At 71.4% G+C, this 42,622-nt stretch carries 37 protein-coding genes and 2 tRNA genes; 23 read left to right on the plus strand and 16 right to left on the minus strand.

Going from position 1 to position 42,622, the window contains the following annotated elements:
* Nucleotides 1–73: 73 nt before the first annotated feature.
* Nucleotides 74–2,650 carry an aminopeptidase N gene (gene pepN / locus CCN29_RS06235; RefSeq protein WP_086680458.1) on the minus strand — a complete coding sequence of 859 codons (2,577 nt, stop codon included), beginning with the start codon at nucleotides 2,648–2,650 and terminating at the stop codon, nucleotides 74–76.
* Between the two features lie 136 nt (nucleotides 2,651–2,786).
* Here pepN and CCN29_RS06240 point away from each other — a divergent pair, with 136 nt between their 5' ends.
* Nucleotides 2,787–3,434 carry a mycothiol-dependent nitroreductase Rv2466c family protein gene (locus CCN29_RS06240; RefSeq protein ID WP_031017605.1) on the plus strand — a complete coding sequence of 216 codons (648 nt, stop codon included), beginning with the start codon at nucleotides 2,787–2,789 and terminating at the stop codon, nucleotides 3,432–3,434.
* 6 nt (nucleotides 3,435–3,440) lie between these two features.
* Here CCN29_RS06240 and CCN29_RS06245 read toward each other — a convergent pair whose 3' ends face one another.
* The 9 genes from CCN29_RS06245 to CCN29_RS35615 form a co-directional block, all read right to left on the minus strand.
* Nucleotides 3,441–3,683, minus strand: a complete 243-nt coding sequence (locus CCN29_RS06245; RefSeq protein ID WP_006133626.1) for a hypothetical protein — start codon at nucleotides 3,681–3,683, stop codon at nucleotides 3,441–3,443.
* A 163-nt stretch (nucleotides 3,684–3,846) separates the two neighbouring features.
* The gene (locus tag CCN29_RS06250; RefSeq protein WP_086680460.1) at nucleotides 3,847–5,235 is read right to left on the minus strand and encodes an amino acid permease; all 1,389 of its coding nucleotides are present in this window, start codon (nucleotides 5,233–5,235) and stop codon (nucleotides 3,847–3,849) included.
* Between the two features lie 123 nt (nucleotides 5,236–5,358).
* Complete coding sequence (locus CCN29_RS06255) at nucleotides 5,359–6,255, minus strand: TauD/TfdA dioxygenase family protein (RefSeq protein WP_086680462.1); 897 nt, start codon at nucleotides 6,253–6,255, stop codon at nucleotides 5,359–5,361.
* A 44-nt stretch (nucleotides 6,256–6,299) separates the two neighbouring features.
* Complete coding sequence (locus CCN29_RS06260) at nucleotides 6,300–7,640, minus strand: LLM class flavin-dependent oxidoreductase (RefSeq protein ID WP_031017610.1); 1,341 nt, start codon at nucleotides 7,638–7,640, stop codon at nucleotides 6,300–6,302.
* Between the two features lie 72 nt (nucleotides 7,641–7,712).
* On the minus strand, nucleotides 7,713–8,456 hold the full coding sequence (locus CCN29_RS06265; RefSeq protein ID WP_006133622.1) for an ABC transporter ATP-binding protein: 744 nt from the start codon (nucleotides 8,454–8,456) through the stop codon (nucleotides 7,713–7,715).
* Nucleotides 8,432–9,310, minus strand: coding sequence for an ABC transporter permease (locus CCN29_RS06270; RefSeq protein WP_086680464.1), 879 nt, complete (start codon nucleotides 9,308–9,310; stop codon nucleotides 8,432–8,434). Before CCN29_RS06270 ends, CCN29_RS06265 begins: the two co-directional genes overlap by 25 nt.
* On the minus strand, nucleotides 9,307–10,371 hold the full coding sequence (locus CCN29_RS06275; RefSeq protein WP_086680466.1) for an ABC transporter substrate-binding protein: 1,065 nt from the start codon (nucleotides 10,369–10,371) through the stop codon (nucleotides 9,307–9,309). The genes CCN29_RS06270 and CCN29_RS06275 overlap by 4 nt, the downstream gene beginning before the upstream one ends.
* Before the next feature lie 223 nt (nucleotides 10,372–10,594).
* Nucleotides 10,595–11,803, minus strand: coding sequence for an ROK family protein (locus CCN29_RS06280; RefSeq protein WP_086680467.1), 1,209 nt, complete (start codon nucleotides 11,801–11,803; stop codon nucleotides 10,595–10,597).
* Between the two features lie 81 nt (nucleotides 11,804–11,884).
* Nucleotides 11,885–11,968 (minus strand): putative leader peptide, encoded by an 84-nt coding sequence (locus CCN29_RS35615; RefSeq protein ID WP_350328531.1) that lies wholly within the window; start codon nucleotides 11,966–11,968, stop codon nucleotides 11,885–11,887.
* Nucleotides 11,969–12,269: 301 nt separating this feature from the next.
* On the opposite strand from CCN29_RS35615, the gene CCN29_RS06285 reads away from it, so the two are divergent.
* Complete coding sequence (locus CCN29_RS06285; protein ID WP_006133616.1) at nucleotides 12,270–12,854, plus strand: biotin transporter BioY; 585 nt, start codon at nucleotides 12,270–12,272, stop codon at nucleotides 12,852–12,854.
* A gap of 91 nt (nucleotides 12,855–12,945) precedes the next feature.
* Here CCN29_RS06285 and CCN29_RS06290 read toward each other — a convergent pair whose 3' ends face one another.
* Nucleotides 12,946–14,412 (minus strand): amino acid permease, encoded by a 1,467-nt coding sequence (locus CCN29_RS06290; RefSeq protein WP_006133614.1) that lies wholly within the window; start codon nucleotides 14,410–14,412, stop codon nucleotides 12,946–12,948.
* A 204-nt stretch (nucleotides 14,413–14,616) separates the two neighbouring features.
* On the opposite strand from CCN29_RS06290, the gene CCN29_RS06295 reads away from it, so the two are divergent.
* Nucleotides 14,617–15,102, plus strand: coding sequence for a ribose-5-phosphate isomerase (locus tag CCN29_RS06295; protein ID WP_006133608.1), 486 nt, complete (start codon nucleotides 14,617–14,619; stop codon nucleotides 15,100–15,102).
* Between the two features lie 37 nt (nucleotides 15,103–15,139).
* The gene (locus tag CCN29_RS06300) at nucleotides 15,140–15,961 is read left to right on the plus strand and encodes an Fpg/Nei family DNA glycosylase (protein WP_086680470.1); all 822 of its coding nucleotides are present in this window, start codon (nucleotides 15,140–15,142) and stop codon (nucleotides 15,959–15,961) included.
* Between the two features lie 342 nt (nucleotides 15,962–16,303).
* Here the strand turns inward: CCN29_RS06300 and CCN29_RS06305 are convergent, their stop codons facing one another.
* Nucleotides 16,304–17,554, minus strand: coding sequence for a GNAT family N-acetyltransferase (locus CCN29_RS06305; RefSeq protein ID WP_086680472.1), 1,251 nt, complete (start codon nucleotides 17,552–17,554; stop codon nucleotides 16,304–16,306).
* Nucleotides 17,555–17,718: 164 nt separating this feature from the next.
* Here CCN29_RS06305 and CCN29_RS06310 point away from each other — a divergent pair, with 164 nt between their 5' ends.
* Both CCN29_RS06310 and CCN29_RS06315 read left to right on the plus strand, forming a co-directional pair.
* The gene (locus CCN29_RS06310) at nucleotides 17,719–18,897 is read left to right on the plus strand and encodes a PP2C family protein-serine/threonine phosphatase (RefSeq protein ID WP_031064574.1); all 1,179 of its coding nucleotides are present in this window, start codon (nucleotides 17,719–17,721) and stop codon (nucleotides 18,895–18,897) included.
* Between the two features lie 41 nt (nucleotides 18,898–18,938).
* The gene (locus CCN29_RS06315; RefSeq protein ID WP_006133601.1) at nucleotides 18,939–19,382 is read left to right on the plus strand and encodes an HD domain-containing protein; all 444 of its coding nucleotides are present in this window, start codon (nucleotides 18,939–18,941) and stop codon (nucleotides 19,380–19,382) included.
* On the opposite strand, the gene CCN29_RS06320 is transcribed toward CCN29_RS06315, so the two are convergent.
* A complete protein-coding gene (locus CCN29_RS06320) occupies nucleotides 19,379–20,566 on the minus strand; it encodes an acyltransferase family protein (RefSeq protein WP_442538248.1) in 1,188 nt (395 codons plus the stop codon). The two genes, CCN29_RS06315 and CCN29_RS06320, sit on opposite strands and share 4 nt — an antisense overlap.
* Nucleotides 20,567–21,212: 646 nt before the next feature.
* Here CCN29_RS06320 and CCN29_RS06325 point away from each other — a divergent pair.
* The gene (locus CCN29_RS06325; protein WP_006133597.1) at nucleotides 21,213–21,407 is read left to right on the plus strand and encodes a hypothetical protein; all 195 of its coding nucleotides are present in this window, start codon (nucleotides 21,213–21,215) and stop codon (nucleotides 21,405–21,407) included.
* A gap of 78 nt (nucleotides 21,408–21,485) precedes the next feature.
* Here CCN29_RS06325 and CCN29_RS06330 read toward each other — a convergent pair.
* Nucleotides 21,486–21,556, minus strand: a tRNA-Gly gene (locus tag CCN29_RS06330).
* Nucleotides 21,557–21,721: 165 nt separating this feature from the next.
* Here CCN29_RS06330 and CCN29_RS06335 point away from each other — a divergent pair.
* The 5 genes from CCN29_RS06335 to clpX all read left to right on the plus strand — a co-directional run bounded on the left by CCN29_RS06335 (nucleotide 21,722) and on the right by clpX (nucleotide 26,547).
* A tRNA-Pro gene (locus CCN29_RS06335) sits at nucleotides 21,722–21,798 on the plus strand.
* Nucleotides 21,799–21,961: 163 nt separating this feature from the next.
* Nucleotides 21,962–23,353, plus strand: coding sequence for a trigger factor (gene tig / locus CCN29_RS06340; protein ID WP_086680477.1), 1,392 nt, complete (start codon nucleotides 21,962–21,964; stop codon nucleotides 23,351–23,353).
* 301 nt (nucleotides 23,354–23,654) lie between these two features.
* On the plus strand, nucleotides 23,655–24,260 hold the full coding sequence (locus CCN29_RS06345; protein ID WP_006133589.1) for an ATP-dependent Clp protease proteolytic subunit: 606 nt from the start codon (nucleotides 23,655–23,657) through the stop codon (nucleotides 24,258–24,260).
* Between the two features lie 110 nt (nucleotides 24,261–24,370).
* Complete coding sequence (locus tag CCN29_RS06350) at nucleotides 24,371–25,078, plus strand: ATP-dependent Clp protease proteolytic subunit (RefSeq protein ID WP_006133588.1); 708 nt, start codon at nucleotides 24,371–24,373, stop codon at nucleotides 25,076–25,078.
* Nucleotides 25,079–25,260: 182 nt separating this feature from the next.
* A complete protein-coding gene (clpX, locus tag CCN29_RS06355) occupies nucleotides 25,261–26,547 on the plus strand; it encodes an ATP-dependent Clp protease ATP-binding subunit ClpX (RefSeq protein ID WP_006133586.1) in 1,287 nt (428 codons plus the stop codon).
* Between the two features lie 66 nt (nucleotides 26,548–26,613).
* Here clpX and CCN29_RS06360 read toward each other — a convergent pair whose 3' ends face one another.
* A complete protein-coding gene (locus tag CCN29_RS06360) occupies nucleotides 26,614–27,555 on the minus strand; it encodes a hypothetical protein (RefSeq protein WP_006133584.1) in 942 nt (313 codons plus the stop codon).
* A 37-nt stretch (nucleotides 27,556–27,592) separates the two neighbouring features.
* Nucleotides 27,593–28,609, minus strand: a complete 1,017-nt coding sequence (locus CCN29_RS06365; RefSeq protein WP_086680479.1) for a hypothetical protein — start codon at nucleotides 28,607–28,609, stop codon at nucleotides 27,593–27,595.
* A 136-nt stretch (nucleotides 28,610–28,745) separates the two neighbouring features.
* On the opposite strand from CCN29_RS06365, the gene CCN29_RS06370 reads away from it, so the two are divergent.
* The 11 genes from CCN29_RS06370 to CCN29_RS06420 all read left to right on the plus strand — a co-directional run.
* Nucleotides 28,746–31,370 (plus strand): valine--tRNA ligase, encoded by a 2,625-nt coding sequence (locus CCN29_RS06370; RefSeq protein ID WP_006133581.1) that lies wholly within the window; start codon nucleotides 28,746–28,748, stop codon nucleotides 31,368–31,370.
* 151 nt (nucleotides 31,371–31,521) lie between these two features.
* On the plus strand, nucleotides 31,522–32,574 hold the full coding sequence (locus tag CCN29_RS06375) for an acyltransferase (protein WP_086680481.1): 1,053 nt from the start codon (nucleotides 31,522–31,524) through the stop codon (nucleotides 32,572–32,574).
* Between the two features lie 54 nt (nucleotides 32,575–32,628).
* Nucleotides 32,629–34,149, plus strand: a complete 1,521-nt coding sequence (gene folC / locus CCN29_RS06380; RefSeq protein WP_039987702.1) for a bifunctional tetrahydrofolate synthase/dihydrofolate synthase — start codon at nucleotides 32,629–32,631, stop codon at nucleotides 34,147–34,149.
* Between the two features lie 6 nt (nucleotides 34,150–34,155).
* Nucleotides 34,156–34,506 (plus strand): DUF4233 domain-containing protein, encoded by a 351-nt coding sequence (locus tag CCN29_RS06385; protein ID WP_006133577.1) that lies wholly within the window; start codon nucleotides 34,156–34,158, stop codon nucleotides 34,504–34,506.
* Nucleotides 34,507–34,570: 64 nt separating this feature from the next.
* Complete coding sequence (gene ndk, locus CCN29_RS06390) at nucleotides 34,571–34,984, plus strand: nucleoside-diphosphate kinase (protein WP_006133576.1); 414 nt, start codon at nucleotides 34,571–34,573, stop codon at nucleotides 34,982–34,984.
* Between the two features lie 448 nt (nucleotides 34,985–35,432).
* Nucleotides 35,433–36,452, plus strand: coding sequence for a rod shape-determining protein (locus CCN29_RS06395; RefSeq protein ID WP_006133575.1), 1,020 nt, complete (start codon nucleotides 35,433–35,435; stop codon nucleotides 36,450–36,452).
* Between the two features lie 167 nt (nucleotides 36,453–36,619).
* Nucleotides 36,620–37,561, plus strand: coding sequence for a rod shape-determining protein MreC (gene mreC, locus CCN29_RS06400; RefSeq protein ID WP_006133574.1), 942 nt, complete (start codon nucleotides 36,620–36,622; stop codon nucleotides 37,559–37,561).
* 13 nt (nucleotides 37,562–37,574) lie between these two features.
* The gene (gene mreD / locus CCN29_RS06405; RefSeq protein WP_006133573.1) at nucleotides 37,575–38,243 is read left to right on the plus strand and encodes a rod shape-determining protein MreD; all 669 of its coding nucleotides are present in this window, start codon (nucleotides 37,575–37,577) and stop codon (nucleotides 38,241–38,243) included.
* Nucleotides 38,244–38,357: 114 nt separating this feature from the next.
* Complete coding sequence (gene mrdA, locus CCN29_RS06410; protein ID WP_086680484.1) at nucleotides 38,358–40,688, plus strand: penicillin-binding protein 2; 2,331 nt, start codon at nucleotides 38,358–38,360, stop codon at nucleotides 40,686–40,688.
* A complete protein-coding gene (gene rodA / locus CCN29_RS06415; RefSeq protein WP_006135402.1) occupies nucleotides 40,685–41,887 on the plus strand; it encodes a rod shape-determining protein RodA in 1,203 nt (400 codons plus the stop codon). Before mrdA ends, rodA begins: the two co-directional genes overlap by 4 nt.
* A 71-nt stretch (nucleotides 41,888–41,958) precedes the next feature.
* On the plus strand, nucleotides 41,959–42,622 hold a 664-nt coding region (locus CCN29_RS06420; RefSeq protein WP_442538249.1), incomplete at its 3' end, for a CYTH domain-containing protein.

A 42,622-nucleotide genomic window follows, 5' to 3' on the forward strand; every position in this document is an offset into this window, starting at 1 on the left:
CAGCCCCTCCGGCGTTCGAGGAGCGGGGTCCGGGGCAGAGCCCCGGCCGGGTCAGGACAGCCACGCTCCCGATTCAGTCCGCCGCGGCGTCACACGCCTGCCCCCGCAACGCGCGAGCGAGATCATCGCGCGCCTCGAGCACCAGCCGCCGCAACGCAGGCGCCGCCCCCTCATGCGAGGCAAGCCACGCGTCGGTCGCGTCCAGGGTCCCCTGGGAGTCCTCGTACGACGGGAACAGCCCGCGCACCACGTCCATCCCGATCTGGATCGACCGCTCCGTCCACACCCGCTCGATCGCCGCGAAGTACTTCTCCGCGTACGGCGCGAGCAACTCCCGCTGGGACGCCTGGGCGAAGCCCGCGATCGTCGCCTCCACCAGCGCGTTGGACAGCGCGTCCGACTCCACGACCTGCGCCCAGCACTGCGCCTTGACCGCCGCCGAGGGGCGGGCCGCCAGACAGCGGACGTGGTGACGCCGGCCGGACGCGGTGTCGTCCCGCGCCAGCTCCTCGTCCAGCCGCTTCTCGTCCGCCGCACCGTGCGCGGCCAGCGGCTCCAGGAACGCCCAGCGCAGCTCCTGGTCCACCTCCAGACCGGGCAGCGTCTCCGTGCCGTCCAGCAGCGAGCCCAGCAGCGCGAAGTCGCCCGGGGCGCACGCGACCCGGGCGAAGAAGCGCGCCCATGCCAGCTGCTGCTCGCTGCCCTCGCCGGCCGCCCGCAGCTGCTCCGCCGCGCCCTCGGCGAGCCGCACCCCGGCCTCCTTGCGCCGCTCGGGGGCGGTGTAGTGCACGGCCGCCGACTCCGCCCACGCGTGCAGCATCTGGAGCACTCCGATGTCGGTCTCCCGGCCCGCGAACCGCAGCACCAGGTCGATGAAGTCCCGGGCGGGCAGCAGCGCGTCGCGCGTCATGTTCCACAGCGCGGACCAGCACAGCGCGCGGGCCAGCGGGTCGGTGAGGTCGCCCAGGGCCGCCCGGAGCGTGGCCAGCGAGGTGTCGTCGAAGCGCGTCTTGCAGTACGTCAGGTCCTCGTCGTTGACCAGCACCAGCTCCGGCGCGTCCGCGCCCGCCAGCTCCGCCACGACCGTACGCGGCCCCTCGACGTCCGTCTCGGCCTGCGCGTACCGCTTCAGGGCGCCGGACGCGTCACGCCGGTACAGGCCCACCGCGACCCGGTGCGGGCGCAGTTCGGGGTGCGACTCGGCGGCCTCCTGCACCACGGCCAGCTCGTCCACCGTGCCGTCCTCGCGCAGCAGCACCTGCGGGGTGAGGGAGTTGACCCCGGCCGTCTCCAGCCACGCCCGGGACCACGCGGCCATGTCCCGCCCGCTGGTCTCCTCCAGGACCGACAGCAGGTCGCCGAGGCGCGTGTTGCCGTACGCGTGCCGCTTGAAGTAGCGCCGGGCGCCCTCCAGGAACGCGTCCTGGCCGACGTACGCCACCAGCTGCTTGAGCACCGAGGCGCCCTTGGCGTAGGTGATGCCGTCGAAGTTGAGCTTGGCGTCCTGGAGGTCGCGGATGTCCGCGGTGATCGGGTGCGTGGAGGGCAGCTGGTCCGCGCGGTACGCCCACGCCTTGCGGCGGTTGGCGAAGGTGATCCAGCCGTCGGTGAAGCGGGTCGCGCCGACCAGCGCGAACGCGCCCATGAAGTCCGCGAAGGACTCCTTCAGCCACAGGTCGTCCCACCACTCCATGGTGACCAGGTCGCCGAACCACATGTGCGCCATCTCGTGCAGGACGACGTTGGCGCGGCCCTCGTACGACGCCCGCGTGACCTTGCCCCGGAAGATGAACTCCTCGCGGAAGGTCACCATCCCCGGGTTCTCCATCGCGCCCAGGTTGTACTCGGGCACGAACGCCTGGTCGTACTTCCCGAACGGGTACGGGTGGTCGAAGTGGTCGTGGAAGAAGTCCAGGCCCTGCTTGGTGACCAGGAAGACGTCGTCGGCGTCGAAGTGCGGGGCGAGGCCCTTGCGGCACATCGCGCCGAGCGGGATCTCCAGCCGGGTGCCGTCCTCGAACGTCCGCTCGTAGGAGTCGGTCACGTAGTGGTAGGGACCCGCGACGACACACGTGATGTAGGTCGAGATCGGCTTGGTCTCCGCGAACCGCCAGACGCCGTCGGCCAGTTCGCCCACGCCGTTGCTCCACACCGTCCACCCCTCGGGCGCCCGCACCTCGAAGCGGTAAGGCGCCTTGAGGTCGGGCTGCTCGAAGTTGGCGAAGACACGGCGCGAGTCGGCCGGCTCGTACTGGGTGTAGAGGTACACCTCGCCGTCCTCGGGGTCGACGAAGCGGTGCATGCCCTCGCCGGTGCGGGAGTACGCGCACTGTGCGTCCACCACGAGCTCGTTCTCGGCGGCCAGGTCCTCCAGGAGGATGCGGCTGCCGTCGAAGACCTGGCCCGGGTCGAGGTCCCGGCCGTTCAGGGACACCGCCGTCACGCTCGGCGCGATCAGGTCCGCGAAGCTGCTCGCCCCGGGCTCGGCGCAGCGGAACCGCACGGTGGTGACCGACCGGAAGGTGCGCGGGCCGTCGCCGTCGTGCTCACCGGTCGCGGACCGCAGGTCCAGGGACACCTCGTACCCGTCGACGGACAGCAGCGCTGCCCGCTCCCGGGCCTCGTCACGGGTCAGGTTCTCACCGGGCACGGGCGGACTCCTCAGCGTCGTCGACAGGGATGGACAGCACCGATCCTGCCATGCGCCCCTGACGCGGGTCAGCCGGGAATGGCCGGGACCGCTTCCGGCGTTGCCCCGGTGGAACACTGCCTTCACGAGGAGCGACATGTCGGACAAGTCTCCCGCCACGCCCGTCGACTTCTGGTTCGACCCGCTGTGCCCCTGGGCCTGGATGACCTCCCGGTGGGTGCTGGAGGTGCAGAAGCAGCGGGATCTGGACGTGCGCTGGCACCTGATGAGCCTCGCCGTCCTCAACGAGGACAAGCTGGACGAGCTGCCCGCGGAGTACCGCGAGATGCTCGAGGTGAAGGCCTGGGGCCCGGTCCGCGTGGTCATCGCGGCGCGGGAGGAGCACGGGCCCGAGGTGCTCGGCGACCTCTACACCGCGCTCGGCACCCGCATCCACAACAAGGGCGAGGGCCCGGGCAAGGAGACGGTCGCGGCGGCGCTGAAGGACGTCGGGCTGCCCGACTCCCTCATGGAGCACTGGGACGCCACCCCGTACGAGCCGCAGCTGCGCGCCTCCCACAAGGAGGGCATCGACAAGGTGGGCCAGGAGGTCGGCACCCCGGTGATCGCGGTCCCCGGCCCCGACGGCGAGGAGATCGCCTTCTTCGGCCCGGTCGTCACCCCCGCCCCGCAGGGCGAGGAGGCCGTCCGCCTCTGGGACGGCACCCTCGCGGTGGCCTCCGTCCCGGGCTTCTACGAGATCAAGCGCACCCGCACGAAGGGCCCGGACTTCAGCAACCTGTGACGGACGTCAGTCCAGCACCGGCGCCTTGATCGGCTCGGCGAACGGCTTCTTGTTGAAGCCCGTGCGCAGGTTGCGGCACTGCTTGCCGGTGTCGGGGTCCAGGACGTTCACGCAGAGCCAGAACTCCCCGACCCCGCTGCGACCGAGCCGTTCCTTGAGCCAGTCCTCCTCCTTCCTGGTCAGCTGTCGGTGCTGCTGGTCGCTGCCACAGGTCCAGCAGTAGTCCTTCTTCGTCCGCTGTGTCGCCATTGCGCAACGATGACCCGGAATGACGCACACCGGAAGCCCCCGCGAGTCCTGACCCCGCGGGGCTTCCCTCTTTTCCGCCTGCCGGGTGAACGGTGCGCCCCGCACACGCGCGACGGCCCCCCGCGTGCTGACGCGGGGGGCCGTCGGTGCAGGTGCGGCCGGCTCAGCGGCCGGCGCGGGCGCGGGTGCGCTGCCAGGCGTAGCCGACCGCCGCCAGCGCCAGCGTCATCGCGCCCGTGGAGTACAGCTGCACCCGCGTGTCCGGTTCCCTCGCCATGAGGACGAAGACCGTGACCATGCCGGCCAGGGCCACCCAGGTCAGCCAGGGGAACGCCCACATCCGGACGGCCAGCCGCTCCGGCGTCTCGCGCTCCAGGCGGCGGCGCAGCCGCAGCTGGGAGACGGCGATGAAGATCCAGACGACCAGGATCACCGCGCCGATCATGTTCAGCAGCCAGGCGAAGACGTCGTCCGGCCGCCAGTAGCTGAGCAGCACGCACAGGAAGCCGAACACGGACGACACCAGCACGGCGACGCGCGGCACCCCGCCCGACACCCGGCCCAGCCACGCCGGGCCCTGGCCGCGCTCCACCAGCGAGTAGCCGATGCGGGAGGCGCCGTAGATGTTGGCGTTCATCGCCGACAGCAGCGCCACCAGCACGACGACGTTCATCAGCTGGCCGGCGCCCGGGATGCCCAGCCGGTCCAGGGCGGCGACGTAGGGGCCGTCCTCCACCACCTGCGGGGAGTCCCACGGGACGAGCGCGACGACGACCGCCATCGAGCCGACGTAGAAGAGGGCGATCCGCCACATCGCGGTGCGCACCGCGCGGGCCACGCCGCGGACCGGGTCCCGCGACTCCGCCGCCGCGATGGTCACCGTCTCCAGGCCGCCGTACGCGAACACCGAGGCGAGCAGGCCGATGACCAGCCCCTCGCCGCCGTTGGGCAGCAGCTCGGTGAGGTTCGAGCCGCCCGGCGAGTCGGTGCCGGGCAGCACACCGGCCAGCGCCAGCACGCCGAGCACCAGGAACAGGGAGATCGCGCCGACCTTCAGCGCGGCGAACCAGAACTCGAACTCGCCGAAGTTCTTCACCGCGGCGAGGTTGGTCCCGCAGAACACCACCATGAACAGCGCCACCCACGCCCACTCGGGCGTGCCCGGCAGCCACCCGTGGACGATCTGCGCGGCGCCGATGCCCTCCAGGCCGACCGCGGTGCACAGCAGCACCCAGAACGCCCAGCCCGCGGTGAACCCGGCCCACGGGCCGATGGCCCGCTCGGCGTGCGAGGAGAAGGACCCGGAGGAGGGATACGCGGCCGACATCTCGCCCAGCATCCGCATCACCAGCATGACCAGCAGGCCGGAGAGGGCGTAGGCGATCACGATGGAGGGGCCCGCGGCGGCGATGCCCGCGCCGGAGCCGACGAACAGACCGGCGCCGATCACCCCGCCCAGGGCGATCATCGACAGGTGGCGCTGCTTGAGACCGTGCGAGAGGGAGACGCCGTCGGTGTCCGTGGGCGTCTCGACCGGAGTGGTGGAGGGCATGGGCGCGGCTCGTCCAATGTGGGGGGAGAAGACAAAACGCCGCCCAGTCTGGGCGTCCTCCCCGGACGGGCGAGGAGGGCGCCCAGCATGTGGACACACCCCATACGGAGTGTGGTAGTCCGTTTACGCGGCGACCGTCGTGTAGTGCGAGGCGTCCCCCTCGATCGCGTAGGACTCCTTGCCGTCGACGCCGACCGGGATGTCACCGGCGACCGTGACCCGGTGCAGCCGGCGCGGCAGGCCGTCGTAGTTGTCGACGGCGTAGTGCTGGGTGATGCGGTTGTCGAACAGCACCAGCTGGTTGGGCGACCAGCGCCAGCGCACCAGGTTCTCCGGCCGGGTCACGTACGCCTGGAGCAGATCGAGGACCTTGCGGGACTCGCCCTTCGACAGTCCCACGATCCGCTGCGCGAACCCGCCGATGAACAGCCCGCGCTCGCCGGTCAGCGGGTGGACGCGCACCACGGGGTGGACGGTGCGGTACTTGATGGAGGTGAACCGGGCGCGCCGGGCCGCCTCCGTCTCGTCGATCGCCTCCTCCGGGACGGCGTAGTCGTAGTCGTTGGTGTGCTCGGCCCACAGGGTGTCGGTGAGCCTCCGCAGCGGCTCGGGCAGGTCCCGGTAGGCGGCGGCCGCGTTCGCGATCAGGGTCTCGCCGCCGTAGGGCGGGATCGTGATGCTGCGCAGCGTGCTGGCCTGCGGCGGGTTGAGGACGAAGGTGACGTCCGTGTGCCAGTTGTTGGCGGCGCGGCCGCCCTCGCTGTCGACCGGCAGCACGTTGGGGGCGCCGTCCACGGCGGGCACCGTCGGATGGGCGCCGGTGATGTCGCCGAAGTGCCGGGCGAACGCCTGCTGACCCGCGTCGTCGAGGTTCACGTCGTCGAAGAGAAGGGTCTTGTGGGTGTTCAGCGCCTCCCGCAGCGCGGCGACGGTCGCGTCGTCCAGCGGCTGTGAGATGTCGACGCCGGAGACGCGGGCGCCGATGTTCGCGGTGACCTTGGTGATCTCGAGGTCGGCCATGAGGGGTGTCCTTTCGGGGTCGTGCCGGGTCGGGTCGGGAAGGGTCAGACGAGGGCGGGTACGCCGGTGACGTGCTGGTTGGCGGGGCGGGGCAGGCCGTAGCGCTCGCGCAGGGTCTGCCGGGGGCCGTACTCGGCGCGGAACAGGCCGCGGGCGCGCAGCAGGGGCACGACCTGGTCGACGAAGGTCTCCAGGCCGGACGGCAGCACGGCGGGCATGATGTTGAAGCCGTCGGCGGCGCCCTCGGCGAACCACCGGCCGATGGTGTCGGCGACCTGCTCGGGCGTGCCGGCGAAGGTCAGGTGCCCGCGCCCGCCGCCCAGCCGCGCGATGAGCCGCCGCACGGTGAGCCGCTCGCGCCGGGCCAGCTCCACGATCAGCGTGTAGCGGCTCTTGGCGCCCTCGATCTCGTCCTCCGACGGCAGTTCGCCGGGCAGCTCGGCGTCCAGGGCGAGCGTGCCCGGGTCGAGGCGCAGCAGCTCCTCCAGCCGGCGCAGCCCGTGCTCGGGCACGATGTGCTCGTCCAGCACCTGCTCCAGCCGCCGCGCCTCGGCCTCGGTGGAGCCGACCACGGGCACGATGCCCGGCAGCACCTTCACATGGTCCGGGTCGCGCCCGGCCGCGGCCGTACGGGCCTTGAGGTCGGCGTAGAAGGACCGCGCGTCGGCCAGGGTCTGCTGGGCGGTGAACACGGCCTCCGCGTACCGCGCCGCGAACCGCTTGCCGTCCTCCGACGACCCGGCCTGCACCAGCAGCGGATACCCCTGCGGTGTGCGCGGTACGTTGAGCGCGCCCTCCACCCGGAAGTACGTGCCCCGGTGGCGCGGCGGATGGATCTTGCCGTCGTCGCCCCACACCCCGGCCGCCTTGTCGGCGACGACGGTGTCGTCCTCCCAGCTGTCCCACAGCAGCCGCGCGACGTCCAGGAACTCGGCGGCCCGCGCGTACCGCTCGGCGTGCGCGGGCTCGGCGTCCAGACCGAAGTTGCGGGCCGCCTCGGCGCCGGCGGTGGTGACGATGTTCCAGCCGGCCCGCCCCTTGCTGACGATGTCCAGCGAGGCGAACTTCCGGGCCAGGTTGTAGGGCGAGTTGTACGACGTGGACGCCGTGGCGATCAGCCCGATGTGCTCGGTCGCGGTCGCCAGGGCGGTGAGCAGGGTGAGCGGCTCCAGTGCCCCGGCGGGACGCTGGGCGACGGTGTTCCACAACTGGGGCCCGTCGGCGAGGAACAGCGAGTCGAAGGCGCCCCGTTCGGCGATCCGGGCCAGCCGTACGTAGTGGTCCAGGTCGACATGGGCGTAGGGGTCACTCTCGGGCAGCCGCCAGGAGGCCTCGTGGTGACCGGTGTTCATGAGGAAGGCGTTGAGGTGGAGCTGTCTGGGCATGCGGGTTCCTTGGCTTGACTTGATAAGGGGATGCGGCTGTTCAGCCCGTCCGGCGTCTGAGGACGAGGCCCGTCAGGGCCGGAGCGGGGGCCCGGGGGCGGCAGCCCCCGCGTCGGTCACGCCGAGCGCGTGAAGCAACCGCGCCCGGTACTCCCCGTGGGAACCCCCCTCCCGCTCGACCGCCAGGTCCACCTCGATCCGCCCCCGCGACAGCACCAGCACCCGGTCCGCGAGGACGATCGCCTCGTCCACGTCGTGGGTGACCAGCAGCACCGACGGCCGGTGCCGCTCCCACAACTGCCGCAGCAGCCCGTGCATCTTGATACGCGTCAACGCGTCCAGCGCCCCGAACGGCTCGTCCGCGAGCAGCAGTTCCGGCTCCCGTACCAGGGACCGGGCCAGGGCGGCCCGCTGTGCCTCGCCGCCCGACAGCTCGCTCGGCCAGGCGCGTTCCCGGCCGGCGAGGCCGACCTCGGCGAGCGCGGCCCGGCCGCGTTCCTCGGCGTCCTTGCCGTCCAGGCCCAGCAGCACGTTGGGCAGGACGCGGCGCCAGGGCAGCAGCCGGGAGTCCTGGAAGACCACCGACACCCGTTCGGGTGCGGTCAGGGTGCCGCTGCCCGCCACCCCGTGGTCGATGCCCGCGATCGCGCGCAGCAGGGTGCTCTTGCCGGAGCCGCTGTGCCCGAGCAGCGCGGTGAACTGGCCGGCGGGCAGGTCCAGGTCGAGGCCGTCGAGGACCGTGCGCCCCTCGAAGGACCGGGTCAGGCCGCGCAGCCGTACGGCCGGCCGGGTCAGCTGCTGAGTGTGCGGCGCCATGACAGCACCCTCCGTTCGATCGCGCGGACGGCGGTGTCGGAGACCAGGCCGAAGAGGCCGTACACGACGAGACCGACGAGGATGACGTCCGTCCGGCCGTAGTTCTGCGCCTGGAACATCATGTAGCCGAGTCCGCTGGTGGCGTTGATCTGCTCGAGGACGACCAGGCCCAGCCAGGACCCGGTGACGCCGAGCCGCAGCCCGACGAAGAAGCCGGGCAGCGCGCCCGGCACGACGACCTGCCGGACGAAGGCGGACCGGGACAGGCCCTGCACCTCCGCCAGTTCCACGAAGCGGTGGTCGATGCCCGACAGCGCGGCATGGGTGTTCAGGTAGATCGGGACGTAGACGACGATGGCGATGATCGCGATCTTGAAGGTCTCGCCGATGCCCAGCCAGAGGATGAACAGCGGGATGAGGCCCAGCGTGGGCACCGCGCGGTTGAGCTGCACGCTGCCGTCGATCAGCGCCTCGCCGATCCGGCTCAGCCCGGAGGCCAGCGCGAGCACGATGCCCGCGGTCAGGCCGATCGCGAACCCGGCCCCGGCGCGTCCCAGCGAGGTGAGGACGTCGTTCGGCAGGGTGCCCTCGGTCCACAGCCGGATCCCGGTCTCCACCACGGTCCAGGGCGCGGGGATCGCGCCGGGGTCGAGCTGTCCGGCGGCGGAGGCGGCGGCCCACAGCGCCAGCACGAGCAGGGGGCCGGCGATCCGGCCGGCGGGGAGCCGTTTGCCCGGGGACAGCCGTCGTCGTCGCCGTACCTGATGCTCCTCCTCGACGGCGGGCGGCGCGGTCGGGGTCGCGGTCGTGGTCTCTGTCGTGGTCCCCGTCGGGGTCGTGGTCACGGCGGTCACCTCCGGTACTCCGCGGGGACGGCCCGCGCGGCGAGCGGTTCGAAGCGCCGGTCGAAGAGGGCGTCGACGTCGAACTCCTTCACGTAGCCGCCCTCCGCGAGCAGATCGGCGGTCTCCTGCTCCCACGCGATCGCCTCGTCCCAACGCGGCGGGAAGCAGGGCTTGTTGGCGAGGGCGGTGATGGACTCGGCCTGGGCGGGCGTGAGGTTCTGCCGCTTGACGTAGTACTCCCTGTTCCACACGTCCGGGTGCTCGTACTGCCACACCGCGCCCCGGGCCCAGTACGGGATGTACGCGGCGACCGCGGCGGCCTTCGCCCGGTCGGCGAGCACCTCGGCCGGCGCCCACAGCAGGTTGAGCAGGTCCACCACGTCGGTGGGGATGGTGCGGGCGCCCTTCGCCCCGTACTGCTCGAGATAGGCGGGGGCCTGGCTGATGCCGAGCGGGGCGATGTCCACCTGCCCGGACTGCAGGGCGGTGAAGAACTGGTTGCTGGTGAGCGGCACCAGTTCGGCGTCGTCGTGGTCGAGGCCGGCTTCCTTGAGGGCGCGCAGCAGCACCACGCCCTGCGCCTGCCCCTGGGAGAACGCCAGCCGCCGTCCCTTGAAGTCGGCGACCGTGCGGATGTCGCTGCCGGGCTTCGTGGCGAACAGGTAGTTGGGCCTGCGGGTGACGTTGATGGCGACGATCCGCGCGTCGAAGCCCTGGTAGAAGGCCTGGATGGGCGGAATTCCCGCGTTGTTGGCGAGATCCAGGGACCCCGCGCGGAAGGCGTTGATGACGTCCGGGCCGGCTCCGATGTTCAGCCAGTCGGCCACCTCGAAGGGCAGGTCGTCGAGGCCGGCCAGCTTCAGCTGGATCTCCTGGAACCCCTCGAACGAGGAGATCTTCAGGCGGGTCCCCGGCGGGACCTTCGTGGCCAGCGGGGCCTTCAGCGCGGCCTCGTCGGCCGCGGCCCCGGCCTCCGCGCAGCCGCTCAGGCCGGCCACGGCGGCGGTGACGCCGAGCAGGGAGGTGAGGAAGAGACGCCGGTCGAGGCCGGGCGCCGGTGGTGCGGGCATGAGGGAACTCCCGGGGAAGGGGAAATGCGCACAGGGGAGTGCGCGGGGACGGAAAGGCAGGCGGAATTACCGGGCCGGAAATGCCCGGAGGGAAAAGCACGCGAGAGAGGAGGGACGTCGCGGACGACCGCGCGTCAATGTGTCAGCAACAGAGGGTGCGACAGCTCATGACCAGCATGTTCCTTGTCCCTGAGGAGGGCTGTCAATATTCCGAGTTTCTGAATTAAATACGCTCTGGTGACACGCTCAGCGGGTCCCGGTAGAGCACGTCGAGAGCGACCGCTCCACCCGCGACGGCCAGTACGGATTCCGGGAAACTCGTCGGTGTCACCGTGGCCGCCCGCGCCGGATCCAGCTCGCCGCGCAACGCCGCGAGACAGTCCGTCCGGTGGATGACGCCGATCTCGGTGACGATCACGCTCTCCGGGTTGAGGACGTCCGTCAGCAGCCTCACCGCGCGCCCCGCCATGCGGGCCCGCTCCCGCAGCAGCCGCGCCGCCACCGGATGCCCGGCCGCCGCCGCGTCGACCACGTGCAGCGGATCGTGCCCGTCGCACACGCCGGCCTCACGGGCCCGCCGGCACAGGGTGCGCTCGCTCAACTCGGCCTGGAGGCAGCCGGTCCGGCCGCACGCGCACGGCTCCGCGCCGCCCGCCAGCGGCAGATGGGCGATCGCGCCCGCCTGGGACCTGGGCCCGTGGTGCACCTCGTCATGGGTGGCGAAGGCCGCGTCGACGATGTTCCCGGCGAACAGGTGCAGCGCGCTCCGGCCGCCCCGCGCCCCCCGCCCGAACAGCCGCTCCGCGTCCGCCAACGCCCGTGCGTGCCCGTCCACATGGACCGGCAGCCCGGTACGGGCGCGCAGCACCGTACGCGCCGGGACGTCCCGCCAGCCCAGCAGCGGATGGTCGACGACCGTGCCGGCCGCGCGGTCCACCCAGCCGCCGGCCGCGAAGCCGACGCCGAGCGGCCGCCGCTCCGGCACCCGCCCCAGCAGCTCCGCGAGACCGCCGGCGGCCCGCTCCAGCACCCGCGCCGGCTCGGTGTCCGGGTGCGGCAGCCGCCGTTCGGCCACCACCCGGCCACGCAGATCGAGCAGCGCCACCGTGGTGTGCGGCACCGCCACATGCACCCCGCCGACCACCAGCCGCGACCGGTCGACGTTGAGGGGCAGGTGCGGCCGTCCCACACCGCCCGAGCGGCGGGGCGCCGAAGCCTCCCGCAGCAGGCCGAGTTGGGTCAGGCGGGCGCAGTGGTCGGTGACGGAGGCCGGCGACAGACCGGTGAGCCGCGCGATGGTGCTGCGCGCCACCGGACCGTGCTCCAGCACGCACCGCAGCACGGTGCGGGCGCTGGTGCGCCGCCGGTCGGGGTCGGCGGCACGCGCCGGGCGGGCGGGGGAGTGGGGCGGGGGTGCCACGGTACGAAGCATGGGGAACTTCCTCGGGAACGGGTCCGACACTGCGCCGTCGTACGGGAGTCGAGGCGCGCCGGATCCGTTCCGTCCGCCTCGTCAGAGGAGGCGACAGGCAGCCGCGCCCACGCGTCGCAGATCGACGTGGCGACGCGAGGTGAAGTTCCGGGACTGGGCGACCATGGCCCGAAGCTAGCAAACGGCCTCGCCCGCTGCCCAGACCGTGACCGACGGGCGAGACGGCACCCGCGCACACCGCCGCCCCCTGTTGGCGGGTCCCTACAGCCGCGTACCGCCGCTCCGTGTCGGCATCACCACGTCACCTCAGTGACCCGTGTCACCTCGCGCGAGGTGTGACGCCGTTCCTTTGTCCGGAGCCCACCAACTCCCTGTTCGAGCCTTTGTCGAGCGCTGCTGGTGATCGGGGCGGGGACGCCGGTATAGCGTCGCCGTGTTCCCCCTTGCCCTCACTCCGGGAGTCCTCATGAGCACCGCCACCGTCACCACCGCCCGGCCCGGACAGGTCCTCGCCGACCTCGTCCCCGCCTCCCGCGTCCGGGACGCGGCCCTCGTGCTCGGCGGTGCCGCGCTCACCGGTCTCGCCGCCCAGATCGCGGTGCCCGTCCCCGGCTCCCCGGTGCCGGTGACCGGCCAGACCTTCGCGGCGCTGCTCGTCGGCACCACCCTCGGCGCGCGCCGCGGCTTCGCCTCCCTCGCCGTGTACGCGCTGGTGGGCATGGCGGGCGTGCCGTGGTTCGCGGAGGGCAAGTCCGGCATGGGCATGCCGTCCTTCGGCTACATCCTCGGCATGCTGCTGGCGTCCGTCGTCGTGGGCGCGCTCGCCCGCCGCGGCGCCGACCGCTCCGCCTGGCGGACGGCGGGCACCATGCTGCTGGGCTCGGCGATCATCTACGCCGTCGGCGTGCCGTACCTGGCGCTGGCGACCGGCATGTCCGCCTCCGCCGCGATCGCCGCCGGGCTGACCCCGTTCCTCATCGGCGACGCGCTCAAGGCGGCGCTCGCGATGGGTCTGCTGCCCACGGCCTGGAAGCTCGTCGACAGGCGCTGACGCCTTCCTCACACGCCGAAGGGCTCGGCGGGCGCTCTCACAGCACCCGCCGAGCCCTTCTGTCGTGCCTGTTGCTTCTGAGGGAGGCGGGTCAGCCCGCCTTCACCTCGTCCTGCTCCGGGGCGGCGGCCCGCCGGCCGGCCAGCCGGTGCCGGACCAGGGAGATCGCCAGCACCACGGCCGCGACCAGCATCGTCAGCAGCACCGTGGACCGGCCGTCGTGCTCGGTGTCGGTGAGCATGTAGACCAGCACGAAGACGATGAAGCCGATGCTCAGCCAGGTCAGGTACGGGTACAGCCACATCCGGACGATCAGCTTCTCCGGCGCCTCCGCCTGGATGATCTTCCGCATCCGCAGCTGCGAGAAGCAGATCACCAGCCACACCAGCAGCGCGACCGCGCCGGAGGAGTTGACCAGGAACAGGAAGACGGAGTCGGGGAACTTGTAGTTGAAGAAGACGGCGACGAAGCCGAACACGACCGAGACGAGGATCGCGGTCCGCGGCACGCCCCGGTGGGTGGTCCGGGCGAACGCCTTCGGCGCGTCCCCGCGCTCACCGAGCGAGAACGCCATCCGGGAGGCCGTGTAGAGCCCGGAGTTCAGACAGGACAGCACGGACGTCAGCACGATGAAGTTCATGATCTGGCCGGCGTGGGCGATGCCGAGCGAGTCCAGCGCGGCGACGTACGAGCCGTCCTCGGCGATGGACTTGCTGTCCCAGGGCAGCAGGCAGACCACGACGAGGATCGAGCCGAGGTAGAAGACGCCGATCCGCCAGATGATGCTGTTGGTCGCCTTGGTGACGGCGCGCTGCGGGTCCTCCGACTCGCCGGCCGCCAGGGTGGCGATCTCGCTGCCCATGAAGGAGAACACCACCAGCAGGATGCCGGTGAGGATGGCGCCCGCGCCGTTGGGCAGGAAGCCGCCGTGACCGGTCAGGTTCGACAGGCCCGCCTGGTCGCTGTCGGCGCCGGGCAGCAGGCCGAACACGGCCAGCCCGCCGACGACGATGAACGCGGCGATGGCGACGACCTTGATGCCGGCGAACCAGAACTCGAACTCGCCGTAGGAGCCGACCGACACCAGGTTGGTCGCGGTCAGCACCACCATCACGATGAGCGCCCAGCCCCACTGGGGCACGGCGGGTATCCATCCTTCGAGGATCGCGGCGCCTGCGGTCGCCTCCACGGCGAGCACGACGACCCAGAAGAACCAGTACAGCCAGCCGATGGTGAACCCGGCCCAGGGGCCGAGGGCGCGGTCGGCGTGCGCGGAGAAGGAGCCGGAGGTCGGGTTCGCCGCGGACATCTCACCGAGCATCCGCATCACCAGCACCACGAGCGTGCCGACGAGCGCGTACGACAGGAGGATGCCGGGGCCGGCGGTGGCGATGCCGGTGCTGGAACCGACGAAGAGTCCGGCGCCGATGACACCGCCGATGGCGATCATCGACAGGTGCCGGTTCTTGAGACCGGCCTGGAGCCCGGAGCCCGTGGGCGGGCGTCCGGGGCCCTCGGGGCCGTGGGGGGCCTCGGTGAGGGTCGGCTGCGACGTCATGTGGGGTCTTCCTTTGTGCCGGTTGAGCGGAACTCGTACGAGCGGTGCACGAGCTGAACCAGTGAAACGGAGGCGAACTTTCTCAGGAACCTTTGGTTTCCAATCGTTACCCGAGCTTTGCCTCAGGTCCTGTGGGTTGGCTCACACTTTTCGTACGGCCCACCCCGCGCCGCTTCCCCGTGCGGCCCGTGTCACACTCGACGCATGCGCGTGTATCTCGGCTCCGACCATGCGGGCTACGAACTGAAGAACCACCTCGTCGAGTGGCTCAAGGAGGCGGGGCACGAACCCGTCGACTGCGGCCCGCACCTCTACGACGCCCAGGACGACTACCCGCCGTTCTGCCTCCGCGCCGCGGAGCGGACCGCCGCGGACCCCGGCTCCCTCGGCATCGTGATCGGCGGCTCCGGCAACGGCGAGCAGATCGCCGCCAACAAGGTCAAGGGCGTACGGGCCGCCCTGGCGTGGAGCGAGCAGACCGCCGCGCTCGGCCGCGAGCACAACGACGCCAACGTGGTGGCCGTCGGTGCGCGCATGCACAGCCAGGACGAGGCGACGAAGTTCGTCGAGATCTTCCTCAACACCCCGTTCTCGGGTGACGAGCGGCACATCCGCCGGATCGACATGCTCTCCTCCTACGAGACCACCGGCGACCTCCCGCCGATCCCGGCGCACCACCCGCAGCAGTAAGGACCGGCAGCAGGCAGCGAAGCGAGCGAGGGGGACCGTGCCCGAGGGACACACCATCCACCGGCTGGCCGAGGACTACGCCCAGGCCTTCCGGGCGGATCCCGCCCTGCGGGTCACCAGCCCCCAGGGCAAGTTCAGCGACGCCGCGGCCCTCCTCGACGGCACCCCGCTGCACACCACCGACGCCCACGGCAAGCACCTCTTCCTGGGCTTCGGCGACCCCGGGCACCCGGAGTGGGTGCACATCCACCTCGGCCTGTTCGGCAAGGTCACCTTCGGTCCCGCCCCGGCGCCGCCGCCCACCGACACGGTGCGGCTGCGCCTGGCCGGTGCCACCGCGTACGTCGACCTGCGCGGCCCCACCACCTGCGCGCTGATCACGGAGCCCGAGAAGCGGGCGGTGCACGACCGGCTCGGCCCCGACCCGCTGCGGCCCGACGCCGACCCCGAGCGCGCGTACCGCAGGATCAGCCGCAGCCGTACGACGGTCGCCGCGCTCCTCATGGACCAGAAGGTCGTCGCCGGCGTGGGCAACGTCTACCGCGCCGAGGCGCTCTTCCGGCACGGCATCGACCCCTACCGCGCCGGCAAGGACCTCACCCGCGCCGAGTGGGACGCCGTCTGGGACGACCTGGTGGCCCTGATGCGCGAGGGCGTCCGCGCCAACCGCATCGACACCGTCCGCCCCGAACACACCCCCGAGGCCATGGGCCGCCCGCCCCGCGTCGACGACCACGGCGGCGAGGTCTACGTCTACCGCCGCGCGAACCGCCCCTGCCACATCTGCGGCACCGACATCCGCACGGCCCCCCTCGCCGCCCGCAACCTCTTCTGGTGCCCGACCTGCCAACGGGCCTGACCTCGGCCGACGTGCCGGGGCCTTTGCCCCTGACCGACGCGCCCAGGGCCCCGACCCGGCTCACGGGTCCGGGCAGGCCTCCCGACCCTGGCGGGCGTGCTCGGTCCCCTGACCCCGGCTGACATGCCGGGCCTCCGTCCCCGGCTCACGCGTCCAGGCCACCGAGACCTGGCCGGCGTGCCGGGGCTTCCGATCCGGCTCACGGGTCCAGGCCCATGCCTCCGCCGAAGTGTTGGAACCCGCGGCCTCGGCCGACGCCATCAGGCCGCTGACCCCGGGCCCTGGCCCCGGCGCACGCGCCGGAACCGTGGCCCCGGACTTCGTCCGGCTGTCCGCCGCCGGTCAGAAGCCGTGGGGCAGCCACGGGGCCGGGTCGTTGGTGAACGCCGTCGACGCCTCGGCCAGCGCACCGGGGCGCAGTTCGCGTACCCGGCCGGCCGCCGCCAGTGCGGTCAGGCTCACCCCGCCCAGGTAGGCGGCGCCCAGTTCCCGGGCCGACAGGGCGAGGTCCGCGGGGTCGCGGGTGGGTTCGCAGGTCGCCCCCTTGGCGTCGCCGCTCAGCCGCCGGCGGCCCGCGTTCCACGGGCAGAAGGCGTCCTCCACCTCCAGCACCACGTCCACCGGCGTCCGGTACGTCCGCGCCGCGAGCGCCGCGCCCACCTCCACCGGCCGCACGTACAGCGCGTCCCGCAGCGCCGGACGGCAGCGCCGGACGTCCTTCACCAGGTACTGCCAGGCGTCGTCCACCGGGCGCCCCCGCACCCGCAGTGACGACGTCAGGTCCAGGTCGAACAGGAACCGCCACAGCGCCGCCCCCGCCGCCGGGTCCAGCGCCTCCAGGGCGCTCAGCGCCACCTCGCCCTCCGGCCCGCCCGGACCCCAGGACGGCTTCACCCGGAACCGCGCGTACCCCACCGTCGCGCCGTCCCGCTCGGCGACCACGCACTGGAGCGGCGACGCCCCGCCCCGCGTGCTCTCCGGGTCGAGCAGCCCGAGCCGCTCCCAGCCGGGCCGGCGCGCGAGCATCCCGGGACGCCCCGGCACCAGCCGGGCGTAGACCGCCTCGCACGCGTCCAGCGCCTCGGCCGGGTCCGCGTACCGCAGGCGTACGCCGTCCGTACCGTCCGGAACCGTCAGACCGGCGCGCACGGTGTCGATCTCCGCGTCCAGCTGGAAGGTGGCCGCTCCGTAGCCGAACCGGCCGTAGATCGCAGGCTCCGACGCCGTCAGCACCGCCAGCGGCTCGCCCCAGGACCGTATGTCGTCCAGCTGCCGGCGCATCATCGCCGTCAGCAGTCCGCGCCGCCGGTGCGTGGCGGCCACGCTCACCATCGTCACGCCCGCGGCCGGCACCGACGCCCCGCCGGGCACGGTCAGCCGGAAGGAGAAGGCGCCCGCCGACGCCACGCACCGGTCACCGTCCCAGGCGGCCAGGAAACGGCCGAACTCCGTGAGATCACGCCACAGTTGACGCTCCTCCTCGGCCTCCGGCGGCCCGCCGAAGGCCCGCAGCAGGGTCCCGTACGCGCTGTCCCACTCGTCCGGCAGCAGACTGCGCAGCTCGGGCGCGTGGCCCGTGTGATCGTCGACCATGGCCCACTCCTACCAGGCTCCCGGGAATCGGTGCGAGGCAATTTCCGTTGCCGGGACCCGGGACGCCCCCGCGTGAAGTTCACTGTGAGTCCGGCCCCCGTCAGGGGGGACAAGCTGGACCTCCCGTGCCAAGCGGCCGGTTGGATGGATAGGGTCCCGAACTGATGGCAGCAGGACGAGAGCGGCGCGCGGCGGCCGAGACGTTCACGGCCCGGTTGAAGAAGCAGTGGCACCGGGCCCGCGTCGGCGTGCGCCGGGCCGCCGTCGACTACTTCCGCGGTGACGGCTCGGACTGGATCGCGCTCGCCGGTCTGCTCCTCACCGTCCCGCTGATCGCCGCCGGCACCCTCGCCAACTCCGTGTGGTGCTCGCCCTCCGCGCTGTGCATCCCGATCGTCGCCGGCGGCCTGCTGCTGCGCCCGGCCAGCCTGCTCGGGCTGTACGCGGCGGCGGCCACCGCGCTGATCGTGGAGGCCGTGCAACTCGGCCCGTACACCGAGGGCGTGGCCCGGGTCACCCCCGGCGTGGTCCTGGTCGTCGCGGCCTGCGGCTTCTTCGGACTGCTCGTCGCCCAGTTCCGCAGCCGGGTCGGCGTGCCCTGGCGGCGCGGCGGCACCATGCTGTTCGACCTGCGCGAACGCATCCGCGTGCAGAGCAAGCTGCCCAAGCTGCCGACGGGCTGGCACCGGGAGATGGCGCTGCGCCCGGCGGGCGGCCAGTCCTTCTCCGGCGACTTCGTGGTCGCGGCCCGCACCAACGGCGGACGCACCCTGGAGGTCGTCCTCACCGACGTCTCCGGCAAGGGCATGGACGCCGGCTCCCGCGCCCTGCTGCTGTCCGGCGCCTTCGGCGGCCTCCTCGGCAGCCTCCCCCCGCACGACTTCCTCCCGGCCGCCAACGGCTACCTCCTCCGCCAGGACTGGGACGAGGGCTTCGCCACCTCCATCCACCTGGTCCTCGACCTGGACTCCGGCGACTACGAGCTCTACTCCGCCGGGCACCCGCCGGGCCTCCAGCTCAGCGCGGGCAGCGGCCGCTGGGAGGAGAAGGCCGCCGACGGCCCCCTGCTGGGCGTGTACGACGGCGCCCAGTTCGACCCGGTGAAGGGCTCGCTGCGCCCCGGCGACGTGCTGATGCTGTTCACGGACGGCCTGGTGGAGACCTCCGACCGGGACATGGTGGAGGGCATCGACCGGCTCACCGGCGAGGCCGACCGCTATGTCGCCGGCGGCTTCCACGGCGCCGCCTGGCACCTCATCGAGGCCGTCGCCAAGGACGTCAACGACGACCGGGCGCTGCTGCTGATCTGCCGCGAGGGCCCCACCGCGGCCGCGGCCCGCTGACCGGCGCCGGGCACACTGGACGCGTGAACCCGACACCGCTCATGGACCTGGCCGAGGTCGAGGCCACCGCCCGCGCCGCGCACGCCGGCCAGACCGACAAGGCCGGCCGCCCCTATGCCGAGCACCTGCGCGCGGTCGCCGACGGCGTACGGCTGCGCGGCGGCGACGACGAGCAGATCGCGGCGGCCTGGCTGCACGACGCCGTGGAGGACGACCGGCTCAGCCACGCCTGGCTGGAGGAGGCGGCGCTCACCCGGCGCACCAAGGACATCGTGCTCGCCGTGACCAAGCGGCCCGGCGAGCCGCCCGAGGACTACGCGGCCCGCGTCCTGGCCACCCCGGGCGCGCTGCTGGTGAAGGAGGCGGACCTGGCGCACAACGCCGACCCGGCCCGCCTCGCCGTCCTCGACGACGCCACCCGCACCCGGCTGACCGCCAAGTACGCGCGCATGCGCGCCCTGCTGGGCCTGGACGCGGGAAGCTAGACCGAGACCTTCTCGCCGGGCGCCCGCACCCCGGCGGGCCGGTGCTGCTCACGGACCCGGGCCGCCTCGCCCGCGTCCCGCCGGAACGCCCAGTCCATGCGCGGCTCCACCACACAGCGCAGCGCCCGCTGCACCGGCCGGGTGCACAGCACCGTCACGGCGGCGGCCGCGAACACGGTCAGGCCGAGCACGCCGAGCGGCTCGTGCAGCGCGGGCAGGTCGTAGAAGTCGGTGTAGTTGCCCGCGCGCACCAGGAAGGCGTGCAGCAGATAGCCGTAGATGGTGCCCGCGCCGAGAGAGGTGAACCACATGCGGCGGCGCGGCACCCAGGCGAGGAAGCAGACGGTCATCACCAGCGAGCAGCCGAGCGTGGCCCACACCACGAGCGGGCCGGTCCACCAGGCCGTGCCCAACTCCTGCGCGGAGTCGCTGTGGTATAGCCAGCCGAGCCGCATGTACGGCATCGTCGCCCAGGCCGTGACCGCCGCCGCGACGAACACCGGCACGGACGCCACGCGCACCGAGCGGCGCTTGACCATCCGGAAGTGCTCGGGCCGCAGGGTCAGGCCCATGACGAAGAAGGGGAGGAACTGAAGCACCCGCTGGAGCTCCAGGTCGTCGCCGATCTGCGGGGACACCGAGCCGAGCGCGGCGAGCACCAGCGACACCGCGAGCGGGTGCCTGACCGCCTTCCACAGCGGCGTGGTGATCCGCCACACGAACAGCGCGCAGAGGAACCACAGGTGGTAGGTGGGGTCCAGCAGCGTGATGCCGTGCTCCGGCTCGTCGTTGCCGTAGCGCTGGAAGAGGGAGTACGCCGTCTCGAAGACCACGTAGGGGACGACGACCCCGGTGACCAGCCGCTGCACGTGCCGGGGGCGCAGGTCGAAGCCGCGGGAGAAGTAGCCGGAGATGAGGATGAACGCCGGCATGTGGAAGGTGTAGACGACGCGGTAGGCGGTCTCGACCGCGCCCTCGTCCAGCAGCTGCCCCCAGGCGTGGCCGACGGCCACCAGCACGATCGCCAGGTACTTGGCGTTGTCGAAGAAGGCGTCGCGCTGTCTGCCTCCCGGCGCGGGCCGGGAGCCCTCCGGGGAGCGCGGGGCCGGCACTCCGTTCGCCGGCGTCTGCACCGGAGGGAGCGGCGTCCTGCTGTTGCCGTACGGTCGCTGCGAGTTCGTCACTGGCCCTCCCGGCGGTGGAACGGGGAGGCGATCGGGGAGCTCGCTGCGCTTGCGGGGGACGAGGCAGCGTGGAACATCTCAGGCACCCTAGCGTTGTCCTCGGGAATCCGTAAAACGCCCGACGTCATTCCTGGTTATCGCGTGATGCGTGCGTTCGAGTACCCGGAATCGGTAATACGCGCATGCCGTGGGCGTGAGGGGCAACACATGTGAAGGGATTCCGTGTTGCCCCCCACATGCGCCCTTCTTGTCAGGGAAATTCCGGATCAATCCGGTCATGAGAGCGGTCGGCGACTCCGGTGACATGTCCGTTCCGCGGGTCGGAACACCGGCAAATTCGAATGCCCTGCGAACACGTTGTGAGGGTGCGGAGAAGAGGGCGTCCGCACGTCTCGCGTAAGTCACGCATAAGTCCTCGGAAAGCCCCCCGATTACCCGCGCGGGTGTTTACTCGAAATGCCGTACGACAAACAGGCGTTGGAACTCCACGGCCGGTACGGCGGAGGCGCCGGCGCGGAACCGGGACGGACGATGTGTCAGCCGCCGGTTAGGGCGGGCGTGTTGGTGGCACGATGGTTCTGGCGGGGTGCGCGGGGATGCGTCGCCCGGGCCGGCGAAGCCGAACCGACCAAGGGTGTGATCAGTTGTGGCCATTTCACTGTCAGTGGTGCTGCTGTTGGCGATCATCCTGGTGGTGCTGCTGAGAGGTGGCTCCATCAAGGCCGGGCCGGCGATCGTCGCCGTCCTCTTCGGCTTCTTCCTCGCCTCGACGGGCATGGCCGACGACATCCAGCGCTTCCTGGACTCGATAGCGGAGATGATCAACTCGATCAGCTTCTGACCCCGCCCACGGCGGAGCCCCCACCGACACGGCTGAGGGCCGGCCCGGAGATCTCCGGGCCGGCCCTCAGCCGTTCAGAGCGGGCGACGGGAATCGAACCCGCGTAGCCAGTTTGGAAGACTGGGGCTCTACCATTGAGCTACGCCCGCACGGTGCGCGCCGCGCGTCCGTGACCGCGGCACCGAGAGGCATCGTAGCGGGTCGTACGCCCTCGCCGCACACCCCGTGCCCGGCCGGCCGCCGGGAGCCGCCCCGCGCGGGTAAAGGCGGCGGCCGTCGCGCCCGCGTGCATGTACCCTACGGATCGCACCAGACGGGGTGTGGCGCAGCTTGGTAGCGCGTCCGCTTTGGGAGCGGAAGGCCGTGGGTTCAAATCCCGCCACCCCGACCAGCCACCTGCTCACCATCCGTGATCGCCTTTTGGGTGCCGCAGCCGCTGCCGTTACTATGCAAGCTGCACGCCCGTGTGTCTCTGAAGTCCTCCGGGCGGCGAATCGGCCGGACCGCTCTGGTCCCGGCAGAACCCGAGAAGTCAGCCACAAGGAGACCGAACCGTGAAGAGCGCCGTGGAGACCCTGAACCCGACCCGGGTTCGGCTCACTGTCGAGGTGCCCTTCGAGGAGCTCAAGGACAGCCTCGACGCGGCGTACAAGAAGATCAACCAGCAGGTCACGGTGAAGGGCTTCCGCAAGGGCAAGGTCCCGGCCCGGGTCATCGACCAGCGCTTCGGCCGTGGTGCGGTCCTGGAGGAGGCGGTCAACGACGCCCTCCCGAAGTTCTACACCGACGCGGTCAACGAGGCGGAGCTCAGCCCGCTGGGCCAGCCCGAGGTCGACATCACGGAGCTGAAGGACGGCGAGACGCTGAACTTCACCGCCGAGGTCGACATCCGCCCGGCCATCGAGATCCCGGACTACTCCGGCATCGAGGTCGAGGTCGACGCCGTCGAGGTCACCGACGAGGACGTGGACAAGTCGGTGGAGCAGCTCCGTGAGCGCTTCGCCTCCACGACGCCGGTCGAGCGCGCCGCCGAGGACGGCGACGTGGTCACCATCGACCTGGAGGCCAAGGTCGACGGAGAGGTCCTCGAGGACGGCGTCGCCAGCGGCGTCTCCTACACCATCGGCTCCGGTGAGCTGCTGGACGGCATCGACGACGCCGTGAAGGGCCTGGAGGCGGGTGGCGAGGCCACCTTCACCTCCGAGCTGAAGGGCGGCTCGGCGGCCGGCAAGGAGGCCGAGGTCACCGTCAAGGTCACCCAGGTCGCCAAGCGTGAGCTGCCCGAGCTGGACGACGACTTCGCCCAGCTCGCCTCCGAGTTCGACACCCTCGAGGAGCTGAAGGCGGACAGCCGCAAGCGCCTGGAGAACATGAAGCAGTACGACCAGGCCACGCAGGCCCAGGAGCGCGTCCTGGACAAGCTGCTCGAGCTGGTCGAGGTGCCCGTCCCCGAGAAGCTGCTCGAGGACGAGATCAACACCCGCAAGCACAACCTCGAGCACCACCAGCTGGGCCAGATGGGCCTGGACCTCGCGAAGTACCTGGAGATCCAGGGCAAGACCGAGGAGGAGTTCGAGACCGAGACCCGCGAGGCCGCGATCAAGGGCATCAAGACCCAGTTCGTGCTCGACGAGCTCGTGAAGCAGGAGAAGCTCAACGTCAACCAGGAGGAGCTCACCGAGCACCTCATGCGGCGTGCGGCCTCCTCCGGCATGTCCCCCGACCAGTTCGCGCAGGCCGTCGTCGAGCAGGGCCAGGTCCCGCTGCTCGTCGGCGAGGTCGCCCGCGGCAAGGCGCTGGCCGTCGTGGTCGAGAAGGCCACGGTCAAGGACACCAACGGCGAGACCGTCGACCTCGAGGACGACGAGGACGAGGCCGCCGAGGCCGCCGAGGCCGAGACCACCGAGGCTCCCGAGGCTGCCGCCGAGGACAAGGCCGAGGGCTGAGCCCCGGCGAGGTGATCGACGAGAAGGCCCCGGGGCGACAGCCCCGGGGCCTTCTCGCCACACCGGGGGATCCGGACGCCCTACGGGGCACGAGGAACCGCGCGGCCGTCCCCCACGCCCCCGCACCGGACTACGCCCCCGGCGAACACTCCCATCTCCGGGATTCCCCGAAGGGACCCGCGCGTTAGGGTCCATGAATACCAGGGCAGTGGAGTCTCCGATACGGCTCCCGCCCCGCAGGGAACACGTGAGACGGCCCGGCGCCGTCGTAAGACGAGCAGGTGGATACGTGACGAATCTGATGCCTTCAGCCGCCGGCGAGCCTTCCATCGGTGGTGGCCTCGGCGACCAGGTCTACAACCGGCTGCTCGGCGAGCGGATCATCTTCCTCGGCCAGCCGGTCGACGACGACATCGCGAACAAGATCACCGCACAGCTGCTGCTCCTTGCCTCGGACCCCGACAAGGACATCTACCTCTACATCAACAGCCCCGGCGGTTCGATCACGGCCGGCATGGCGATCTACGACACCATGCAGTACATCAAGAACGACGTGGTGACGATCGCCATGGGTCTCGCGGCGTCCATGGGGCAGTTCCTGCTCAGCGCGGGCACGCCCGGCAAGCGGTTCGCGCTGCCCAACGCGGAGATCCTGATCCACCAGCCCTCCGCGGGTCTCGCCGGCTCCGCCTCGGACATCAAGATCCACGCCGAGCGGCTGCTGCACACCAAGCGCCGCATGGCCGAGCTCACCGCCCAGCACACGGGCCAGACGGTCGAGCAGATCACCCGTGACTCGGACCGTGACCGCTGGTTCGACGCCTTCGAGGCCAAGGAGTACGGCCTCATCGACGACGTGATCGCCACGGCCGCCGGCATGCCGGGCGGCGGCGGCACCGGGGCCTGAGCGGCCCCGCGAGGCTCCACGAGCCCCGCAGGACCCCACCCGGGCCCGTGAGAGCCCCGGGGGACCCCAGCAGCCCCGGCCGACCGCCCCAGCCCCTTTCAGGAGACACCGTGAACGCATTCCCCGGCAGCGGGATCTACGACCGTATGCAGGCCGTGCAGGACATGACCGGCTCGCAGGGCCGCTACACCGGTCCGCAGGCCGAGTCCCGTTACGTCATCCCGCGCTTCGTCGAGCGCACCTCCCAGGGCATCCGCGAGTACGACCCGTACGCGAAGCTCTTCGAGGAGCGCGTGATCTTCCTCGGCGTGCAGATCGACGACGCCTCCGCCAACGACGTCATGGCGCAGCTGCTGTGCCTGGAGTCGATGGACCCCGACCGGGACATCTCGGTCTACATCAACAGCCCCGGCGGCTCCTTCACCGCGCTCACCGCGATCTACGACACGATGCAGTACGTGAAGCCGGACATCCAGACGGTGTGCATGGGCCAGGCGGCCTCCGCCGCCGCCGTCCTGCTCGCCGCCGGCACGCCCGGCAAGCGCATGGCGCTGCCGAACGCCCGGGTGCTGATCCACCAGCCGTACAGCGAGACCGGCCGCGGTCAGGTCTCCGACCTGGAGATCGCCGCCAACGAGATCCTCCGCATGCGTACGCAGCTGGAGGAGATGCTGGCCAAGCACTCCACCCGTCCGATCGAGAAGATCCGCGAGGACATCGAGCGCGACAAGATCCTCACGGCCGAGGACGCGCTGGAGTACGGCCTGATCGACCAGATCATCACCACCCGGAAGATGGACAACTCCAGCCTGCGCTGAGGCGCCGCTGGGGTGTAACGTCTGCCGCCCCTTGGCACGGTTTGGCACGGTCCACGTCAAAGTGAACCGTGCCAAGGGGGGCCCGAACGGGGGGCCAGGCAAGGTACCGTCGACATAAGGCAGCACCAGGAGCCGCCGGACACGTACGTCCGGTCGTCTCCCAGGCGAAGGGGAAGCACACCGTGGCACGCATCGGTGACGGCGGCGATCTGCTCAAGTGCTCGTTCTGCGGCAAGAGCCAGAAGCAGGTCAAGAAGCTCATCGCAGGGCCCGGTGTGTACATCTGCGACGAGTGCATCGACCTCTGCAACGAGATCATCGAGGAGGAGCTCGCCGAGACCAGCGAGGTCCGCTGGGAGGAGCTTCCCAAACCCCGCGAGATCTACGAGTTCCTCGAGGGGTACGTGGTGGGCCAGGAGGCGGCCAAGAAGGCGCTCTCCGTGGCGGTCTACAACCACTACAAGCGCGTCCAGGCCGGGGAGAACGGCGGCGCCCAGGGCCGTGACGACGCCATCGAGCTGGCGAAGTCCAACATCCTGCTGCTGGGCCCCACGGGCTCCGGCAAGACCCTGCTGGCGCAGACCCTCGCCCGCATGCTGAACGTCCCGTTCGCGATCGCCGACGCCACGGCGCTCACCGAGGCCGGCTACGTCGGCGAGGACGTCGAGAACATCCTGCTCAAGCTGATCCAGGCGGCCGACTACGACGTCAAGAAGGCCGAGACCGGGATCATCTACATCGACGAGATCGACAAGGTCGCCCGGAAGAGCGAAAACCCGTCGATCACCCGGGACGTGAGCGGCGAGGGCGTGCAGCAGGCGCTGCTGAAGATCCTCGAGGGCACCACCGCCTCGGTCCCGCCGCAGGGCGGCCGCAAGCACCCGCACCAGGAGTTCATCCAGATCGACACGACGAACGTGCTGTTCATCGTGGGCGGCGCCTTCGCCGGACTGGAGAAGATCATCGAGGGCCGGGCGGGCGCCAAGGGCATCGGCTTCGGCGCGACGATCATCTCCAAGCAGGAGCGGGAGGCCAAGGACCAGTTCGAGGAGGTCATGCCGGAGGACCTGGTCAAGTTCGGCATGATCCCCGAGTTCATCGGCCGGCTCCCCGTCATCACCAGCGTGCACAACCTCGACCGTGAGGCGCTGCTCCAGATCCTCGTCGAGCCGCGCAACGCGCTGGTGAAGCAGTACCAGCGTCTGTTCGAACTCGACGGTGTGGAGCTGGACTTCGAGCGCGAGGCGCTGGAGGCCATCGCCGACCAGGCGATCCTGCGCCAGACCGGCGCCCGCGGCCTGCGCGCCATCATGGAGGAGGTCCTCCAGGGCGTGATGTACGAGGTGCCGTCCCGCAAGGACGTGGCCCGCGTGGTCATCACCGCGGACGTGGTGCTCTCCAACGTCAACCCGACCCTCATCCCGCGCGACTCGCGCGGCCGCGGCTCGGGCGAGCAGAAGACGGCCTAGCCTTACGAACAGACGGAAAGGGCGTCCGGCGCATCGCGCCGGACGCCCTTTCCGCTCGACCGGGCCCTACTTGGCGACCCGGACCTCCTTGCGCACGTCGGCGGCGAGCCCCGCGGACTCGTCCATCGAGTACGTCTTGCCGGTGGCGGTCGGCTCGACCACGGCGACCGTGCTGTAGTCGGCCCAGACGCACATGAACGTCGTCTGTTCCTTGTTGGTGACCGGGTGCGTGGTCTCGGCTTCCTGGCACTTCATCACGGCGCCGTCCAGCCCGTCGGGCGACACCGACTTCGGGTCGCCGACCAGCGTGACCTTCTCGTCGTCGGTGTTCTTGTGCATCTGCGTGAACATGACGTCGAGGGCCTTCTCCGGGTCCTCGACCTTGCCGTAGACGCCGAAGTAGGTGATGTTCTCCGCGGTCTGGAGCTTCGCCAGGTCGGAGGGGTCCTCGGGGTCCAGCGTGGTGAGGTCGGTGGTGGAGTAGATGGCCGTGACCGAGGTGGCGTCGCTGACCCCGGCCTGCGCCAGGTCCTTGGCGTCGCTGGAGCCGGCCTTCTCCTCCTGGGCCGGGCCCTGACGGTCGTACTCGTCGGAGAGGATGGACGAGGGCGCGGACAGCTTGTGCGGGCCGTCGTCCTCCAGGCCGCCGGCGCCACCGCCGCCGCCGATCAGGAAGTAGGCGCCCACACCGATGGCAGCGACGACCGCGACCGCGCCGACGACGATCGCCGCCTTCTTGCCGCCGCCTCCGCCGGACGCCGGCGGCTGGGGCGGCATGCCGTACTGCGGCTGCTGACCGTAGGGCGGCTGCTGCGGCGGGACGCCCGGCTGTCCCGGCTGCTGGGGGTAGCCGTAGCCGGGCTGACCCGGCGGGGGCGCCTGCTGGGGGTAGCCGTAGCCGGGCTGGGGCGGGGTCTGTGGCGGCTGTCCGTACGGTCCCGGCTGCTGGCCGTACGGGCCGGGCTGCTGGGGCTGCCCGCCGTACGGGCCCGGCTGGTTGAAGCTCATGACTGGGTTCCCCCTCGTGGTCGCTGCTGCGATGCCGTCAGGCCTTGACGCGGATCTGCTCGCGGAGCTTGGTGGTGATGTCGACCGCCGTGTCCTTGTCGACCCCCGTGCCGGTGTTGTCGCCCGGCGACGCCATGCCGACCGTGCTGTGGTCGGCCCAGGCGCAGAACCAGTCCGTCGACTCCTTCTTGGTCAGCGCGTTGACGCTCTTCGTCGACTGGCACTTGGCCACCGTACCGGCGATCTCGACCTCCTCCGGCTCGCCGACCAGTTCGGCGTTCTGCATGCCGCCGCTGTTCTCCGAGGAGCTCTTCTCCACCTGCTCCTGGATGTTGGCGAAGAACTTGTCGAGCGTCTTCTGCGGGTCGGCGATCTCGCCGTAGCCGCCCACCATGGTGATGCCCTTGGCGGTCAGCAGTTCGGAGCGGTCGGGGAAGTCGCCGGCGGTGCTGGGGTCGGCCGGGTCGTAATTGCCGAAGTCGGCGGTGGACCACTGGCCGAGGATCGCGGTGCCGTTCTTCACCCCGCTCTTCTCCATGTCCTTCGCGGTGTCCGAGTCGCTCTCCTCGGAGCCGTCGCCGAACCGCTGGTACTCGTCCAGCACGGTCTTCGGCACGGTCAGCTTGTGCGGGCCGTCGTCCGTGAGCCCGGCCGCGCCGCTGCCCCCGTCGCCGCCGAGGAGGAAATAGGCGCCGACGCCGATGGCCGTGACGACCGCGACGGCCCCGACGACGATCGCGGCCACCTTGCCGCCGCCACCGCCGGAGGCGGGGGGCTGGGGCGGCATGCCGTACTGCGGCTGGCCGTACGGTGCCTGTCCGTACTGGGGCCGGCCGTAGGCGGGCTGCTGACCGTAGGGCGGCTGCTGCGGCGGGACGCCCGGCTGTCCGGGCTGCTGCGGGTAGCCGTAGCCGGGCTGGGCCGGGGGCGCCTGCTGGGGGTAGCCGTAACCGGGCTGCGGGGTCTGCGGCTGTCCGCCGTACGGGCCCTGCTGACCGTACGGACCGGGCTGCTGGGGCTGCCCGCCGTACGGGCCCGGCTGGTGGTGACTCATGACTCGGTTCCCCTCGAGACGCTCAACTTCTGTTGACATCCTGGCTCAAAGGCAACGACTCCAGACCGCCGGGGGTCGCACCGTTACAAAGGAAACGCGTTTCGGGACACCCCCGTGACGGCTCTAAACTGACCCCGTGACCGACAACGCTCAGCAGCAGCCACCAGCGCCCACGACCGAACTGCCGACCCAGTACGCGCCGGCCGACGTAGAGGGGCCGCTGTACGAGCGCTGGGTGGAGCGGGGCTACTTCGAGGCGGACGCGAAGAGCGACAAGCCGCCGTACACCGTCGTCATCCCCCCGCCGAACGTCACCGGCAGCCTGCACCTGGGCCACGCCTTCGAGCACACGCTGATCGACGCCCTCACCCGCCGCAAGCGCATGCAGGGCTACGAGACGCTGTGGCAGCCCGGCATGGACCACGCCGGCATCGCCACGCAGAACGTCGTCGAGCGCGAGCTGGGCAAGGAGGGCAAGTCCCGCCACGACCTGGGCCGCGAGGCGTTCGTCGAGCGCGTCTGGAAGTGGAAGGCGGAGTCCGGCGGCCAGATCAGCGGCCAGATGCGCCGTCTCGGCGACGGCGTCGCCTGGACGCGTGAGCGCTTCACCATGGACGAGGGCCTGTCCCAGGCCGTCCAGACGATCTTCAAGCGGCTCTACGACGACGAGCTGATCTACCGCGCCGAGCGCATCATCAACTGGTGCCCGCGCTGTCTGACCGCGATCTCGGACATCGAGGTGAACTACCAGGACGACGACGGCGAGCTCGTCTCCATGACGTACGGCGAGGGCGACGAGACCATCGTCGTCGCCACCACCCGCGCGGAGACGATGCTCGGCGACACCGCCGTCGCCGTCCACCCCGAGGACGAGCGCTACAAGCACCTGGTCGGCAAGCTGATCAAGCTGCCGCTGACCGACCGCTCCATCCCGGTCGTCGCCGACGAGCACGTCGACCCCGAGTTCGGCACCGGCGCCGTCAAGGTGACGCCCGCGCACGACCCGAACGACTTCGAGATCGGCCAGCGCCACGACCTGCCGTCCATCGCCGTGATGGACGAGCACGCCGTCATCACCGCGCACGGCCCCTTCCAGGGCCTGGACCGCCTCGAGGCCCGCTCCGCCATCGTCGCCGCGCTGCGCGCCGAGGGCCGGATCGTCGCCGAGAAGCGCCCCTACGTCCACTCCGTCGGCCACTGCTCGCGGTGCAGCACCACCATCGAGCCGCGGCTGTCCATGCAGTGGTGGGTCAAGGTCGGCCCGCTCGCCAAGGCCGCGGGCGACGCCGTCCGCGACGGCCGGGTCAAGATCCACCCGCAGGAGATGGAGAAGCGCTACTTCGACTGGGTCGACAACCTCCACGACTGGTGCATCTCGCGGCAGTTGTGGTGGGGCCACCGCATCCCCGTCTGGTACGGCCCGGACGGCGAGGTCGTCTGCGTCGGACCGGACGAGGAGCCGCCGAGCGGCGAGGGCTGGCGTCAGGACTCCGACGTCCTCGACACCTGGTTCTCCTCCGGCCTGTGGCCGTTCTCCACGCTCGGCTGGCCCGAGCAGACCGATTCGCTCGCGAAGTTCTACCCGAACTCCGTCCTGGTCACCGGCTACGACATCCTCTTCTTCTGGGTCGCCCGGATGATGATGTTCGGCCTCTACGCCATGGACGGCACCCCGCCGTTCCACACCATCGCCCTGCACGGCATGGTCCGTGACCAGAACGGCAAGAAGATGTCCAAGTCCTTCGGGAACGTGGTCAACCCGCTGGACTGGATGGACAAGTACGGCTCCGACGCGCTCCGCTTCACCCTGGCGCGCGGCGCCAACCCCGGCGTCGACGTCCCGATCGGCGAGGACTGGGTCCAGGGCTCCCGCAACTTCGCCAACAAGATCTGGAACGCCACGCGCTTCGCGCTGATGAACGGCGCCACGGTCGAGGGCCCGCTCCCGGACGCCTCGCGGATGTCGTCCACCGACCGCTGGATCCTCTCCCGCCTCAACTCGGTCGTCGCCGAGGTCGACGCGTACTACGAGGACTACCAGTTCGCGAAGCTGTCGGACACGCTGTTCCACTTCGCCTGGGACGAGGTCTTCGACTGGTACGTCGAGCTGTCCAAGACGACGTTCCAGGCGGGCGGCGAGCCGGCCGAGGTCAGCAAGCGGGTCCTCGGCGAGGTCCTCGACGTCACGCTGCGGCTGCTGCACCCCGTGGTCCCGTTCGTCACCGAGACGCTGTGGACGACGCTGACCGGCGGCGAGTCCGTGGTCGTCGCCGACTGGCCGGCCGACAGCGGCTTCCGCGACGAGGCCGCCGAGCGGGAGATCGAGACGCTCCAGTCGGTGATCACCGAGGTCCGCCGCTTCCGCGCCGACCAGGGCCTCCAGCCCGGCCAGCGGGTCCCCGCCCGGCTCACGCTGGACGGCACCGCCCTCGCCGCGCACGAGCCGGCCGTCCGCCAGCTGCTGCGCCTCCAGCCGGAGGGCGACTCCTTCACGGCCACCGCGACCCTGCCCGTCGCCGGTGTCGAGGTCGCGCTGGACCTGTCCGGCGTGATCGACGTCGCCGCCGAGCGCAAGCGGCTCGCCAAGGACCTCGCCGCCGCCGAGAAGGAGCAGGCCCAGGCGACGGCGAAGCTCGGCAACGAGGCGTTCCTGGCCAAGGCCCCGGACCACGTGGTCGACAAGATCCGCACGCGGCTCGCCAAGGCCGAGGAGGACATCGTCCGCATCCGCACCCAGCTGGAGCGGCTGCCCCAGGCCTGACCCGGGCCCTGGCGCCCGCGGCCCGCACGGCCCCCGACCGGTACGTTCCGGCCGGGGGCCGTTCACGTCGTGGTGGGGACCTCGTAACCCGGACGAGGGAACCTGCGGACTCGCCCGCCGCCAGGACCCCGCCGCCAGGAGCAGCCCGCCGATGTCCTCCCCCGTGACCCCCGCCGCCGCGCCGGCCGCCGAGCCGCACGCGCCGGACCGCACCGCCGGCCGGGAGCGGCGGTACGACATCGACCTGCTGCGCGTGCTGTGCACCGCCGCCGTGGTGCTGGTGCACGCCTCCGCCGAGTTCATCGACGCCGGCCACGACACCACCGGCGTCCTCGGCGACACGGCCGGACGGTTCGCGGTGCCGGTGTTCTTCGCCATGGCCGGCTGGGCCGCGCTGTCCGGCGCGCCCGTCGGCGACGAGCGCCGGCTGCTGACCCGGCTGGGCCGGATCCTGCGCCCGATGGCCGTGTGGACCGCCCTGTACCTGCTGTGCGCGTATCTCACCGGCGGCCCGGGCGCCGGCCCGGCCGAGGAGGCGGGGCGGGCCCTCTTCGGGTCCGTCGAGGCCGCCTTCCACCTCTGGTACCTGTACGCCTACGTGCCGCTGCTCCTGCTGCTCGGCGTCGTGGTGCTGGTGGTGCGGCGCCGCACCCTGCCCACCCGGGCACTGGCGCTGCTCGTCGCCTTCGCCCTCGCCCCCGCGCTCGCCGGGGACGTACGGGAGATCACCGGCTGGTCGCCGCCCGACTGGGGCTGGTCGGTGCCGCTGTCCACGGTGGTGTACGCGGTGGCCGGCGCCGCCCTGCTCGCCGCCCCGCGCCTCGGACCCCGGGCGCTGTGGGCCGCGGGCGCGGCCGTCGCCTTCACCGGCCTCGCCGTGTACCAGCTCACGGTGCACCACCCCGCCGCGTACGGCGGCGTGGCCGTGGCCGCCGTGACCTTCGCGGTGCTCGGCACGGTGGCCGGGATCCGGGTGCCGGAGCGGGTGCGGCCCCTGGTGGCGCGGCTGTCGGACGCGTCGTTCGGGACCTACCTGGTGCATCTGTTGTGGGTGCGGCTGCTGGTGGGGCCGGTCGCCGGGCGGCTGCCGGACGGGCCCTGGGCGCCGGCCGCGCTGGCCGTGACCGCGGTGGCGGCGGCCGCGCTGTCCTTCGCCGTGAGCGTGCTGTGGGGGCGGCCGGGGTGGCGGAAGTGGCTCGGCTGACCCCGCGCCGGGGTGTGCGGGGGACCACCCGCGCCGCTCCGTAGACTGGGGACCGTGAGCGAGCGCCCAGATTCAGCAGGTCCCGACCCGGACGACACCTTCGAGGAGTTCGCGGAGCTCGTGGAGGAGGAGACCCGCCGCGACCCCGACCTCGCGGTGATCGAGGCCGGCAGCCGTACGCTGCGCACCCAGGGCGGCCCGCCGCAGGCGGACGTCCCGGCGCGCCCCGCCGACCCCGAGGTCGACAAGGCCCTGCGCGAGGTGGAGGCCGAGCTCGCCACCCGCTGGGGCGAGACCAAGCTCGAGCCCTCGGTGGACCGCATCACCGCCCTGATGGACGTGCTGGGCGAGCCGCAGCGCTCGTACCCCTCGATCCACATCACCGGAACCAACGGCAAGACCTCCACCGCCCGCATGATCGAGGCGCTGCTCGGCGCCTTCGACCTGCGTACCGGCCGCTACACCTCCCCGCACGTCCAGTCGGTCACCGAGCGGATCAGCCTCGACGGCGCGCCCGTCTCCGCCGAGCGGTTCGTGGAGACGTACCAGGACGTCAAGCCGTACGTGGAAATGGTCGACGCCGCGCAGGAGTACCGGCTGTCCTTTTTCGAGGTGCTGACCGGCATGGCGTACGCCGCCTTCGCGGACGCGCCGGTGGACGTGGCCGTCGTCGAGGTCGGCATGGGCGGCACCTGGGACGCGACCAACGTCATCGACGCCGGCGTCGCCGTGATCACGCCGATCGACCTGGACCACACCGACCGGCTCGGCGGCACGCCCGCGGAGATCGCCGGTGAGAAGGCCGGCGTGATCAAGCCGCAGGCGACGGTCGTCATGGCGCAGCAGCCGGTGGACGCGGCGCAGGTGCTGCTGAAGAAGGCCGTCGAGCTGGACGCCACCGTGGCCCGCGAGGGCCTGGAGTTCGGCGTGCTGGACCGGCAGGTCGCCGTCGGCGGCCAGCTGATGACGCTGCGCGGACTGGGCGGCGAGTACACCGAGGTGTTCCTGCCGCTGCACGGCGCCCACCAGGCGCACAACGCGGCGGTCGCCCTCGCGGCCGTCGAGGCGTTCTTCGGTGTCGGCGCCCAGCGTGCCGAGCCGCTCGACATCGACACCGTACGGCGGGCGTTCGCCTCCGTCGCCTCGCCGGGCCGGCTGGAGATCGTGCGCCGGTCGCCGACCGTCGTGCTGGACGCCGCGCACAACCCGGCGGGCGCGCGGGCCGCGGCCGCCGCGATCGGCGAGGCCTTCGACTTCAGCCGTCTCATCGGCGTGGTCGGCGCGAGCGGCGACAAGAACGTGCGGGAGCTGCTGGAGGCGTTCGAGCCGGTCTTCGCCGAGGTCGTCGTCACGCAGAACTCCAGCCACCGCGCGATGGACGCGGACGCGCTGGCCGCGATCGCCGTGGAGGTGTTCGGGGAGGACCGCGTGCAGGTCGAGCCGCGGCTGCCGGACGCCCTGGAGGCCGCGATCACGCTGGCCGAGGAGGAGGGCGAGTTCGCCGGCGGCGGTGTGCTCGTCACCGGTTCCGTCATCACGGTCGGCGAGGCCCGGCTGCTCCTGGGGAAGGGCTGACATCCGTTGCGTACGCTCTGTTCTTCGACGCTGATCGGCGAGTTCTTCGTCATCGGGTTCGCCGGTCTGGTCGCGATGAAGCAGCCCGACCTGTCGACCGGCACGGTGTGGACGGTCTGCGGCATCGCCATGTTCCTGTCCGTGGCGCTCTGCGGGATGGTCGGCCGGCCGGGCGGGGTGGCCCTCGGGTGGGCGCTGCAGCTCGCGCTGATCGCCTCCGGCGTGTTCGTCCCGATGATGTTCTTCATGGGCGCGGTCTTCGCGCTGCTGTGGTGGGCGTCGGTGCACTTCGGGCGAAAGGTGGACGAGGCGAAGGCCCGCTTCGCCGCACAGGCGCAGCAGCCCGACACTGCGTGACGGACCGTGCGACACGCCCGGTAACCTCGGTGCCCCGCACCATTTGACCCACAAGGAGCCCGCAGTGAGCCAGCGCACCCTCGTCCTCCTCAAGCCCGACGCCGTCCGTCGTGGCCTGACCGGCGAGATCATCAGCCGCATCGAGCGCAAGGCCGGCTGGACCATCACCGCGCTGGAGCTGCGCACGCTGGACCAGGACACGCTGGAGCAGCACTACGGCGAGCACAAGGGCAAGCCGTTCTACGAGCCGCTCGTGGAGTTCATGGCGTCCGGACCGGTCGTCGCGATGATCGTCGAGGGTGAGCGGGTGATCGAGGGCCTGCGTCAGCTCGCCGGGCCCACCGACCCGATCGCCGCCGCGCCCGGCTCGATCCGCGGCGACTACGGCGTGATCGTGCGGGAGAACCTGATCCACGCGTCCGACTCGGAGGAGTCCTCCGCGCGCGAGATCAAGATCTTCTTCCCGGGCCGCGTCTGAGCGTTCCCCACGCGCGCGCCGGTCGCTCCCGTGACCGGCGCGCCCCGGTCCCGGACGGTCCCCGACGGTCCTTGGCGGTGACCCGGTGCTGCCGCCCGGACACGCCGTGGCGTCGCCGCGCGCGGGCGTTCCGTCGCGACGAAATCCGCGCATAACGATCACGTCGCGGACCCGGCCCGGTTATTTGTCGTCCCTCGTACGGTCTGAGAGCTTTGCCCTCGGGCCTTTTCTGGCATATGCACGGCGTTCGGGGGAACGGATGCCCCCGTTGGCCCGTCTCCAAAGGCAGGGCGACGCGCCATCTGATGACAATGGCGAAGACCCTCGCACAGTGTGCGCGAAGGCACGTCTACCATGGACGCCATCGCGTCACCGCACCCACCTCGCCGACCTGAAAAGCCCTCAAAAGCTTCGTGGGAAGGCCAGACGAATCCTGATGGGGAACTCAATGTCGTTCATCGGCCGTGACATGGCTGTCGACCTCGGGACCGCCAACACGCTGGTGTACGTCAGGGGTCGCGGAATCGTACTCAACGAGCCGTCCGTCGTCGCGATCAACACCAACACCGGTGGCATCCTCGCGGTCGGTGCCGAAGCGAAGAAGATGATCGGACGCACGCCGGGCAACATCGTCGCCGTGCGCCCTCTGAAGGACGGCGTCATCGCCGACTTCGAGATCACCGAGCGGATGCTCCGCTACTTCATCCTGAAGATCCACAAGCGGCGGTATCTGGCTCGCCCGCGGGTCGTCGTCTGCGTGCCCTCCGGCATCACGGGCGTCGAGCGCCGCGCCGTCATCGAGGCGTCGTCCCAGGCCGGCGCCCGCCAGGTGCACATCATCGAGGAGCCCATGGCGGCCGCCATCGGCTCCGGCCTCCCGGTCCACGAGGCCACGGGCAACATGGTGGTGGACATCGGCGGCGGCACCACGGAGGTCGCGGTCATCTCCCTCGGCGGCATCGTCACCGCCCAGTCCATCCGCGTCGCGGGCGACGAGCTGGACAACGCCATCATCCAGCACATCAAGAAGGAGTACTCGCTCCTTCTGGGTGAACGGACGGCGGAACAGATCAAGATCACGATCGGTTCGGCGTACGACCTCGACACCGACGAGCACACCGAAATCCGTGGCCGGGACCTCGTCTCCGGGCTGCCGAAGACCGTGGTGATCTCCGCCGCCGAGGTGCGCAAGGCGATCGAGGAACCGGTCAACGCCATCGTGGACGCCGTCAAGACGACCCTCGACAAGTGTCCGCCCGAGCTGTCCGGCGACATCATGGACCGCGGCATCGTGCTGACCGGCGGCGGCGCCCTGCTGCGCGGCCTCGACGAGCGGCTGCGCCGGGAGACCGGCATGCCGATCCACATCGCCGAGGACCCCCTGGACAGCGTGGCGCTCGGCTCCGGCAAGTGCGTCGAGGAGTTCGAGGCCCTCCAGCAGGTGCTGGACGCCCAGCCCCGCCGATGACACACCGCCACGACTCCGCCGTACGGGACGTTCCCTCCCGTACGGCGGAGCGCTGGTGCCGAGGGGCGGTGCGGGCGGTGACGCCCCGAAGACCCCTCATGCCGACCCACACCTGAACAGACTTCACCTCATACCCGTTCTCGACGAGGAAGGCACGGCCGCCGCACGTGAGGGACACGAAAGAGAGCCGGCTGCTCCTGGTGCTGCTGATCGCCATCGCGTTCGCGCTGATCACGGTGGACATCCGCGGCGGGGAGGACTCACCGGTCGACGGTGCCCGCCAGGCGGCCGCGTCGGTCTTCGGCCCGATCGAGAACGGCGTGTCCAGCGCGGTCGACCCGATCGGCAACGCCGTCACCGCCGTCCGTGAGTCCGGCGACCGCCACGACCGGCTCGCCGCACTGGAGCGGGAGAACGCCGCCCTCAAGGCCGAACTCGGCAGCGACGACCGCGGGCGCAGCCGGCTCAAGCAGCTCGACAAACTGCTCGGCATCGCCGGCAAGGGCCAGTACGGCATCAAGGGCGCCCAGGTCATCGCCATAGGAGCCGCCCAGGGCTTCTCCTGGACCATCACCATCGACGCCGGCGCCGACGACGGCATCAAGCGCGACATGACCGTCCTCAACGGCGACGGACTGGTCGGCCGTGTCACCACCGTCGGCCCCAGCACCGCCACGGTGCTCCTCGCCAGCGACCCCGACTTCACCGTCGGCACCCGCATGGAGGCCGGCGACGAACTCGGCTTCGCCTCCGGCCAGGGCGACCGCCCCCTGCGCGTCGAACTCCTCAACGGCAAGGCCGAGGTCAAGAAGGGCGACCGGCTCGTCACCTTCGGCTCGCAGGCGGACAAGCCGTTCGTGCCCGGCGTCCCCGTCGGCGTCGTCTCCCGCGTCGACCCCTCCGGCGGTGACCTCACCCGCACCCTGTACGTCACGCCGTTCGTGAACTTCAGCAAGCTGGACGTGGTCGGCGTCGTCGTCCAGGCGCCGAAGAAGGACCCGCGCGACACCGTGCTCCCCAGGAAGCCCGAGCCGACCCCCACGCCGACCGTGACCGTGACCGTCACGCCCTCGGCGCCCGCCGACGGTCCCGACCAGCCAGAGCAGTAGGAGCTGTCACCCCATGCGCGTCAACCGGATCCTGCTCTCCAGCTCGCTGATCGTCGTCGCCCTCGTCGTCCAGGTGAGCGTCCTCGCCCGCCTCCACCTCCCCGGCGCCGTCCCCGACCTGCTGCTGCTCGTCGTCCTCGGACTCGCCCTGGTCTACGGCCACGTCGGCGGCGCCCTCGTCGGCTTCGCCGCCGGCCTCCTCGCCGACCTCGCCCCGCCCGCCGACCACGCCGCCGGCCGCTACGCCCTCGTGCTGTGCGTCATCGGCTACCTCGCCGGACTCGTCAAACCCGAGAGCGGGCAGGTGAGGACGGCGGCCGGACCCATGCTCGTGGTGGTCGCCGCCGCCGTCGGCTCCACCCTCCTCTACGCCGGCGTCGGCGCCCTCGTCGGGGACACCGCGGCCCGCCATGTCGGCCTCAGCGGCCTGCTGTTCACCGCCGCCCTGTACGACCTGCTGCTCGCGCCTTTCGTGGTGCCCGGCGTGATGGCTCTCGCGCGGCGCGCCGAGAACGACCCCCTCGCCGAGACGAACTCCGCCAAGGCCGGCGACATCTCCTCCGGCTGGCTGTCCGGCGGCACCGGCCTGCGCATCGGCGGCCAGCGCAGCGGCCTGCGGGTCAAGGCGGCCCGCGCCCGCTCGGCCCGCGCCGGACGCATCAAGGGGGTCAAGCGCCTGTGACCTCCCGAAACTTCACCGGTACGAGTGAACGCGGCTGGAACGCGCGTCCACCGGCCGGTCGTTCACCACTCGTCAGCTCACACCCGCACGCGCTCTGAGAGGGGAGGAAGCCGCGTGACCAACATCCCCGAGACCGGCCGCAGCCCCCGGGTCCAGATCCGGCTCGTCGTCATCCAGGTCCTCGTCATCTCCCTCCTCGGCACCCTCGGCGGGCGGCTGTGGTACCTCCAGATCCGCGAGGGCGACCAGTACGCCAAGGAGGCCTCCGGCAACCACGTGCAGCAGGTCGTCCAGCCCGCCGTGCGCGGCTCCATCCTGGACGCCCGCGGCGTGCCCCTCGCGGACAACGAGACGCGGCTCGTCGTCTCCGCCTCCCGCACGGACCTGATGAAGATGGACGACGACGGCAAGGCCGTCCTCACCAAGCTGGCCGGCGTCCTCGGCATGAAGCCCGCGGACGTCATGATGAAGGTCCGGCTGTGCAACGCCGAGACCCCCCAGCCCTGCTGGAACGGCTCGCCCTACCAGCCGATCCCCATCACCGACGAGGCCACCCCGCGCCAGGCCCTCCAGATCCGCGAGCGCGTCGAGGACTTCCCCGGCATCACCGCGGAACCGCAGGCCCTGCGCCGCTACCCGAGCCCCGGCAAGGCCAACACCGCCCAGGTCCTCGGCTACCTCTCCCCGGTCACCGACGAGGAGATCCAGCAGGCCCAGGACACCGACTCGCCCTACCTGCGCTCCGACATGGTCGGCCGCTCCGGCCTGGAGCGGCAGTACGACAAGCAGCTGCGCGGCAAGGCCGGCGTCACCCGCTACGAGGTCGACAAGCTCGGCCGCGTCCTCGGCCAGGCCCAGTCCGACCCCGCCGAGCCCGGCGCCAACCTCGTCACCAGCATCGACGCCCGCGTGCAGCGCATCGCCGAGTACCAGCTCAACGAGGCGATGAAGGAGGCCCGCAAGCAGCACGACCGCAACACCGGGCGCAACTACGAGGCCGACTCCGGCGCCGTCGTCGTCATGGAGGCCAGGACCGGCCGCGTCGTCGCCATGGCCTCCAACCCGACCTACGACCCCAACTCCTGGGTCGGCGGCATCTCCGCCAAGGACTACGCGGCCCTCACCGGCACCAAATCCAACTACCCGCTGCTCAACCGCGCCATCCAGGGCCAGTCGGCGCCCGGCTCCATCTTCAAGGTGATCCCGACGGCCGCCGCCATCAAGGCCGGCTACTCCTTCGAGGGCCCCTACAACTGCTCCAGCTCCTACTCCATCGGCGGCCAGGTCTTCAAGAACTTCGAGTCGCAGAACCACGGCCCCATCAGCCTCGGCCGGGCGCTCGAGGTCTCCTGCGACACCGTCTTCTACGCCCTCTCCCACGAGGAGTGGAAGCGCGACGGCGGCAACAAGCCCAAGAAGAACGCCCACGACTGGTTCTACAAGACCGCCCACCAGTTCGGTCTCGGCGAGGAGACCGGCATCGACCTGCCCAACGAGGTCACCGGCCGCGTCCCCGACCGCCAGTGGAAGGCCGACTACTGGAAGGCCAACAAGGACGCCTGGTGCAAGTACGGCAAGAAGGGCGGCAGCTACGCCGAGCAGATCGCCTACGAGAACTGCCTCGAAGGCAACCGGCTGCGCGCCGGTGACTCGGTGAACTACTCCATCGGCCAGGGCGACACGCTCGTCACCCCCATCCAGATGGCCACCATCTACGCCGCCATCTCCAACGGCGGCACGCTGTACGACCCCACCGTCGGCAAGGCCGTCATCAGCCCCGACGGCAAGACCGTCACGGAGATCAAGCCCCAGGCCCACGGCAAGCTGCCCACGTCGAAGAAGACGCTCAAGCAGATAGACGAAGCCCTCGAAGGAGTCGCCACCCGCGGTACGGCCGCGTGGCGGTTCGGCGGCTGGCCGCAGGACAAGATCCCGATGCACGCCAAGACCGGTACGGCCGAGGTGTACGGCAAGCAGACCACCTCGTGGTTCGCCACCTACACCAAGGACTACGCGATCGTCATGACGATCTCCCAGGGCGGTACCGGCTCCGGCGCCTCGGGCCCCGCCGTGCGCAACATCTACAACGCCCTCTACGGCGTGTCCGAGGACGGCGAGATCGACAGCAAGAAGGCCCTGCTGCCCACGCCGCAGAAGACCCTCCCCAAGGTCCGCACCGACGGCACCATCGCCTCGCCGAAGACCGCCAAGGACTTCGCCAAGCAGTTCAGCGCCTCCCCGTCCCCGGACGCCGAGGCCACGACCCCGCAGGGCGACGACCCCGCCGACCCGCAGCAGGCGGGCACCACCCCGTCCCCGGAGAACACCAACCGCGACACCCGCCGCAGGCGACGGCGCGGCGGCGGCCCGGGCCGCGGCGGCGGACACCCACGCGGCCGCGCACGCCGCCCGCGCGCGGCCCGGCCGGAGAGGACGGCGTCATGACGGGCGGCGTCAACAGCTTCCAGGTCTCCGGGTACGGACCCGAGCGGGCCGGCTGGACCCGGGTCTTCGCCCGCGACGGCCTCGCCCGCCGGATGGACTGGACGATACTGCTCGCGGCGCTCGCCCTGTCCCTGCTGGGCTCGCTCCTGGTCTACTCGGCCACCCGCAACCGCACCGAGCTCAACCAGGGCGACCCGTACTACTTCCTGGTCCGCCACTGGCTGAACACCGGCATCGGCGTCGCCCTGATGATCGGCGCCATCTGGCTCGGCCACCGCGGACTGCGCACGGCGGTGCCCCTGCTCTACGGCGCCTCGGTGTTCCTGATCCTGCTGGTGCTCACCCCGCTGGGCTCCACGATCAACGGCGCCCACTCCTGGATCCAGCTCCCCGGCGGCTTCTCCCTCCAGCCCTCCGAGTTCGTGAAGATCACGATCATCCTGGGCATGGCGATGCTGCTCGCGGCCCGGGTCGACGCCGGCGACAAGCCCTACCCCGACCACCGCACGGTGCTCCAGGCACTCGGCCTCGCCGTCGTGCCCATGCTCATCGTGATGCTCATGCCCGACCTCGGGTCGGTCATGGTGATGGTCATCATCGTGCTCGGCGTGCTGCTCGCCTCCGGCGCCTCCAACCGGTGGATCTTCGGCCTGCTCGGCGCGGGCGCCGCCGGCGCGATCGCCGTCTGGCAGCTCGGCATCCTCGACGAGTACCAGATCAACCGCTTCGCCGCCTTCGCCAACCCGGAGCTCGACCCGGCCGGCGTCGGCTACAACACCAACCAGGCCCGCATCGCCATCGGCTCCGGCGGACTGACCGGCTCCGGCCTCTTCCAGGGCTCCCAGACCACCGGCCAGTTCGTCCCCGAGCAGCAGACCGACTTCGTCTTCACCGTCGCCGGCGAGGAGCTCGGCTTCGTGGGCGGCGCGCTGATCATCGGCCTGCTCGGCGTCATCCTCTGGCGCGCCTGCCGCATCGCCCGCGACACCACCGACCTGTACGGCACGGTCGTCGCGGCGGGCATCGTCTCCTGGTTCGCCTTCCAGACCTTCGAGAACATCGGCATGACCCTCGGCATCATGCCGGTCACCGGCCTCCCCCTGCCGTTCGTGTCCTACGGTGGCTCCTCGATGTTCGCGACCTGGCTCGCGGTGGGCCTGCTGCAATCGATCCGGATGCAACGGCCCATGTCCGCCTGACTCAGCCCCGTGCGTCACCGGTGCGGAGCGGCCCACTGCCGCTCCGCACCCACGGCGACTAGATTCGGTGCATGGCGGACACCAAGCGCGAGATCGAGCGAAAGTACGAGTCCGACGACGCCGCCCTGCCCGACCTGACCCGCGTCCGCGGCGTCGCGTCCGTGCGGGACCGGGGCGTCACCCACCTCGACGCCACTTACCACGACACCGCCGACCTGCGCCTCGCCGCGTCTTCCGTCACCCTCCGCCGCCGCACCGGAGGCGCCGACGCCGGCTGGCACCTCAAGTTCCCCGTCGCCCCCGGCGTGCGCGACGAGATCCGCGCCCCGCTCTCCGACACCCTCCCGGACGAACTCGCCGCCCTGATCCGCTCCCGCGTCCGCGACCGGGACGTACGGCCCGTGGTCCGGCTGCGCTCCGACCGCGACGTCCGTCACCTCCTCGACGACCAGGACCGGCTGCTCGCCGAGGTCAGCGTCGACACCGTGCACGCCGAACGCCTCACCGGAGAGGGCGGCGAGGCGCGGTGGACCGAGATCGAGGTGGAACTCGCCGACGACGGCGACCCGGACTTCCTCGACAAGGTGGAGAAACGGCTGAGGAAGGCGGGCGTACGGCCGTCGGCGTCCGCCTCGAAGCTGGCCCGCGCCCTCGCCGAGACCGAACCCGGAACCGAGTCGGCCTCCAAATCCTCCGCACATGAGGGCGCCCCCGGCGCACCCCCCGCCACGGCCC

Origin of the sequence: Streptomyces pseudogriseolus (assembly GCA_002154585.1) — a bacterium.
GTDB lineage: Bacteria > Actinomycetota > Actinomycetes > Streptomycetales > Streptomycetaceae > Streptomyces > Streptomyces pseudogriseolus.

Bases quoted from the DNA above. Each gene is read 5' to 3' on its own strand.
- CCN29_RS06305 (WP_086680472.1), bottom strand. From the start codon at position 17,554: ATGGTCGACGATCACACGGGCCACGCGCCCGAGCTGCGCAGTCTGCTG.
- CCN29_RS06295 (WP_006133608.1), top strand. From the start codon at position 14,617: ATGCGCGTGTATCTCGGCTCCGACCATGCGGGCTACGAACTGAAGAAC.
- CCN29_RS06345 (WP_006133589.1), top strand. From the start codon at position 23,655: ATGCCTTCAGCCGCCGGCGAGCCTTCCATCGGTGGTGGCCTCGGCGAC.
- CCN29_RS06240 (WP_031017605.1), top strand. From the start codon at position 2,787: ATGTCGGACAAGTCTCCCGCCACGCCCGTCGACTTCTGGTTCGACCCG.
- CCN29_RS06285 (WP_006133616.1), top strand. From the start codon at position 12,270: ATGAGCACCGCCACCGTCACCACCGCCCGGCCCGGACAGGTCCTCGCC.
- CCN29_RS06365 (WP_086680479.1), bottom strand. From the start codon at position 28,609: ATGAGTCACCACCAGCCGGGCCCGTACGGCGGGCAGCCCCAGCAGCCC.
- mreD (WP_006133573.1), top strand. From the start codon at position 37,575: ATGCGCGTCAACCGGATCCTGCTCTCCAGCTCGCTGATCGTCGTCGCC.
- CCN29_RS35615 (WP_350328531.1), bottom strand. From the start codon at position 11,968: ATGGTCGCCCAGTCCCGGAACTTCACCTCGCGTCGCCACGTCGATCTG.
- CCN29_RS06265 (WP_006133622.1), bottom strand. From the start codon at position 8,456: ATGGCGCCGCACACTCAGCAGCTGACCCGGCCGGCCGTACGGCTGCGC.
- CCN29_RS06360 (WP_006133584.1), bottom strand. From the start codon at position 27,555: ATGAGCTTCAACCAGCCGGGCCCGTACGGCGGGCAGCCCCAGCAGCCC.
- CCN29_RS06255 (WP_086680462.1), bottom strand. From the start codon at position 6,255: ATGGCCGACCTCGAGATCACCAAGGTCACCGCGAACATCGGCGCCCGC.
- CCN29_RS06250 (WP_086680460.1), bottom strand. From the start codon at position 5,235: ATGCCCTCCACCACTCCGGTCGAGACGCCCACGGACACCGACGGCGTC.
- CCN29_RS06260 (WP_031017610.1), bottom strand. From the start codon at position 7,640: ATGCCCAGACAGCTCCACCTCAACGCCTTCCTCATGAACACCGGTCAC.
- CCN29_RS06280 (WP_086680467.1), bottom strand. From the start codon at position 11,803: ATGCTTCGTACCGTGGCACCCCCGCCCCACTCCCCCGCCCGCCCGGCG.
- CCN29_RS06245 (WP_006133626.1), bottom strand. From the start codon at position 3,683: ATGGCGACACAGCGGACGAAGAAGGACTACTGCTGGACCTGTGGCAGC.
- rodA (WP_006135402.1), top strand. From the start codon at position 40,685: ATGACGGGCGGCGTCAACAGCTTCCAGGTCTCCGGGTACGGACCCGAG.
- CCN29_RS06395 (WP_006133575.1), top strand. From the start codon at position 35,433: ATGTCGTTCATCGGCCGTGACATGGCTGTCGACCTCGGGACCGCCAAC.
- CCN29_RS06275 (WP_086680466.1), bottom strand. From the start codon at position 10,371: ATGCCCGCACCACCGGCGCCCGGCCTCGACCGGCGTCTCTTCCTCACC.
- CCN29_RS06310 (WP_031064574.1), top strand. From the start codon at position 17,719: ATGGCAGCAGGACGAGAGCGGCGCGCGGCGGCCGAGACGTTCACGGCC.
- CCN29_RS06375 (WP_086680481.1), top strand. From the start codon at position 31,522: ATGTCCTCCCCCGTGACCCCCGCCGCCGCGCCGGCCGCCGAGCCGCAC.
- CCN29_RS06315 (WP_006133601.1), top strand. From the start codon at position 18,939: ATGGACCTGGCCGAGGTCGAGGCCACCGCCCGCGCCGCGCACGCCGGC.
- CCN29_RS06290 (WP_006133614.1), bottom strand. From the start codon at position 14,412: ATGACGTCGCAGCCGACCCTCACCGAGGCCCCCCACGGCCCCGAGGGC.